The following is a 57,671-nucleotide window of genomic DNA, read 5'->3' on the forward strand; positions in this document are numbered from 1 at the left end:
CCCTCGATCCAGGCGGCCGCGGCGCCCGGGGGGCGGACAGCCACGACGGGCGGGGAGGGTGATCCGGACGGACCCCGGGACCGGCTTGCTGAAGGGGCGTCATGAGCCCGTCACGCCGGGGTAAACGAGAGCGGACAGGCCATCCCGACCAAGGAGGCTCCGATGCCCCTCACCTTCCGCAAGAGTTTCCGCATCCTCCCCGGCGTGCGACTGAACATCAACCGTCACTCGTGGTCGATCACGACCGGCGGCGGAAAGCACGGCCCCCGCCACACGCACAGCAGCACCGGACGTCGTACGACATCGATGGATTTGCCGGGGCCTTTCGGGTGGCGTCACACCCGTAACGCCAAGCGGCGTTGACGAGCTGTCACCCGAACGGACCCCCCGAGAGGCGCCATCTCATATCTGAGATAACCTCAGCCTCATGGCAGACGACTACCTCGTACGCATCGGCAAGCTCATCCGTGACGCCCGTCAGCACCGGGGCTGGACACAGGCACAGCTGGCCGAAGCGCTCGGAACCAGCCAGAGCGCCGTCAACCGCATCGAGCGGGGCAACCAAAACATCAGCCTTGAGATGATCGCTCGAATCGGTGAAGCGCTGGACAGCGAGATCGTCTCGCTGGGCTACGCCGGCCCCATGCACCTGCGGGTGGTGGGCGGCCGCCGGCTGTCGGGCGCGATCGACGTGAAGACCAGCAAGAACGCGTGTGTGGCCCTGCTGTGCGCCTCCCTGCTGAACCGGGGGCGCACAGTGCTGCGCCGGGTCGCCCGCATCGAGGAGGTCTACCGTCTGCTCGAGGTCCTCAACTCCATCGGCGTGCGGACCCGGTGGGTGAACGACGGCGTCGACCTGGAGATCGTGCCGCCGGCCGAGCTGGACATGGCGGCGATCGACGCCGAGGCCGCCGTGCGCACCCGTTCCATCATCATGTTCCTCGGCCCGCTGCTGCACCGGGTGGACCAGTTCAAGCTCCCGTACGCGGGCGGCTGCGACCTCGGCACGCGGACCATCGAACCGCACATGATCGCGCTGCGCCGGTTCGGACTGGAGGTCGCGGCGACGGAGGGGCAGTACCACGCCGTCGTCGACCGCTCCGTGCGTCCGGACCGGCCGATCGTGCTGACCGAGCGCGGGGACACGGTCACCGAGAACGCGCTGCTGGCGGCCGCCCGGCACGACGGCGTGACCGTCATCCGCAACGCCTCCTCGAACTACATGGTCCAGGATCTGTGCTTCTTCCTGGAGGCGCTCGGCGTCCGGGTGGAGGGCATCGGCTCCACGACCCTCACCGTGCACGGTGTGGCGAACATCGACATCGACGTGGACTACTCCCCCTCCGAGGACCCGGTCGAGGCGATGAGCCTGCTGGCCGCCGCCGTCGTCACGGAGTCGGAGCTGACGGTGCGCCGGGTGCCGATCGAGTTCCTGGAGATCGAGCTCGCGGTCCTGGAGGAGATGGGCCTGGACCACGACAGGACCCCGGAGTACCCGGCCGACAACGGCCGCACCCGGCTGGTGGACCTCACGGTCCGGCCCTCCAAGCTGGAGGCGCCGATCGACAAGATCCACCCGATGCCGTTCCCCGGCCTGAACATCGACAACGTCCCCTTCTTCGCCGCCATCGCGGCCGTCGCCCAGGGCAAGACCCTCATCCACGACTGGGTCTACGACAACCGCGCGATCTACCTGACGGACCTGAACAGGCTCGGCGGCCGGCTCCAGCTCCTGGACCCGCACCGGGTGCTGGTCGAGGGCCCGACCCGCTGGCGGGCCGCCGAGATGATGTGCCCGCCGGCCCTGCGTCCGGCCGTGGTCGTGCTGCTGGCGATGATGGCGGCGGAGGGCACCTCGGTGCTGCGCAACGTGTACGTGATCAACCGCGGCTACGAGGACCTGGCCGAGCGGCTCAACTCGATCGGGGCGCAGATCGAGATCTTCCGGGACATCTGAAAGCCTTCAGAAATAGCGCCACCACACCCCTCCTGACCTGCATAAACGCGAGGCGGGAGGGGAGGTGGCGGCACCTCTGGGACATTTCTGGGACTTTTGGCCGGGACCGAAAGCTTCCGGCCGCTGCGCACTCGACATGATGCGTCATCGAAAAGCTATCGGATTGAGCAAGTCTCGGAAAGTCGCAGGTCAGAGGCCGTTTCTCGGCTCGTTATCCAGTCGGCAGGAGCCCAGAGCGTCAAACGAGCGTCATAACGCACAGCACATCCCTCCTCTCCGGAACGGAACAGGCTGCCACGGCCAAGTGGCCCAGCAGGGCCCATTGGCTCGGCAGGCGCGCTTGTGGGCTTTCGGGCTGACCGGCTGGCGCACCCGATGAAGCCGGGCCCTCTGCAATCCATCGACAACGCTAGGGCCTCGGTCTAGTCACTGGAGTCCCGCTGACCTGCGCCGACCTGGATCGGTCGGCAAACGAAGTTGCCGGGTGTACTTACGAGTTGGTGCAGTCCGCACGCCGCAACACCGCAGTGTCTGCAGGTTGAAACGCTGCTTGGTGTGCGTCGAGCTGGAGGAGGAACTTCACGCCCCCGAAGATCACGTGTGCCACGCGCTGGGCCCCGGTGGAGCTAGCCGCCGGGGTCTCCGACCCGGAGATCATCGAAGCTGCCAAGAGTGACGAACGCATTTCCATTGCCTTGTGTCCGTCTCTCCACGCCAAGCTCTACCGTGCCGACGGCCGGCTCCTGGTCAGCTCCGCCAACCTGACCGGCAAAGCCACTGGACGCGTACCGAACGCCAACGTGGAACTGTCGTTAAAGGTGCCGATCGACCACCCCGAAGTGCAGCGGCCCGGTCCAGTAGGTCGCCTCCGCACCCCAGGCGCGCAGCTAGGAGACCGGGCGGTCGGTGCTCGAACCCGTCCTCGCAGAGGCAGGCGGCTGGCTCGCCCAGGACTTCGCACGGCTCGAACGGGCATTGGTGGCCGGCATCCACTCCCTGATCACGGTGCCCCCTGCGAGCACGCGGCGTGACCCTCGGGGGCGTCAGCTTCTACCGCTCCGAGCAGCCCGCCCCGTTCGAGGACGACGACCTGTCCCTGGCCCAGGAACTGGTCGTCCGCGCAACGATCTGCATCAACAACGCCCGCCGCTACACCCGCGAACACAACACCGCCCTCGCCCTGCAGCGCAGCCTGCTGCCCCGAGGCCGCCCCGACCAGAGCGCGGTCGAGGTCGCGTACCGCTACCTGTCCGCGCAGGCGGGGGTAGGCGGTGACTGGTTCGACGTGATCCCGCTCTCCGGCGCCCGCGTCGCACTGGTCGTCGGGGACGTCGTCGGCCACGGTCTGCACGCCGCCGCGACCATGGGCCGGCTGTGCACCGCCGTCGACAACTTCTGCTCCCTGGACCTGCTCCCAGACGGCCTCCTCACCCACCTCGACAACCTGGTCGCACGTCTCGACCGGGGCGAGGGCTGGGCGGTGGAAAACACCCACTAGGACTCCAGCGTCATCGGCGCGACCTGCCTGTACGCCGTCCACGACCCGGCGTCCCAGCACTGCACCCTCACCCTCGCCGGGCACCACATGCCCGCGATCGTCGGCCCCGACGGTGACGTGGACTTCGTCGACCTGCCCTCGAGATCGCCGCCTGGCCTCGGCGGCATGCCCTTCGAGACGGTTGAGCTGGAACTGGCTGAGGGCAGCCAGCTGGTCCTCTACACCGACGGCCTCGTCGAGGACCGGCACCGGGACATCGACACCGGCCCGGACCAGCTCCGTACCGTCCTGGCCTGCGCTGGCCGGGCCGTGGAGGACACCTGCGAGGCGGTCCTCGACGCCCTGCTGCCCACCCACCCGAGCGACGACGTAGTTCTCCTCGTCGCCCAGCTCACCGCACGCTGGGGATCCGCTACACCTCCGACTGCAAGATCATCTGGACCGAACAGCCACTGCTCTGACGACAGCCGCCCCACCTTGGCGTCCATGATCCAGCCGTGATCCACGGCCCCTGGCCCCGCCTCCGAGGCCCCGCCCGCACGTCGACTTCTCTCCCGCACGGAAGGCCCGGCGACCGTATGCAACGGGACCCCTTACGGCCTTGGTTTGCCTTCCCCGCCACGTAGTGACGACAGGACCAGGCGCCCGTACCGGGTGGTGAGTACTGCCGCTGTGACGGCGATCGAGAGGGCGAGCGCGGTGTACAGGTGTGCCACGGAATGGTCGTCGAGGACCTGCAGGATGCCGAGCGCCGTACCGAGAGGCATACCGAGAATGGTCAGGACGCCCAACGCTCCGCTGATCTGCTGGCTCTCCTGCGTCTGCACGAGCCTGCTGTAGTCGGCTGCTTCGGCGAGGATCTCGTTGAATCTCACCGGCAGCCGGTGCTGGTTCTGGAAGGCGAGCAGCAGATCGTTCGCCGTGCCGTGGGCGGTGAGGTGCTGCCGCCAGTAGGTGCTGCGGAAGACCGCGATGTTCCTCTCCAATGCCGAGAGGCGACGTGCCGGCCGGGGTGAGACGAATACCTCGGAGAGCTCGTCGGTGAGCTCGTCGATGTGATCGCGTTGCAAAGCCCCTAGGAGCAGAGCGTCGAGATAGACGGTACGGGAGTGCAGCGCACCGTAGGTGAAGAAGTCACCCTCCCCTGTGTCTGTCCGGTGGCCGAGGAAAGCGGTCCCCTGACGCAGTACCAGGGCGCTCCAGTCCGCCGAGATCCTGACCGTGTCCTTGAGCTGCTCACCAGCGGTCTCCGGCGGCAGGGGGAAGTCCTCCGGAGTGGAGCGTGACGCCAACTGCCACAGCCAACGGTCCGCGGTGGCAGGCAGTTCACCTTCGAGACCGGTGCGAAGGGCCGGGGTGTGCTGCGCCGCAGGGCTCAGGAAGGCGATGGTGTAGGGCCGGGCGTCGAAGGACGACGCGTCGGCCGCGCGAAGGTCGGCGACCCCGTCGAGCAGCCGGGCCGGGTCGAACGGTCCGGAGAGCGGTGCGTCGGCTTCACGCGGTAGCCGCCCGGCCAGGGCCCGCACCACGGGCAGCAGGGGCCTTTCCACCGTGAAGTGCAAAACGGCGAGCGCGTGTTGGGGCTTGCGGGTCGTGGCCGCGCGGAGCAGTTCCATGCCGAGCAGACGCATGCCGTCGTGCTTGACGTCGAGCGGCAGGTGCCAGCGGCAGGGTTTTCCCGGCGCCCCGTACAGCGCACGGGCGGAAGCGGGAGTGAAGTACGTCGACCGGATCCGGGCGTCGGTGCTGCGGTTGCCCATGTCGAAGGGGAAGGGCCCTTCGGACCACTCGGGGACGCGCAGCAGCCGTACGGGCAGCACGACGGTCAGCTCCTGGCGCGCTCCTGTGACGTCGTCGAGCGGCGGAACGCCGGCGGTCATCGGCGGTGCTCGGCGGCGCCGGCGTCCTGGACGATGAAGACAGGACGGGTCATCATCCCGCCCTCGTCGCACTGGGCCGTCGGCTCCTCGCAGCGCGCTCGCGCATCGCCGTGCTCCATGATTCTCCTCGTATGTCTCTCGGTCGTCCCCAGCTGACGCCGGTCCCGCCGCACAGCTACGGCGCAACAGCCGGAACGCAGGTTATCGCGGACCCTTGCGAAGCGGCGGCGAACGGCGTCCCGCCGCCGTCGGACGCCATACTCAGATAGCCTCTGCACCGTGCTTTCACGTGAACTCCAGAGCAAGATCGACCGGTTGTGGGACACTTTCTGGTCGGGCGGTTTGTCGAATCCGCTGGAGATCCTGGAACAGATCACGTACCTGCTGTTCATACGGATGCTCGACGTCCGGCGCACTTCTCAGGATCGGGACGCCGCTTCCGCCGGCGCACCGGTCGACTCCGTGAGTACCCCGCTGCTGAATGAACGGCTGCGCTGGTCACGCCTGTTGGACGAGGCGCCGCAACACATGTTCGCCACGGTCCGCGACGAAATTTTCCCCTTGCTCCGCACCTACGGCAACGACAACCCGGAGTTCCTCGGGCACTTCGCTGACGCGCGCTTCAGCATCCCCACGCCTGGATTGCTCGCTAAGGTTGTCGACACGCTTGAGGGCGTACCCCTCGACGCTGTGGGCATCGGCGGCGACGTGTACGAGTACATGCTGGGCAAAGTCGCGAATGCGGGGCACAACGGGCAGTTCTGGACGCCGCGGCACATCACCCAGCTCATGGTGGAACTGACGGCTCCCCAGCCCGGAGAGATCATCTGCGACCCCGCATGCGGGGGTGCCGGACTCCTCGTCGCGGCAGCGGAGTACGTCAACCGGAACCGGCCCGAGACGTCGGAGGGGCCAGCCCGGCACGAGCAAGCCGGCGAGGCCACGTTCCAGGGCTTCGACTTCGACACCACGATGCTGCGAATCGGCTCGATGAACATGTGGCTCCACGGGGTACAGAGCCCAGACATCCGCTATCGCGATTCGCTCGCGCAGAACACGGTCGAGGACAGCGGGCGGTACTCGCTGGTCCTCACCAACCCACCCTTCGCGGGCAGCCTCGACTACGACGCCGCTGCTGACGATCTCCAGCGAGTCATCCAGACGAAGAAGACCGAGTTGCTCTTCGTGGCCCTGGTGCTGCAACTGCTCAAACCCGGCGGGCGGGCGGCGGTCATCGTCCCGGACGGTGTTCTCTTCGGCTCAACCAAGGCCCACAAAGAACTACGAAGAATCCTTGTCGAGGATCACCGAATCGATGCCTTGGTGAAACTTCCCAGCGGTGTGTTCAAGCCCTACACAGGTGTGTCCACGTCGATCCTCTTCCTGACGAAGACCAGCGGCAGGGGCACGGACAGCGTCTGGTTCTACGACGTCACGGCGGACGGGTGGAGTCTCGATGACCGGCGCACACCGCTCCTCTCCCCGGAAAAGCTCGGCCCGACCCCGAGCGAAAGGCTTGATCGGTCCGAGCACGCCAAGAACAACCTTCCTGACGTAGTGAGCCGCTGGCTGCTGCGCCACACGAGCGAACGCGGCCGCAGGCCGAGCGAACAGAGCTTTCTGGTTTCGAAGAAGGAGATCGCCAAGAGTGGCTACAACCTTTCCCTGAATTACTACAGGCAGGCACACGAGACTAAGGAGCTGGCTCGAGACAGTGTGCGGCTGGGGGACTTCGCCGAAATCTACGGCGGTTCGGTCGCAGCAAGGGAGACGGGTCCAGCAGCACCCTCCGGCGACCCGGACGTACGGAGAAGAGTGTTGCAACCTTCTCTGCTGGCCTCCGATCTCTGCCCCGTCGAGACCCTTCCGGTGCGCAAGAACCGGCGCGAGCCCCGGTGGAGGCTACGAGAAGGCGACATAGTCGGTCGCGATCTGGCGAGCGTACGGCACTGGACGATTCTCCCCGCGGAATATGAGGGCGTGCAGCCCGGCCAGGGCCTGATCGTCATCAGGCCCCTGGAGAATCCAGTCCCTTCCGAATATCTCGTCACCTATCTTTCGAGCCCTCAAGCAGAGCAGCAGATTCAGCTTTACGATGTCATTCCTCGCATCAGGCGCGCCGCCCTAGCCGATATCCGTATCCCGATATGCGAAGGAGACTTCGAGGAAGTTCGTACATCCATCGCCCGACTCGCAGAGGGGCAGATCGAGTCGGAAAAAATCTGGGACCAGCTTCGCGCCGCACGGCTGCGCATCTTCGAGAAGGGGTCGAGCAACGAGCGTCGCGCAAGACTCGACGAAGCGGCGGAACTGAGTTCGCTGATCGCCCAGAATCTCCGAAAGCAGAGTGAGCCATACAGGATCTTCCAGGAGACGTATCCTTATGGAATTGCTCGGGCGGTGCGGAAGTTCCGGCACAGCACGTCACACACGGAGAAGCATGAGGCTGCCCTACAGTGTGTGGAGTCGCTCATCCTTTCCCTCGGCATCGTCGCCCATGCCATTGCCGCGAACCGCGGGCGACAGAACCTGCCCGAGATCGTTCAGTGGAAGCAGGCCGTAGGAGGCGGCGGTGTGGCACTGGGGCACTGGGTAGCGGTCATTCGAGCCGTAGGAGCAGACGCCAAGGAAATCGGCGATCCCGCGTCCGGGCTGGCTGAGGCTGCAACCCAGAAGAAAGGGAAAAAGGGACTAATGGCGGATCTCTCCGCTCTTGTGACCCTGAGAAATAAAATCAGGCACGGTGCGGGGCCGCGGACGCGGGCGGAATTCGACAGGAGCCTGGAAAAACTGGAGCGACTGATGTTCAGCAGTTTGTCCTGGTGTACATTCTTGGCGCGATCCCGGTGGGTGCACATGGACAGGCTTCGTTGGCTTCCCGAAGTGGGAAAGTTCGAAGTTTCGGGCCTCGCACTCATGGGCGATCACCCTGATTTCGAGCCCATCACTTTCCAGACCGACGTCCCCTTGGTCGATGGCAGCCTCTACATGCTGACGCCGCAGAACGAGCCGATACAGCTCTCGCCCTTCTGCCTGCTCGAGGACTGTCCCACCTGCTTGGCCCCTGAACTCTATTACCCGGACCGGCTCACCGCCTCCACGGCACTGCTGAAAAGCCTTGACCGGGGACACGAGCTGGAAAGCGACACAGTATACGCATCGCTGCAGCCATGGACACAAGCATGAACAAGGTGAAATCGACTGTCCACAGCTCAGCCAGCTCGATTCCGAGACGTCCGCCTCAGTTGGCTGCTCGGCCCGACCACTCCCCGATGTGTTCCCGAACGGCAACTACCAGACCGGCGATGCCTAGCATTTGGGAACGCTGCGCGTCCTCGGCCAGATCAACGCCCGTTCGACCATAGCCACAACACGGCGCCGATATGCCAGACCGCGAGCCGTCGCCGGACTACACACACGGCTCATGGCGGATGTGATCGCCTCGGGCGCCACGTCTCGGAACTCCACGGCTGGATGGCCTATCTATCCTCCTCAAGTTGGTACACCCGGCTGTGCGCCCCTCTGATTCCCGTGACCGTCACGCTACTGCTCGGACGGCAAGTCAGTTGCTGGAGCGGCTGCGGGATGATGCGTACGGAGACGGGACCGGTTCCGGCCTCCAGCCCCGAGACGATGACGAGGAAGAAATCGTCATTCTCCGCTGCTCGCTGGAACTCCGCGGGCGTCAACAGCACCGTGTCCGGCTCGGCGTCTTTATATGCCTTGAGTTCGTAGAATCGCGATAGTGCGTCCACCGCGTCGGCGCCGAGGCCGCGTTGGGCCCGTAGGTCGCGCAGCCAGTCGTCGTCGGTGGCGAGTGCCTTGCGCACGACGTCCAGCGCCACCTTTTCCTGCTCCGTGCCCGTGTAGGGGCGCGCTGGCGTGTGCTGTTGGGGGATCGCCGATCCGGCGCGGGGCTGCGGCAGGCCAGACGTACCCGGGCTATACCCGCTTGACCGTGCGGTGGGCGCGCCCGAGGCCGAGGGCTTCAATGGCGTGATGATGCCGCTTGGGTCGACGAGCCGGAGTCTGCCAGGGTCCACGAGCCTCCGCGGTGGAGCGGGGGGCGCAGGCGGGACTGAAGGCCCAGTTACGGGCGGTGGTGCGTTGGGGACAGGCGGGCGGATCACTGCCGTCCGTGGGATACCAGCCGCTGTGCTGGCCTGCGCTTCGGTCGCGGTGCGGCGTTGGTCCACCTCGCTACCGAGTTCTCTGAGCCGTCGTTCACGCTCGGCCTCCGCCGCTTCCCGGTCGCGCCGCACCTGGTCGTCGGCAAGGCTCAGCCGTACGGCCGTACGGCCGTACGGCCCTTCTCGGCCTGGTCACACGCTGCTCCCCAGGCGAGGGCCACCTCGCGGCGGCTGCCCGGAAACCGGGCGGCGATTAACCGGCCCACCCCGGATGTGCGTGTCAGAGCGACAGTGTCTCGTACGTACAACGTGCCCGAGGGCCAATCGATCCCGGCGTCCACAGGCACGTGCACCGTCTCGCCGGTGTCCGGAAGATCGAGGCAGCAGGCCAGGTGAGGAGCGATGCATACAGTCAGGTCAACCAGTTGGTCCCACGAGCAGTTCAGGGACTGCGCAACGCTCGCGGCGTTGCGCTGCAGGTCCTCGCGGAGGTGGGTGACGGCTGACCGGACCAGCGCTGTGGCGTCCGGGTCCGCCGGGGCCGGGCCAGGGCTGTACACGGTGACATGCTCTGCGGCGAGCTCGCTCACGCGCAGGGCTCCGATCAGCGGTCGGAACTGCTCCAATTCGGCTCCCGGGCACCACACCGCACGTTCCCGGCCCAGCGCCTCGGCTACCACCGGGTCTTCGACGGCGTACACGGGCCGCTTGCTTCGCCAGCCCTGGCTCGTCCAAAGAGGGAGGCGTCCCAGGCGCTTGGCCGTCAACGCGCCGGGATGGGTACGGCCCAGAGCGGCGAGCATCTTCAGGGTCTCCAGGATGATGGACTGGGTCGTCCCGTCCGGCTCGCCCCGCCCCTGCTTCCGGTCCTGCTGTGCCAGCTCCTTGATCACGGCCGTGGCGTCGTCCACAGTCGGCAGGCGCACTGCGAGCCGCTGCCAGAACTCCTCGCTGCCTGGAAACGTGGGAGCGAACGCACGGAGCGGACCGAAGAGCGGCGCTCTGCGCAGGCACTGGCTCGGCCGGCGCCAGCCGGAGTCTGTGAGGACGAGGCCGTTCCCCTCGCCGAATGCCCGAAGGACCGAGCCCAGGGACATCTCCCCCGAGGCTCTCTCGCCACGGCCGCAGGCGCGCTCTGCCAAGGCTTGGTAGAGAATCAGCGCTGCGGGCACATCCCTGTCGCCGCCCTCTTCCTCCCGTCGGCGCAGGCGCTGCAGACACTCCACGAGGTCCTCCGTGCGGGCCTCTGCAGAAATGCCCAGGGCGCGCAGCACATCACTGCGTCTGCCCACCAGTTGCTGGATCTCGGGATGGAGGAATCGCTCGTCGTCCGCCCCGTACACCGCGACCGTGCCGGTGGTCCGCATGCGGAGTCGAGCCGGGGCAGATAGTGCGCCGGTACCAGCGTCCAGCCATGGTAGGTCGCGCAACTGCCAGAGCCAGAAAGCTGCAGTCCTGCCCCGGTTCTGCCATGCGTAGTAGTCGTAGACGGCATCCACCTCGTCGTGGTCGGAGAAGCGGCTCCATGCCCGCCCGAGGACGTGAAACAGCGCTGCCGCCCTGCGCCTGCGGAGCTGCGGGTCCTGCTCCGCCGCTATGCCAGAGGCGACGGCACGTAGGTCGGGGCTTTCGTAGTCGTCGAGCGTGAAGGTCGCTTCCAGAACGCGCAGGGCATCAGTGCGTGCTCGACGTCCCGAAATGACTTCCGCCGGCAGCCCCTTCGGGCTCTGCGTGAAGCGTTCCCGCGCCCCCGGGTGCCTGCGCAACCTGGGCGCGGTCTCCGCGCCCAGGAGCCTCAGGAACTTACGGGCGCCCATCCCCGCGCCGCCGCGCTGCAGGACTTCGGCGTACCGGGGCCGCAGCCACACCAGCCCGGCCGTGCGACCGGCGGCGAAGGCGAAGCTCTCTTCGCGTTCCGAACTGTCCAGTCGGGCGGGTAGGTATGCTCGGGCGGGAGCGACGTCGATGTCTTCACGCCTTCCGGCCCGGTCGTAGCGATGCCCCTGCAGCCGGATTGCGTGGCCCACGTCGCGCCCCAAGGTCTCACGCTCGTGGTCCGGCACGCGTGCGAACCCGTCGCGCAGTTCGATGAGCTGGTCATCTGTCAGCCGCAGTACGTTCGGGCCGCTGCTCCCCGCCGCGCCGATAGCCGCGAGGCGCCGGATCACGGCCACCGCGTCCGCGTCGGTCAGCAGCGCCTCCCGCTTACGGAGCCATGTCCTCACCGACCGCGCCTCGTCGGTGTCGGCGAGGAATGCGGGATGGATTTCCCGGGAGAATCCGAGACTGGCGCCGAGGCCCCGCGGGGCGTCGGTGAACACCGCTGGTTCCGCGGGCCGGGGCACACGGTGGCGGCCCCCTGACCTGTCCACGAGCCAGCGGCTCGACAGCAAGGAGGAGTAGATATTCGAGGCAAGTCCCACCGCGGCGAGGCGGATATTCGCCTGCGGCGACCGGGTTTCGTCGTCGAGGAGGCGTAGTGCGTCGTATAGGTCCACCGTCACGGGAACCGCACTGTCGTGGTTCTCCCAGTCCACCAGCACCTCGCGCCATCGACCGTCCTCGTCCCGCGCCACCTTGGGCAGCACGGCGGTCCGCTCGGCGACGCGGGAGATCTCTTCTTCGGTGACCACGCCCACCAGCGCCTCGTCCTCCACCGCGAGATCATCCAGGCCGAGCGGCCCGAAGCCCGGAACGTCCAGGACGAGACCGTGGGACACGCCCGCCCTGGCACGGTCGAGGAGTAGTCGCTCCAGCGCGGCGACCGGGTCGCGGGAGTCGCGCATGTCGTCGGGGAGCGGCACGGCGCGCCAGGCCCGTGCCGGATCCCGCCGGAACTGCCACAGGGCGGCGGCCGTCCACAGGTCGCCCACCAGTTCATTCAGTGCGCGGTTCCACGGGGTGTCGTCGAGCGCCTGACGGCTGGCGATCGGATCGAACTGGGCGTTGATACAGAGGGACAGAGCGGTGTCCGCGACCGGAAGACCGGCGTAGATCCGCCCGGCGTCATCGGGTCCGAGAAGAGCCACAGCGATTGCGGTGGTGGACCCCACCGCCTTGTGAGACCGGGTGATCCCGGAAGGGCTGGGGACGGTCGTACGGCAGATCAGCCACCGGGACCCGTCGCCGGCGCGTGCCTCGCCGGTCTCCACGTCGGCGCTCTGCCCGCCCACCACGGCCTCGAACGGCTCGCCGGTCTCACGGTCGAGCGCCAGCCGGTGCCGGACACGACCTTGCTCGTCCAGGTGCGTGACGCTGCCGACACTGCCGAGGAAGAGCAGCGCGCTGTCCCCCCAATCGGCAAGCCACGCGTCCACCTCGTCCGCGCCGAGCACGCCCGGCTCCAGAGGAACCCGTAGAACCGTCCAGGTGTCGCCCGCGAACCAGTCAGGCAACGGGAACGGCCTGGCCACGGCGATGTCAGGATCGCCGACCCGGAACCGGTAATGCCCGCAGTGAACCTCCAGATGCGGGGAGAGGGACTGGAGGGTCATCAGGCCGATCCCGAACCTACCGGTGGATTCCGCCTGCTCTGCCTTGCTCGTCAGCCAGGGCATCGCCAGGGCCAGAACGTCCGGCAACCGTACGGGACTGCCGTTGTGGGCGACGAGGAGTTCCCATCCCCACATCAGAATGCGTACGTCCGTGGCGCCGAGGTCCTCCGCGTTCTGCACGATCTCCGAGAGTCCCTGGAGACGGTCGCTCGACAGATTCCCCGCGTGATCTCGGGTACGTCTCAGCGCGTGCCGTACTTGACCGTCCAGTCGCGCGAACCGGCTGCCGAGTCGCTCGACCGCCGCCTCAGTCGCCGCCTCACCCTCCGGCTCCGGTACGACGGCTCCTTCTGGGATGCCCTCCAGGGAGAAGAGCGCATCGGCAGACGCAATTCCCCGCTCCACCGCAGCCGTTCGACGCACCGCATCCCCCGTGCTCATCTCCGCCCCCACGCACCTCGGCACTCCCTGCGACACAGGGTAACCAGGCCAGCGCAATCAGCACACGTCTATCCGAGACCTGTCGCCTCATAGCCCAAGTCCAAAGAACAGACCTACCGCTCTACTCGACGGGTTGAGCCCGAAAAGTCGATTACCCCGCGCCGTCTGGTCCCAGGACGACCACCTCACACTCCGTCAGAAACAGCGTCGAACGAGCGTCAAGACATTTCCCGAACCCGTCTCTGACGAAGTTGAGCGGAGCGTTCTGGACTCACGCTCCCAGGGCGAAACCGCAGGTGAGCCGCGTGGCGGCTACCTACAACAGGCTCCACGCGGTGAACGTCGGGAAACAGGTCGAGCACCACCGACCACATCTGGAAAACACAAGAAAGCTGCAGTTCAGAGCCCCTTTGCAGTAGGCTCCAAAATCGCCACGCACTCCACGTGCGACGTCATGGGAAAGATGTCGGCCTGGCCGAATCTCGGAAACTCCCAGGTCAGAGCCGGTGTATCGGCTCACTGTCCCGCGTGCGTGCGCCGAGAGCGTCAAACGAGCGTCATGACCCACAGTCCATCCCTCCCTTCTGGCGGAACAGGCTGCCACGACCAGCTCAGCGCCATCTGCCGGAGCGCTGGACGAGCTGCAAAGGCCGACTCATGGTGTCGTGGAGCTGCCGCTGCACATGCCCTGGTCAGGGATGACCTCGTACGACATGAGCAAGCCTCGCCAGCGCACGGGCCTGTACCGCACCGTCCTGCACGAGGGCCTGCGCGACGACCTGCCCCACTACCTCAACCAGGACCTGCTCCTCCAGCTGTGGCCGGTGCTGTGCAAACTTGTCGGCCGTACGGTGCGCACTGTATGGGAAGACGCCTCCAGAGCCGACTCCAGGACCAGCTTCGTCAGCTGCTGCAACAGCCCCCCGGCCCCGGTCAGCGCCAGACCCTCCGCACGGGCCCGGTCGGTCAGCCGACGGATCAGCTGAGTATCCAGCTCGTCGTACAGCACCACCTCGGTAGGCTCAAGCCCTCCCGTAAGTCGCGTCGCTCACTTGGCTGTTCTGAGTGGGCGGTTCGTGAGTCTATGAGTGGTTCTGGTGTCACCTGTTGGTGTGGGCGAAGCCGGAACGTTCCGGTCCGGTGCCGGTGGCCTGCTGGGATCGGTGGGGTGAGCGAACGCAAGCCGTACCAGAGCGACTTGTCCGACGAGCAGTGGGCGTTGATCGAGCCGGTGCTCACGGCCTGGAAGAACCGGCACCGTTCCGTCAGCGGCCACCAGGGCCGTTACTCGATGCGGGAGATCGTGAACTCGATCCTCTACCAGTCCCGGACCGGCTGTCAGTGGGCCCTGTTGCCGAACGACCTGCCGCCGAAGCGCGCGACGTACTACTACTTCGCCGCCTGGCGGGACGACGGCACCGACCAGCAGATCCATGAACTCCTGCGCTGCCAGGTGCGGGAGAGGAACCGGCGATTAGAGGACCCGGCCCTGGTGATCCTGGACACCCAGAGTGTCCGGGCGGCCGCCAGGGTCCCTTCGGCCACGACGGGCAAAGACGCCGCGAAACGGGTGCCGGGGCCGCAAGCGGGGCCTGGCCGTGGACGTCCTCGGCCTGGTCATCGCCGTCACCGTGCTGGCCGGGAGTGTCCACGACAACGCCGTCGGCATCGCCCTGCTCGACCAGGTCGCCGTCGCGGCCGGCGGCTCGGTCAGCAAGGCCCTGGTCGACCAGGGCTTCAAGAACCAGGTCGTCACGCACGGGGCCGGACTCGGAATCGACGTCGAGATCGTCCGGCGCAACCCTGAGGAGCGGGGATTCGTTCCGCAGCCGAAACGGTGGCGGGTGGAGCAGACGTTCGGGATCTTGATACTGCACCGCTGCCTGGTCCGCGACTACGAACACCGTCCGGCCGCTTCCACCTCCCGCGTCTACTGGGCCATGACCCACGTCATGACCCGTCGGCTCACCGACGCGAACACGCTCACCTGGCGCGATCCGCAGGTGTGCGGCGCGTGAACCTCAGCCCCCTCCTTCAGGCGCTCGACCTTCAGGAAGACGCAGTCCGGGCCCTCGCCGACGGTCTCCGCACCCAGATCGACACCCTTCAGACCCAGCTCCGTGAGGCCGAACTGCGTCTGGAACACCTCGCCATCACCCGTACGACCATCACCGGCCTCGCCGATCGAATACCGGCCCAGACGGTCGATTCAGCAGGAGGTCTGGAACTGCCCGAGCATCCGGACTACCCGCGCATCCTCGCCGTCTTCAACGACACCACCGGCCCACTCAGGGTCCGCGACATCTGCCAGGCCCTCGACTTCGCTCTCCTGCCGAAACACATAGAACGCACCCGCGCCAAGATGAAACGCCTGTTCACACTAGGAATCCTCACCGAGGCCGAGCCCGGCACCTTCAGCATGAAGCAGTGCCCAAGTCCGGAACGGACATCAACTCACGAACCGCCCACTGACATCAGGGACCTCCTCGGATCCCGCCGTTACACCAAGAACCGTACAGACCCGAGTCTTGGAGACCCACCCGAGGTGCGCAAGCCCCCAGGGGAGAACCTGACCGCTCAGATGGTGCACACGCTCGCGCGAAAGTGATGGCCCTCAACAGCAGGTGGCCGAGCTCGACAAGGCGATCTAGGCCCGATTTCTCAACATCGGGACTTCGACGTGATCACTAGCATACCGGGCCTGGGCGTGATCCTCGGTGCCGAGTTCTTGGCCGCGACAGGCGGTGACATGACCGCCTTCGGCACCGCAAACCGTCTCGCTGCCTTCGGCGGCGTCGCACCCGTGCCCCGCGACTCCGGCAAGATCAGCGACAATCCCCGCCGGCCACGACGCTACAACCGCCGCCTCCAACGCGTCTTCTACATCTCCGCACTGTTCAGTATCCGTCCCTGCGATGAGTCCAGCCGGTTCTACGAACGCAAACGAGCCGAAGGCAAACGCCACATCCAGGCCGTCCTCGCCTTGGTCCGCCGCCGGGTCAACGTCCTTTGGGCCCTCCTACGCGACAGACGGACCTACGAACTCGTGCCGCCCATCGCTCTCGCGGCTTGACAGACCGCATTAGGAATCACTGAGCTTGCAAGCGGCGAACGTCCATCTGATCACCCCATCCGCGCTCCAGGCACGCGCGGACCAACTCAATCCGAACCTCAGTCAATGACTGAGCCATGTCGTGAGCGCGGACCGTAACCGTCTTGTCTGCGCCGTGGGCGTTAGCCGAAATATCCACGGCGCCATCACCCCGACCGACCAGATCGATCCAGAATGGACCGTCGAAGAACCTGACCCTCCTGCGCATTCCCTCGGCCTGGCGGACATTCGAAAAGGCGTCGATCAGTTCCACGAGGAATACGACTGGCATGTCGTTCCAGTTCGATTCCGGAAAGGGGCACCCGGAGATACCGATCCAGACGTTTCCCCAAATAGAGCCCGATCTAGCGAGATCGAGTGATTCCACGTCACAGAACAGTTCGAACTCCATCAATCTCACCTCCAAACCGGGTAGGCGGTCTCAATCATGCCCGTTTCTTTGTTCACCCACATCTCGACGTCAAGCCCATTCGCCGAGCCTCGCAGGAAGACTCGGTCCCCCTGAGAACGCCCTGCGACCGAAGACGACCTGTATGCCTGGCGAATCGTGGACTCGATCTCCCCTGGAGACATGTAGTCCGGAAATTTCGTCTTGATTCCGCTCTGCTTGTACGTCTTTCCTGCCGCGGTGTGTCGGTCGAGGACATGATCCATATCGACGTCCACTTTCCGCCACCCCGGAAGGTTGACTGGCTTCGCGACCTCGCCCCGGGCGCCGCCGCCAGGGCCCTCGCCGCCGCCACCGGTGAGTGCGAATATCGCCGCCGCGGCCGCCCCGACGGAGGAATTGGTCTTACCCAGGCATCCGGTTCCATGGCCGAGTGCCATGCAGGTGAGGAATTTCAGGTGGGTGATGATGTGCTGGTCGGCCTCGGCTTCTGTGGCGTCCTGCGGGTTGGCCAGGCAGTCCCAGCCGAAGTTCCGGCACGCGGTGTCGGTCTCTTGATTGAAGATCTTGGCGAACTGTTTGGCGTACTTCCAGTTGCGGGGGATGAAGACCTGCGGATAGATCTCGACGTATTTCTTGTGGAAAGCGGGGCTGAGAACGTTCCCCTGATCCAGGGCTGCCTGGTAATTCCCGGAGTTCTTCCTGGGGCCCGGCGCGTGTCCCGGTGTGGTGTTCTCCGCGTTCGGGTCGGGGCGAGTCGGACAGTCAATGTAGGGGCACAGTCCCGTGGGATCTGAAGTGGTGACAGGGTTGTCGTCGGCGTAGGCGTAGCCGCCGAGTGACTGCGGGCTGGCAGGCTGGAGGATCGGGTCGGCGCTGATGAAACGGCCCAGGGTGGGGTCGTACTTGCGGGCTCCGACGTCGGTGTAGCCGGTGGAGGTGTCCTGGGGTTTGCCGAGGAACGAGCGGGTGGGGTCGGGCCAGGTGGTGGTGTTGGCGCTGGCTCGTTGCTGGCCGTAGGGGGTGTACTGCTGGCGGGCGACTTTCTGGGTGGTGGTGTCCATCGCGAGGGTTGCGGTGCCGTGCGGGTCGTTGAACAGGTACTTCAGACCCCCGCCCGTGAGGCTGGAGCGGACGGCCACGGGCGTCCCGGCGCCGCCGTGGGTGTAGGTGCGGACGGCGCCGAGGAGGACATTGGGGGTGACGCTGGTGTTGACGACTATCTGGGTGTCGCCGGCGAAGAAGGTGGTCTGTCCGGGGTCGCGGCGGATGAGCTGGTTGCCGTCGGCGTCGTAGAGGTATTTGGTGCTCGTGGGGTTGGAGCCGCCCGTGTCCACTTGGGCCAGGTGGCCTTCGTCGTCCCAGGTCAGGGTCTGGCCTGGTCCGGTGGTGGGGGTGCGGGTGTGCAGGTTGCCGTTTTCGTCGTAGCCGAAGGTCGTGGGATTGGTGCCGCCGGTGGTGGCGGTGAGGGTGTGCGGCTGGACGCCGGTGGCGTTGCAGTTGGCGGTGCACCCGTTGGTGTAGGTGGTGGTGGCGGTGGTGCCGGAGCCGCCGATGGCATGGTCGACGCTCTGGTGGCGGTTGCCTATGGCGTCGTAGCTGAAGGACTGCCAGTAGGAGCCGGGCGTTGTGGTGAGGGTGCCGACCGTGGGCGGGTTGGCGGAGCAGTCGTCGTTGGCCGTCCAGGCGTCGGTGAGCCGGTCGAGGGCGTCGTAGTTGTAGCACTGCTGGTCGGTGACGGTGTTGCCGGTTTCCGACTGTTGGTCTGTGGTGGAGGTCGGATTGCCAGCGGCGTCGTAGGTGTACTTGGTGTCGTCGATTGTCGGGCCGGGTGCCTGGGTCCGGCTGATGACGCGTTCCTTCAGCCGGAGGGTCTGGTCGTCGTAGTCGTAGGTGGTCGTGGCCGGGTTGGTCGAGGAGCCCTGAGTTACCTGGGACAGCGCGCCGAAGTCGGTGTAGACGGTCGCGGCGACGTAGACGTTGGCGCTGCTGCTGGTTTGCGTCGGGTTGCCCAGAGCGTCGTGGTCGTAGGTGATGCCCTCGCTCGTCAGCCCCTGGGTACGTGGGTCGCTCTGGGTCTGTAGCAGCTGCTTGTTGATGGTGTAGGTGTAGGTCGTCGTGTATGTCGACGGCAGCGGTGCTTCGGAGGCCGGCAGGGTGATCGTCGTGCCGGTCGGCTTGCCGAGGGCGGTGTAGCCGTTGGCGGCGACCGTGTAGCCGCCGGTGGTGCCCTGGACGTAGCGGGTCGATGAGGTCGGCAGGCCGATGCGCTTCGTGTCGTACAGCCAGGAGGCGAACTGGAAGTTGGACTTCGACTTGTCACTGCCGGTGAGTTTGCGGCCCAGGAGGTCGTATGTGTAGTCGAGTTCGGTCTGCTTTGCGTCGTTGGTGGTGGACACGAGGTTGCCGGCGTCGTCGTAGCCGTAGCTGCTCTTGCCCACGTCGGGGTCGTTCTGGGAGGTCTTGCGCCCGAGCAGGTCGTAGTTGAACGTCCAGACCGTCTTGTCGGGGCCGGTGACCTGGTGCTGTTGTCCGGCAGCGTCGTAGCCGTAGGCGGTGGGTGAGGTGGTGCCGCCTGTGGCGGTGAATCCGTTGGCCGCGGTGCCGGAGAAGGCGGGGGCGGCGGTGTACTGGTCGAGTTCGGTGTTCTGGCCGCGTGCGTTGACGACCGTGGTGGTGGCCACGCCGCCCTTGGGGGGCAGGACGGTGGTCCTGTCTCCGGTGTAGGCGGTGGTCGTGGTCCAGGTCTTGAGGCCGTTGTGCTCCTCGGTGACCAGGTCAGGGCGGCCCATTCCGTCGTGGTCGGTGACGGTGGTGTCGGGGATGGTCACCTGGGAGACGGGGACCGGGACGCTGCGGGGGCTGCCTGCGACGTTGTAGGCGTTGTTGGTGACAACGGTCCAGCCGTGCGAGTCGTACTGGGTATCACTGACCGTCGTGCTCGAGTTCTCTGCGGTCGCCTGCGTCTGCAAGGGGCGCAGCATGGCGTCGTACAGAGTTTCGCTGGTCGCGTAGCTGCCGTTGTCCAGGAGGGAGTTGGCGGCAACGATCGAGGGCCCGGTCTGGGACAGGCTGTAGGTGTAGGTCGTGTTCGCGGGCGCGCCGTTGGCCTTGCTCTCGTTGGGTAGCCATGCCCCAGTGAGGCGGCCGAGCGCGTCGTAGGTAAGTGAGGTGAGTCGGCCGGCCACGTTTGTCTGGGCGGTGGGCTGGGCGCGAGCCGGGTCCATGGTCCTGCTGGAGACCTGGCAGTCCTTGGAGCTGGTCGTGGCGGTGGTGCAGGTGACTCCGGGGGTGACCTGAGTGGCGGTGACGATGCCTGTCGGGAGCTCTCCCGTGGCCGGCGTGTACCCGGTGGCGGTGTTTTGGGACAGGCTGGCGCCGTTGGGGGCGGTGGAGTGGGGCGTGCGTGTGGTCAGGGTGACGCGGCCGTAGCCGTCGTAGGCGACCGAGGACTCGTCGATGAAGGCGGTCGCGGTGGCGCCGGTGGCAGCGGACGCTTTCTGGACCAGGGTGACGTCACCGATCTTGGGAAGCGCGGGGTTGTGCTGGCCGTCCCCGTCGTAGGTGAAGGCGTTGCTGTCGTAGGAGGTGCGGACGTCGGAGATCAGTGCGCCGCCGGGAGTCGCTCCGGCTGCGGCACAGTCCTGGTCGGTGGCGATGGTCTCGGCAGGCAGCACGAGGGTGTCCACGCTGCCGGTGACGTAGCGGTTGTAGGTGCAATTGGTGACGTTGTTGCTGTCCGCGGTTTCGCCGCGGTCGTCGACCTGTACGGGCATGCCGGTCGTCGGCTTGCTCAGGGTCGTGTTGTAGAAGGTGTCGGTCTCGCTCTTGCGCCAGCCGTAGGAGACCGCCTGCCGAGTGAGGCTTTTTGCGGTGCGGACCATCTGCCCGGTGAGGTCCGGCAGGCCGCTGCGGGACCGGGAGGCCGTGGGCCCGAGGATCGTGGGCACCGTGACGGTGGCTGTGTTCAGGCTGCCGGTGGCACTGTCGTAGGTGTCGGACTCGAAGACCCGCCCGGCCAGCGCGTTGTTGTCCGCCACGCTGACGGTGCTGTCCTGGCTGGTCAGCGTCGGCACTGAGCGGGTCTTGCCGCCGGGCAGGGTGTCGCCGTTCATGCCGAGGAAGTAGTAGGTCTTGCTCAGGGTCTTCTGGTCGTAGACGTTGGTGCCGTTGGTCTTGTGAAAAACGCTCGGGTCGCCGGTGGTGACGTCCACTTCGGGATAGCCCCGGAACTGTCCCCAGGTGCGGTTCTTGGCTTTGACGACCTCGTTGTCGTCGTAGTGCCAGCCGGGGTTGCCCTTGTAGGCGTAGTCCGTTTCCAGCTTGGGCTCGGTGCCGTCCTGGTAGGAGTTGTGCGTATCTTCGGTCACGACCGCGGTGACCTTGTACTTGTAGAACCAGTCCATCCACGGCGCCGGCTGCCCGTCGGGCGTCCAGTACACGGGGAAGCAGGACAGCGTATTGGTCGACGCGAACGTCTTGGCGGCGGCGTCCGACGGGTCGTTGGGGTCACTGGCCGGGGCGCTGGAGCAGTTGGGCCGGTCGTAGGTGACGGTGGTCTGGGCGCCGGTCTCGCTGGTGACCGTCTGGATGCGGTCGTGGTACATCAGCGGCATCTGCGGGATGGTCCCGACCCGATTGGGCAGCTGCAGCGGCGGGTCGAAGTTCACGGCCGGTGTGGAGGTGCTGCTGGATGTGCCGCCGAGGGTGTCCAGGCCGGTGTGCTGGATGGAGTCCAGCCAGAGGGTGGGGGCGTGGTCGCCGCCGTCGGGGAAGGACTGGGTGAAGCTGTACTTGTCGACCTGCTGGGTCACCCCGCCGGCCTGGATGCGGGTGGTGATCGACGTCAGGCGCTTTCGCGACCAGAAGCTCGGACCATGGTTGGTGCAGCTCGACGAGCTCGAGGTGCAGTTCAGGTCGACCGGCACGTCCGGCCAGTACGCGGCGTTGGCGGTCGTGAACTGGCTGTCCGCGCAGGTGTTGCCGGAGGGCGTGCCTGCGATGCAGCGTTCGGCGGAGGCGTCGAACATGATCTGCTCCGGTGCCGTGCCGGAGTAGATCGTTGTGGCGGTCATGCCGTAGTCGATGCGGGACAGGGTGCCACCGCGGGTGTAGGCCACCGCGGTGTCCTTCATGTCCGCGCCGTAGTAGCCGGTCTCCGGCGAGTAGTACCAGGCGGTTGCATTGCCGTGCAGGTCCACGGCGTAGTCCAGGTTGAAGCGGTAGCCCAGCGTGCAGGCGGTGGAGGCGAAGTCGGTGCTGTCCGGGCAGTCGGACACTCCGCTGTGCGCGTGGTACACCGGCACGGTCCAGACGGACTTGGTCTCGGCCTTGCCGCTGGACCAGCCCGGCAGGCGGTTGAGGCCGAAGAAGTACTGCACCCCGCCCTCGGTGACCTTGAAGTACTCGCCGTTCTTGGTGCCGTTCGTGCCGTTGCTCAGGTCCTCGATCTTGGTGGTGGAGTTGTCTTCGGCGGGTCGCAAGGTCTTGGTCGCGTCGTCGTAGACGATGTCGGTGGAGCTGCCGTTCAGCGACAGGGTCAGGATCTGGCCGGCCCAGCACTCGTCGCCGTCGTTCTTCGGCGCGCCGGACGAGGAGTCGTCGCGGCAGGACTTGTAGGTGCGTTCGACGTAGTTGTCCGTCGAGCTCCAGCCGTCGCCCAGCCAGGAGGACTGGTTGTTGGTCCCCTCGGTGCGCGCGTCCTGGCTGGCGGAGCTGTAGGACAGGTCCACATTCGGGGCCGCGCCGCCAAGGGCCGGAGGTACTGCGATCGGGTAGCTGTAGGTGAACGAGCCGGTGTTTCCCGAGGTCGACCAGGAGCCGCCCGGTGCCAGGCTGGTCGCCGAGTAGTCACCGGATGAGCCGGACGTCCCTGCGGTCGCGGCCAGAACAACCGTGGCGGCGGACGATGCCGTCGCCGACCGGGTAGAGCCGACGGCACCCGACGACGTCACGCTCTGGCCCGGAACGGTGACCTGCGCGGACAGCGGTGTTCCCGGGGCGGTGCGCACCGGAGTCTGGGTCTGGCATTTGGCCAGCTCGGGCGTGGTCAGCGCACAGGCGGGCAGTTGAACCAGGTGCAGGCGTGAGGCGAAGTCACCGCCGAAGGCGTAGCGGAACGACGAGTCGTCCACGCGCAGCGCGACTTTCCCGCTCCCCGGGCTGGTGCGTTGCAGCGTGAACAGCACGCCGTGGACACCGGCCGTGCGCGCGGACTTCTGGGCCAGCATCGTCACGCGTACCCGCTGTGCCCCGGTGACGGCGGCTGACTGGGGCTGCGGACCTGCTGCAGCGCCGAGCAGGACGGGCAGGCTTCCGGCCCGTACCTGAGTCGTTTTGGCGCTCAGGCTCGCGGAGGCAGCCGCGCCGGGCAGGGTCACCACGGCGGTGCCCGGCGCGGGGAGCTGCGTGTGCCCGCTGGGGTCAAAGTGCTTGAAGTGTTTGGGGGATGAACTCCGTTTGGGCCAGGGAGGGGCCAAAGGAACCCGTTTGTTGTGCGGAGCGGCGGGAAGCCTCACGTGCGGCTTCGCCGGAGAGGCTGCCGTGGCCACGCCGAACGGCAGCAGGCCCACCACCAAGGCACCGGCCGTCACCACTGCCGTACGGCGAACCCTCCGGCCGGCCCAGGCCGCTCGACCGCGTCTCCACCCCAAAATCCAGACCATGCTGTGCGTCCCCTCCCCCGGCCCCCAACCGCCCAAGTCGGTTGCGACTTGGGCGATTTGAGTGCACGCCAAACCGAGGGCACACGTCGATCAAGTCCCCCGCCGGGCGATCACGCTACGGCCTGACATCGGCCCGATACGCAAAGTATCTCCACAGGAAGAACAAAGAAATTGCCCAAACCAGGACACAAGTTGACTCTAATGCGTCAAAAGCGCACCGCAGAAAGGTAGTTGGCAATCCATCGACGATGGACCCCGCACACACCGGCCACACAGAATGCACAGCGGCGCGGGGCCCACGGGGGGAACCGCATGAAACCCGCGAAGGACCCCAACATCGATGTCCCTGTCTCACAAAACCGGGCGCGCGTCCAGACGCCCCGGCTCGAGGCCGGTCGCCGCTGCCGTCGTCGCAGCCTTGGCTGCCGGATCGCTGGCCGCTACGGCGCCGGCGTACGCCGCGTCCGGTGCGCCGATCCCATCACACCAGGCCACTTCGCCGAGCGACCGCGCCCAGTCAGCCGCCGTCAAGCGCCTCAACCCAACGGAGTCGGCCTCCGCGCGGGCGAAGGCGACCGGCACGCCGGTGACCATCGACCAACTCACCGACACCGGGACCCAGGTGGTCGCCAACCCGGACGGCACCTTCACGCGGACAGACTCCTCGATGCCGCAGCGGGTGCGGAAGCAAGGAAAGTGGGTCCCCGTCGACACCTCCCTGGTGCGGCGTGCGAACGGGACCTGGGCGCCCAAGGCCGCAGTTACGGACGTGGCCTTCTCCGGCGGCGGCTCTGGCGCGCTGGTCACGCTTCGTAGCGGGGCGGACAGGCTGGGTTTCTCCTGGCCTGGTGCATTGCCCGATCCGGTGGTCTCCGGTGACACGGCCACCTACCCGGAGGTGTTTCCCGGAGTCGACCTCCAGCTGACCGCGGACGCCTCCGGCTACTCCTCGATCATGGTCCTCAAGACCCCGAAGGCTGCAGCCGATCCGCGACTGCAAAGCCTCGCATGGAAGACCACCTCGGCCAACCTCAAGCTGGCCACCACCTCGAACGGCGGCGTGCAGGCCACTGACAAAACAACCGGCAAGACGGTGTTCCACAGTGACACCGCTTTGATGTGGGACAGCACCGGCGGCGGGCAGAAAACCGGTGCCACTGCCCTCGCCCGCACGGCGACCACATCTGCCGCCCGGGCCGAACACGCAGCAGCCGCCAAGGTCGGCAAACACCGCGCCCAGGTCCATGTGACCCTCAAAAACGGCAAGCAGATACTCGGCCTGGACAAGTCCCTGCTCACCGCCAAAACCACCACCTACCCGGTCTACGTGGACCCGGAATGGAGCGGCAGGCCCTCCCAGCTCGACTGGGCCCGGATCTCCGACAACGGGTGGAACGTCTACAACTCCACATCCACCACGGGAGCCACCAACGCCCGGGAAGGGTGGGACAACAACACCCCCGGCAACGGCGAACGGGCCCGCACCTACTACCAGATCAACACCAGCGGCATCAAAGGCGCCGTGGTCAGCCACGCCTCGCTGTACGTGAAGCAGCTTTCCGCCGCATCCTGCTCCGACACCCCAGCCGCCGTCTACGGCACCGACCGCCCCGCAGGATGGAGCTCCTCCTCGCTGTACTGGGGCCATGAACCCGGCGGTCGCACCGCCGCACTCGGCACCAACCCCGTCAGCCATGAGGCCGGAACCTGCCCGGTCACCAACGGCGCCAACTCATGGGTCAGTCCACCATCACTCGAATTCAACGTCACCACGCGGGCGGTGAGCGCCGCGGCAGGCAGCTGGAGCAGCATGACGCTGATGGTCCAGTCGCCCAACATGAACGACGCCACCCAGTGGAAGCAGCTCGCCTACGGCGGCGGCGCCACCCTCTCGGTCACCTACAGCTACCGCCCCAAGCTCAAGAACGGAACCGGCACTCCCGCCATCAAGCCCTCCATCGTCAACTCGGGCAAGACGATGACCACCACCCACACACCGACACTCTCCGCCCGCGCGGTCGACCCCGACCTCGCCGGCGGCAGCGAGCTCCTGCGCATCGAGTACAACGTCTACAACTCTTCGGGCACTCTGGTGCACCAAGGCTTCGGCCCGAACCTCGACTCCAAGAAGCGCGCACGATACAACACCAACGGCAGCGACTGGACGACACCGAGCCTGCCCGACGGCACCTACACCTGGAAAGCCACCGCCCAGAACGCGGCAGGCTACTGGGCCGGCACCGGCTCCGGCATCTGGACCAAGACCCAGACCTTCACCGTGGACACCAGCGCCCCGCCCTCCCCCACCGTGACCTCCAGCCAGTTCCCCGCCAAACAGATCGGCGCCGCCTTCGGCGACCAAGGCACCTTCGTCCTGGGCAACAACCACACCAACAACATCACCGGCTACCTGTTCTCGCTCGACGCCACTCTCGGCAGCACGGTGTACACCAGTAGCGGCGTTATCCATCTGGTAGCAGGCACGAAGATCGCACAGAACAAGATCTACTACGCCACCTCCGACAACGGACCCGGCACCGGCGCCTCGGTCATCAACGGCAGCGCCTCCCCCGCCTTCGCCCCGGGCGTGGTGGGACCCCACACGCTGTATGCCAAGGCGGTGGACCAGGCCGGCTCGACATCCGTCTCCCAAACGGCCTACACCTTCTACGCCGGCACCAGCACCCCGGCGTACGCCTACGGCGACAAGATGATCAGCGGCTGGACCGCGACCAACACCGATGGCACCACCGTCGCCGTACCCAAGGCGACAACCACCAGCGCCGGCGGCCAGCTGGTCAGCCAGGCCGCCGGCAGTGGTTACGAGTTCGCCGACGGCTACCAGGCCATGCTCGCCAACAAGACCAGCACCTCGAAGGTCGTCAGCGGCGACAGCGCCACCTTCAGCTTCGACGTCCCCAAGGACGGCCCTTGGAGCTTCGGAGCCAATCTGACCAAGGGCAAGGACTACGGGATATACCACCTGGTACTGGACGCGGGTAAGAGCACGCAGTCCACGCTGATCAGCGGGTTCGACGCCTACAACTCCTACACCACTACCCAGTTCGTCAACCTGGGCATCCCCAAGGTCGGCAGCCAACTGCTCACCCTCAATCAGGGCGTGCACACCCTCACCTTGACCCTGAGCGGCAAGAACCCCGGCTCGTCCGGCTACCAGGCCGGCATCGACGTGCTGCGCCTCGGATCGGCGCTGACCTGCGCGATCAACGCCATCAGCGCCTGCCGCAACAACACGGCCACGAGCACGTTCACCACCACGACGAGTCCGGCCGACGCCGACGGATCCGGCAACAGCATCAACTCCGCCGACCTCACGACCATGTCAGGCTGGCAGAGCGACAAGACGGTGACCGTCGACGGCGCCACCATCACGTTGCCGAAGTTCGGCACCGGCACGTACGACAACATGCTGGCCTCCGGTCAGACCATCACGCTGCCGGGAAGCGGGGTGGTGAACACCGGCGACGCCGTGGTCTTCCTCGCCTTCTCCACGGGCGGTCCCGCCAAGGGCGCCAGGGGCACCCTCACGTACGCCAAGGACAACTGCCTGAGCAGCAATCCCGCCGACCAGGACTACCAGCTGGACACCGTGCCCGACTGGCTCTCGGGCCCAGCCTCCGCAGCCTCGATCACTCTCGTCCACGAGAACCACAGCAACAACACCCAGAACAGCCCGAGCTCCGGCCCGAAGATCTACGCCATCAGCGTCCCGCTGCAATGCCCCGGTTCGGTCATCAGCAGTATCTCCCTGCCGCTGTTCACCAACGGCGTCCAGGCCGGCCAGCCGGCCCTGCACGTCCTGGGACTGGGGTTGCGGCCGATGGCCCTCACCGGCAGCGGATCGAGCGCCAAGCACTGGGTCGGCACCTGGGCCTCGGTCCAGGACACCGCCAAGGTGCAGCTGTCCAGCGGCAGCGCCGCCACCGTCAACGCACAGACCCTGCGCATCCCCGCGCACGTCAGCGTCGGTACCGACGACGGCAACGGAGTGCGTATCCACCTGTCCAACGCCATGGGCGCCACCCCGGTGACCTTCGACGCGGCATCCGTCGCACTGCAGGACACCACGGCGGGCGGCGCCACCGCAGCCGCGGTACCGACGGCGCTGGCCTTCAACGGCTCCGCCTCCGTCGTCATCCCCGCAGGCGGCGATGCTACGAGCGACCCGGTGACCTTGGCCGTAGCGCAGCAGACGACCGCCCTGGTCAGCCTCCAGGTGCACGGTTCGGCACCCGCCATGCCCGGCCATGCCACGGCCCAGACCCCCGTCTGGACCAGCGACGCCGCCAACCGCACCGGTGACACCGCTGCCACCAACTTCACGCAGACCACCTACACCGGTCTGCCCTACCTCGCCGGCATCGACGTCACCACCCCCACCGCCGCCCCCACCGGCTCGCTCGTCCTCTACGGCGACCAAAGCATCAACGCAGACACCGCAAGCGGCGACGGCAAGCACCACCTCAGCGACGCCATCACCGATGCCCTGGTCAGCGACTCCAACGGGGACAACTCCGTGGACTACGGCGTCCTCAACGCGGGCACCAACAGCAGCAGCCTGAGCAACAACCTGCTGCCTCAGATCACCAACAGCGCCACCCCGAAGAACGCGCTCAACCCCGTGGACCGCAACGTGCTGGCCCAGGGCAACGTACGCACCGTCCTCATCTCGACCGGCGCCGCCGACCTGCTCAACTGCACAAGCGACGCCGGCACCTGCGCCACCAACGTGGAGTACGGACTGGCCTCCGTCAACAGCCAGCTGAGCTGGTACAGCACCGACGACAGCCAGACCTACGACGCCTCCGGCCAGCCGATCACCCAGAACTCCAACATCACCGTCTACCTCGCCACCATCCCGCCCTTCACCGCCGCCCACCCGGGCACGGCATCCCAGGAATCCGCGCGCGAGCAGGTGAACAGCTACCTGCTCGACAACTTCCCCAGCCAGGTCATCGACTTCGCCGCCGCGGTCTCCACGGACGGCACAGCCACCTCCTCGACGGTGAAGGCGGCCGACCTATCAGGCAGCAACCCGTCCAACGCCTACTACGCCGACCTCGCCGGCCAGTACGTCAAGGACACGAACACCGTGGTCGGCATCGCGCCGAACCTGGTCGTCCCGCTCGCGACAGGCAGTGACACCCCCGAGGACGACTGGGAGCTGGCCGCCAACGGCACCGACAGCAACGGAGACAACCCGCTCACCATGGTCGGCGGCGGGACCTTCAGCTCCGACGGCCCGGACGCAGTCAACGCCGGTGCCGGCACAGCGTCATTCGACGGCAGCACCGGATTCCTGGAGAGCGACCACACCGCCGTCAACACCTCCGGTGACTACACCATCTCCGCCTGGGTGAAGATCAACTCGGCCGTCGACGCCACCGCCATCTGCCAAGGCACCAGCCAGCACCAGGCGTTCTACATCGGCTACGACAGCGGCAACAAGGGCTGGATGTTCCAGACCACCACGACCAACGATGCCAACGCCGGCTTCCCCACGGCGGAGGGCGACACCGACACGGGCGCCGTAGGCACCTGGGCACACCTTCTGGTCACCTACACAGCCCCGGTCGACGGGGACACAAGCACAGGCGTGATGTCGATCTACCAGAACGGCAGCCTGATGGGGACGGCCACCAACCTCACCCCCCAGTACGACTCCTCCCTCCCGCTGACGATCGGCGGCTGCATCAACAGCGTCGACGCGACCAGTCCGTACGCCGCCTTCCCCGGCTCCGTCGCCGACGTCCACGTCTACCCGTACGCGATGGCGACGAGCCAAGCCGGCCCGAACAGCGTGATCGTGCCGGCAGGCTGGGACAACGGCATGCCCGAGGACGAGTGGAAGCTCGCCGCCAACGGCAGCGACACCGCCGCCCTCAACCCGCTCACCGCCTCCGGCAGCGCCACGTTCGGTACCGACGCGCCCAGCGGGATGCCCGGCAGCGTCGCGTTCGACGGCAGCACCGGCTTCCTCAAGAGCAAGCAGAGCGCAGTGAACACCCTCGGTGACTACACCGTCTCCGCCTGGGTGAAGATCAACTCAGCACTCGGCACCACCGCCGTCTGCCAAGGCACCACCCAACACCAAGCGTTCTACATCTCATACGACAAACCCAGCAGTGCGTGGATGTTCCAGACCACCACCACCAACGACGAGAACTCCGACTTCCCCACTGCAGAAGGAGACCCCAACACCGGCCCGATCGGTACCTGGACCCACCTCGTCGCCGCCTACCGGGCACCCATAGCCGGAAAGTCCGGCACCGGCTCAATGGCCCTCTATCAGAACGGCACCCTGATGGGGACCGCCACCAACCTCAGCCCCCAGTACGACTCCTCGCTACCCCTGACCATCGGCGGCTGCATCAACAGCGCAGCGGCCACCAGCCCGTACCTTGCCTTCCCCGGCTCCGTGGCTGACGTCCACGTCTACCCACGGACGCTCTCGGCGACCGAGGTCGGCGCACTGCACTGACCACACCGTCAACCTGGGCCCCGACCGTTCGCGCCGCGGTCGATCGGGGCCCGCCCCCTTCCCCCAATCGAAACGAAAAACGCCGCTTCAAGACATTCGGAACCCTAGGATGAAGCGGGTCCGAACCGAGCTGAGTGGCCCGACAAGAGCGCCGTCCGCCTGGTCACTGCACAGCAAACCGTTCGACGCCCACGATCGCTGGATCCTTCCTGAGGAAGATCCAGCCGAACACCACCTGTGACCCGCAAAACGACCCCGCCCTGTCCGTCAAGGATAGGGCGGAGAAACGTTCAAGCGGCGATGGACAGCGGAACGTCGCGACGTTCCCAGGCTCCGAGGACAGCCTTGTGCGCGTCCGGTTGAAGGTGAGCGTAGCGCTGGGTGGTCTGGAAGCTCTCGTGGCCGAGGAGGTGCTGGACCTCGTAGAGCGAGACTCCCTTCTGGACCAGCCATGAGGCACAGGTGTGGCGCATGGAGTGCGGCGGGTAGTGCGGGACGAGTTGCTGCTCGCCGTCGGTGTCGAAGTAGTGGGCGGCCTCGACGGTGGGCCACCAGGTCTGCCGGCGCCAGTTGCTGTCGGCGAGGAGCCGTCCGGCACGGCCCTTGGTGATGGTGGTGAACACCACGGCGTCGCGGTCGAGCCGGTGGATGTGGCGTTCGAGGGCCTCTAGGACGTGAGGCGGGAGCGGGACCTCTCTACGGCTCTTGGAGCTCTTGGGGTACTCCTTGATGCCGCTCTTGCTGTTGACCTCCACCACAAACAGTCGCGAGCGGCGCTGGTCGATGCGGTGGCGATGCAGGCCAGACAGTTCTCCCCAACGGAGTCCGGTGTAGAAGCCGAGCAAGCACATCGTCCGCCACGCGACGGGGAGTTCATCCAGGATGCTCTGTGCCTGGTCAAGCGTGAACCACTGCGGCGGCTTGACCGCGATCTGAGGCAAGTCGATGTTGCGGCACGGGGTCACCGCGAGGACATCGTCGTCGACGGCAGCACGCATCATGGAGGATGTCAGGTTGTAAGCCCGTTTGATCGCAGCAGCCCCCGCCCCTTTCTCGACCAGGGTCCGGATCCAGCTCTGGACGTCCATACGGGTGATGGCCCGCATCTCCCAGTCCGCCCAGTAGGGCATGACGTGGTTCTCGATGTTGGATGCGTCGCCGCGAAGCGTGTGGGGCTCAACAATTCGGGCGTTCCACCATCGCTCGTGCCACTCGCGGAATGGCATCTCACCGGCCCGCGGGTCGCGCATGCCTCCGCGGGCGAACTGGGTCTCCATCTCGATGCCCCAGGCGCGCGCCTGCGCCTTGAGGGGGAACGACTCGCTGAACCGGTCTCCTGTCCGGTTGCGTACGGTCGCCTGCCACTTGCCGGACTTCAACTTACGGAGGTACGAGGCTCTACTCCTTGTTCAACGGTGACGGGGCCGGGATAGGCCAAGGTCAGCGGCGGGCTGCCGGCGGTACGACGGCACGGCGGCTGATGAACTCGTCGAGGCTGGCCGCGGGGACCCGAACACGGGACCGGCCTGATCCGGTACGGAGGTCGACGACTGGCAAGTCGCCGGCAGCGATAAAGCGGTAGACGGTGCGGCGGTCGACGTCCAGGGCGTCGGCGACGGCCGGATGGACAGCAGGCGTGCAGGCATGGAGGAGAACCTTGAGGTAGGGATGGTCTTGGGGTCGGCGGGTCAACCGGGAGACCTGCAGCTCGACACAGACCCTCATCGGCCGTCAGCTTTCGCCGAGGCCGAACCGGAACCGCTGCTGACATGACGCCGCCCCGCGATTGCGGATAGACGCGGAGTCAGCAAGCGAGACGGACGGGCCCGCCAGGGCGGGGTGAAAGGGCAGGGGGTACCGCGGATCGGCACATCAGGTGGAGTTCCTCGAGAGGGAGCACACTGGCGACAGAACGGGCTCAGCAACACCGGAGTGCCCTCACGCAAACTCGACATGGGAACCGTTTCTTTGAGGAAGCCGGCACTGCAAAATCAGGGAAGCCGCAGGCGGGGCCGCTCATTACCTCCTTGCGACTTGCGGCACTACCGCCTGCATCCCGTAACGGCTCCACCGCCAAGCACAGCCGCTACGAACACCCTCAATGGTCATCACGATCGCCGGTTTGGCTAACCGGCGATGGGTGCGGCTCTTTTGAAGTGAAGGTCGTGGATCAGGCGGTCAGTGTGTAACCGTCCTGGTCAGGGCTGGGATAGAGCCGCTGGTGTTCACGCTTGGTGTGGAAGGTCCAGTAGGCGTCGAGGTCGTTGTTGGCGGTGAGAGCGCGCAGACGGAGGACGGCTTCGGCTCCTTCGAGTCCCCAGTGGGCACCGGTGATGTCGAGACGGTCGCCGATGAGGTGGCGGCAGGCTCCTTCGACGGCGCCGGTGGCGATGGGCCAGCCGGCTTCGAGTGCGGTGTCGTAGCGGAGCTGGTCGAGGTGGCCGGTGAGGTAGCGGTGGCAGCCGGTGACGGCTTCCCGGCGTGAGCCGGGCAGGCGTTCACGGTCGGCCTGGGCCAGCATCTCGTCGGCGGCGCGGAGGGCTTGGCCTGCGAGGATCGTGGTGAGGTGGTCGGCGGCCCATGTCTCGGCCTCGCGGCTGCCGGGGGTGTGGAAGGCGTGCGCGGCGGCTCATACGTACTCCGCGACGTGGATGAAGTCGAGCAGGACGTTGACGGTGATCTTGCGGCGTTCGGCTTCGGCGTGGATGAGGCCGAGCTGGTGGTGGGCGCCGTCGACGAGGACGATCCAGGGACGGTGGTGGTGCGGGTCACGGTCGTGGGCCTGGCCGAAGGCAGCGGCGATGACCTGTTCGGGCGGGCGGATCACCGAGGCGGTGCACCATTTGTTCACGGCTTTCGGTCCCGGCCGGGGTGTGCGGTCCTCGGTGCGGCCGCCGGGCGGGTGGATCACGTCGTGGGGGCGGCGAGGGGCTGGGCGGATGTCGAAGACACACGCGACGGTGGCCATGCGTTTCCGGTTGGGTTTCTCGCCGGGGGCGAGGCGTCCGCGCCGGCCGGCGGCGGAGCTCCGGGCTGCCTTGAGGCGGGTCGCTTCGCGCAGGGCCTCGGGCCTCATGACGATGCCCTTGCCGTCGGCCTGGATCACCAGCGGCATGTCGCGGGTGCAGGGGACGGCGATCCTGGCCCGGTAGAACGCGTCGATGTCGGTGGCCGCGGCGACCAGGAGCCGGGCGAGCTGTCGTTTGCCCAGCACAGGGCCGCAACGGCGGTGGATCGCTTCGAGGGCCTGGTCGTAGGAGCCGCGGACGGCCTCGGTGACCGCCAGGCGCCCAAGGCCCAGCGAGTGACGCCCGGCCGGCAGTGACAGACACGCATCCGCGGGATGCACGTTGCATACTCCCGGTCCCCGGTGAGCGACGCGGCGCACCCTCACGTGTCCGAACAGGCAGGCCAGCCACCGCTCATGACCCGCCTCGCGCCACGGACGCACCGTTCCTTCCGGCCCCACCGGCCTGGGAGCGGACACGTCACGGGTCTGCTGTTCCTCGCGGATCGCCCGCAGGTCGAGATGGTCCTGCAGGAGCTGGCGGATCAGGGCGCGTCCGGCGTCATCGAGGTGTTCTTCCAGTTCGGCGTGGGTCCATTCGCCGGCAGGCCGTCCTGACAGGGTCGCCGTCAGCGATTCGAAGGCATTGACCGAGCGGGCGAACGGGTCAGGCGTGCCGCCGGTGTCGTACTGTTCCATCCGGGCTCTTCTTTCTTCCGGTTCGTTTTGGTTGGCACCTACGAATCTAGAAGGAAGAGCCCTTCTTTCAGGGCAAGTTGGGCGAACCGGTCGTCCTGGTGCGGGACGGGGCGAACAGGCCGGGCGACTCCTCGTCCAGCCAGCCGCGTTCGACCAGACGCTTCAGCTTCGCGCGTGTCCCCTCGATCTTCGCGGTCTCGGCCGCAAGGCCGATCCTCGGCACGATCTGCTTGGCCCGCACGGGCCCCGGAGCGTCCCCCACGACCTCCAGGATGTCCTGGTAGACCCGTGGCAGCACACCCGGCTCCAGGCCCGGCCGCCACTTCGGCACCGCCAGAACCCCCACGACCCTCCGTTCCGCCCCCGCGAACGGCGACACCTCTTCCGCCGCCGGCGGCGTGTCCCGCACTGTCTCTCCCGGATCACCGACGGCCATCCTCGTGAGGAGTTCACCAGCCGTCTCCCGGGTGATCACCAGTCGCGACAGCCGTTCACGCTCAGCCTCCAGCCGCACCGTCAACTCGGCCACCGGGGACTCGAGTTCTTCCACACGCTCCCGGACCACGGCCTCCTCGGCCTCGATCGCATCGAGCAACGACCCCACCGGCACCGCCCCCTCCCGTCAGGAAGAGACCTGCCCATCCACACACCAATCAACGTCTCCCCAGGTCAACCCATCCCTCGAAACGAGCCGCACCCATCCCAGCACTCGAATATCAGACCGTGTTTGAGATCTACTGAGATGCCAGCCATACGGTGTACCAGTCGTGAAAGTCCGGTCCTGGGGTCAGGCCGCCCCAGGACCGGTCGTCGAGCCAGACTTGTCCGGCGTTTGTGCCCGTGATGACGAGGCGAGAGAAGGTGCCGCAGCCGATCTCGCTGAGGACCAGAGTCCCCGCGACCGAGTAGTCGGCGTCGCCTCCCGTGCCCGGTCCCGGCCAGTCCGTGGTGTGCGGGAACGGTGTGGCCAGGAAGCCGACTCGCAGGCACTCGGTCCGAAGGTCATGCAGGGCCTCTTCGTCATCCACTTCCTCCGCCAGGCCCAGCAGTCCGTAATGAGGTCCTGCTCCGCCACCGGCGACCGTGCCCAGGAAGTCCCGGTAGGACGCGGGAAGGGTGACGCTGTGCAGTTGCTCGAAGGAGCGGATCGCCTCCTCCGACAGAAGAGGTTGAAGCTGGTATCCGTGGTGCGAGGCACCGAAGCGGCGACGCTCAGGATCCTCCAGGGCCATCACGGCAACACGAGAGCGCACCGAGGCGCCGTCCCAGGTCCCGCTCGGGGCGGCAGCATCAGCGGTCACGCCCGAACCGAATCCTCGTCCGGCCCCACCCAGATCAATGGCCTGGGGCCCGGCCGTGTGGCGGGATAGCCGCGGGTGAGTCGGCGGACCATGATGCCGATCATTGCCCAGCGGATCATGGTCTCGGAGCGGGCGGGGTGCTGCTCCTAGTCGCGGGCGAGGCGCCGGTGCGCGGTGATCCACGAGAAGGTGCGCTCGACGGCCCAGCGCTTGGGCTGGACCTGGAATCCGTGCTGGTCCGGGTCCTTGCGCACGATTTCCAGCTCGCGGCCGAGGATCGCCCGGGCCCAGTCCACGAGACGGCCGGCGAAGCCCTGGTCGGCCCAGATCTTCTGAACTCCTGGACGGTCCAGCCGAGTCCAGAGCAGTGGGTGCTTCGCGCCGTCGCGGTCCTGGATGTTCGCGGCGACCACGTGGACGGCCAGGAGCAGACCGAGGGTGTCGGTGACAATGAACCGCTTGCGGCCCTTCACCTTCTTGCCCGCGTCGAAGCCCCTGGTGCCGGCGGGGACGGTGTCGGCAGTGCGCACGGACTGCGAGTCGATCAGCCCCGCGCTCGGCTCCACACTGCGGCCGTCAGCGGCCCGGACCTGGCCGCGCAGGGTGTCGTGGATCCGCTCGACGGTGCCGTCGTCGTGCCACCAGGTGAAGTACCAGTACACCGTCGGCCATGGCGGGAAGTCCTTGGGCAACTGCCGCCAGGCACACCCGGTGCGGACCACGTAGAAGATCGCATCCACGATCCGCCGACGCGGGTGCTTCTCACGTCGCCCACCCTTGGGACCCACCCGCGCAGGCGGCAGCAACGCCTCCACCAACGCCCACTGATCACCCGTCAAATCCAACGGAAACCCGCCCCCTGAACCACTCACGCCGGGCTCAACGCCCCCGCCAGTCACGGGACACGGCAGATCTCAAACACGGTCTCAGGGATTCGAAATGCGGTTGGATCGCGGGTAAGGGCGAGCCCACATTCAGCCCTGAATCGCCAAACTCAATTGGCGGCTACGACCGACGAATTCATACCGAAAGGGCGGGTAGAGACCGCCAACGAGGCTATGAAAATTAACCGTCGAAGAGATCCGCTTGCTCCCAGTGAGCTGGGGCTGGCTCGCCCGTATCAAGCAAGTTCCCAAGTTGCGCGGCATCTTCGGCATCCAAGCCCAGAATCAGTCGGAGAGTTGTGCCCAGCAGCTCAGCATATGGAACGAGTGCCCTCGCTCCTGGTGGACTGGCGGTCCTGCTGACGAAATTGCAGCGTAGGGGGACACGGGTGGAGGTGAGGGCTTGTGCTTCGACCACGCCTTCCTCCTGCCCCAACGCGGCGCTGATCCCATCCAGTTGCGGATCATGGGTCACATCTTCGCCCGGGGCGTCGTAGCCGATGCTGCGGTTGGTCATCAGCATCCGGATCGAGGTCAAGGGGATGGCAAACCTGGCGGCCCGTTCCCTGACCTCGGCCAGCAGGGGCGCCTCGTACTCCTCTGGAGCATGGAGATCTTTACGGCTGGCAGCCAGGAAGGCCACGAAGTCAGATCCGCGCAGGCCGAGATGTCCATCGTCGATGACCCAGCGCCAAGCGCCCCCGGCCCTTACAGTCTCCGATTCGACCACCATGCACACGTGCGCCTTCCATGCCTGCACTGCGCTGCGCATCAACCGTTGAAGGTTGGGTGTGTCCGTAATGTCGGTACGCAGCAGCGTCTTGGCGTCCACGAGCGGTCGGATGCGACGCCAAAAAGCCTCATCCGTGATCTCCGGAGAGGAGAGGAGCAGGCTCAGCGAGGTCTCGTCGAGGGATGTCTGGTGGGGCACGTTGGCCGGGAACTCGGACAACGAACGGCCGCTGCCCTGCCACATGGCCGCCATCAACGTGGACATGCGGCGCGACACATCAGGCACCGTGTGCCGAGAGACTTCGGAGAGAGCCAGCCGAGTGGGGTCGGCTTGGCCCTCACGGGCCGCCTCCACTCCCGAGCCGACCATCGACAGGAAGCGCTCTACCTGACGCTCCCCCATGATGCCGCGACCACCCTCGACGATCGCGTCGGATGCCAAAGCGGTCGGCGTCCGTGTAGGGGCGCGGGCAGGCAGCGCTCCAAGTCCGGAGGGTTCGAGCACAAGTGTGTGATGTTCCTCGGCGACGGTTTCCAGCTGGTCCCGTGCAGGCCCGGACCCGAGGCGGGCGAGTGGCACCACCAGCGGCTGCTGTTCACGCTCGAAGAGCTGAACATCCGATGCCAAGAGTTCAGGATCAGATGAGGCGCGAAGGTAGACGCGTCGTTCGGACTTGCGGGTGCCGGAGCTCCACGTCATCAACAGGTCTGGCACGTAGGTGTGGTTGAAGAAGTCCGTCCGCACGATCCGCGCGGTGGGGTAGACGTCCAGAAGACGCCGCTGGATCACATCCTTGACACGCTCGACCGCTTGCCGCGGATCGGGGTGGTCGAGAGCGCTGTCAATCTCCGGCGCCACCGGCGTCACCATGACGACCTCCCCTGGCTGTTGTAGAAGTTGGCGACGACTCCACGCCAGTCGTCCAGCGGTACCAGCTTCTCCTGCTTCTCTGACATCACGACCAGCCAGAGCCGCTTGGACAAGTCCTCCACAAGCTCGTCCTTGATCGACTCGGCAGCCGCTTCCGGATCCTCGATGCCGAAGATCCGCAGCGACTCCGCAAGCACGGCCTCGCGGATCATCTGCGGGCTGGTGAGTAGATCCCAGTCATTGGCACGGAAGGGAGCCCAACTGATCCACATGTAGTGGTCGCCGAGCATGTACTCCTGGCTCAGTGCCACGTAACACTTGGCCAGGAAGCTCTTGTAAGCGGGGCCCTGATCGCTCGCGTTCCTGCGCCACTTCACCTCGGCGCAGAACATCTGGCCGTCCCACTCGCCGCCCCGCATCATCCCGCCGAGGTCGTACGAGAAGGGCCTCTCGTTCCCGTTCGGCCACCGCAAGGTGAGCTTCCGCGCCCACGCACCATCGACGTTGGTGTAGGACTGCGACACACGCATGGTGCCCTCAAGCCACCGCTTGACCCGCTGCACCGCCTCGGCGCCCTTGACGTGCTCTTCTTCACCCGGCACGACGTAAGAGTATCTTTACGTACCATCTCCGATACAGAGGGCGAGGAATCTGGCAGTGTTCACACGTGGTCGTCGGCCACCACCACGGCTGCTGTCCCTGTCTCGGCCGCGAGGCCACGGAACTCGTTCAAGCGAGCGCCCCATGAACGATTTCACCCTCAGTACTCATCGTCCAGCCTGCCGCTCAGGCCGGTGCGGACGCCAGCCCTTCAGATACGGCTGAAGTTCATCCGGCGCCGGATCACGCGGAGTCGGCATGCCCGGAGGGTTAAGCAGCGGGTCGATTCCCCGCGCATACGATCGTGCCCACTCCAGCCAGAGTCGCGGCGAATGCAGGGTCTGCTCGCCCAAGTCCCCGTCCAGCTCAGCGAGACGACGCTCCAGGGCGTCGCAGTACTCACCGATCACGACGGCTTCCCGCCAGCGACCGGCCTCCTCACGCAGCACCTCGGCGAACTGCTCCCGGACGGCAGGCTCCTTGGCTTCCTCCATGGCCTCCCGCCAGCGCACTGCACGCTGTTCTCTTGCGCGCTCCTCGCTCTCCATGCGCCGGGCGTCTTCCACCGCTCGCGCCTCGATCTCCCCGAGAACCAGCCCCAGAGATTGTTCGAGGGTCCGGCTCTTGCGGTCCCGCCAGCGGCCGGGTCTGTCGGTCAGCCCGCGGGCGATCTCCACGACGAGACGTGAGGACCTTTCCGGATCGGTGGACTCGGGAAACTCCTGCCTGATGGTGACCGGATACGCGAAGCCGTCGACAACGACGTCCATCCCGCCCTCGCGCGGGCGGTAGGACGACCCGACCTTCCGCACCCCGTGGCCTCGCCGTGCCGCTTCAACAGCCATCCCTTGGAGCATCAGAAGCGATCTGCGGCGCAACGCAGTCGGCATCACCAGCCGGCTCGCGTCATCCCTGAGTGCAGCTACAACTGAGTGAAGGGATGCCAGCCGCGTAGGCACCCTGACCGCCGAAGCACCTGTCTTCGGTCGCTGACTCCGGGCATTGGGATGCGGGCCCTCCGCGAGGAAGAACTCCAGGCCGGCCAGACCGTACGGCACCTTTTCGATGCGCTTCCCCTCCGGCTCCATGCCGTGCCGCTTCGCGTAATTGACCACCCGCCGCCATTCCGCGATCTCCTCATCATCGGCATGGGCGAAGCGAACGTGTCCTTCAGCGAGGAGCCGTTCGACCAACTCACGAGCTTTCGCCCGCCGCGCACGGGCGACGGGCCGCTCGCCGTACGACGCCGAAGACACGACGCGCTCCGACGGGCCACCGCGGTGGGCGGGCTCCGCGTCGTCAGGATGGCGGCCATGACGGAGATAGAACCGGCCAGCCTCCGTGATCTCCGCCCGGGCAGCACCGCCGTCCCTGTGCACCGTCAACAGCCCACGGTCACGCAGGGCGTACGCCGAGCGCCAATCCCTCGGCGCCCAAGCTCCGGGTTCCTCACCGGCCGCGAGCCGCTGAAGAAGCGCGCGCTGCCGTTCATTCGGAGCAGGCCGTCGTTCCATGGAGTCCAGCCCACACCGCGCAGGCACGTCCTGTACAGACCCGAAAGGGCGGCTCCCTGCCGTGGGAGTCCCCCGCGGGCTGCTCTGGGACTTCCGGCCGCATCGCCGAGAGCGTCAGCAGCCCTCAACACCCCACCGACACTCGCCACATCAACAGGGCCTGACATGCCCAAAAGCCGCCTGACACCCCATTAGAACGAGCGTCAAATGAGCGTCACGAGCGTCATTTCAGCGTCAAGATATCGCCCGTAACGCCCACACCGCACATAATGCGCACGCACAAAACCGCAGGTCAGGCACCCTTCGCGGCCGGCTCAAGCACCGCCACGCACTCCACATGATGCGTCATCGGAAAGATGTCAGCCTGAACGAGTCACGGAAAAGATCAGGTCAGGACCTGTTTCTCGGCTCGCTGCCCCGCGTGCGGGCGCCCAGGGCGTCAAACGAGTGTCACGACCAACAGTCCATCCCTCCTCTCCGGCGGAACAGGCTGCCACGACCAGTCCTCTTCCACCAGCCCGCTCCCGCTCGCTCCGGACGTAGGCTCACGCCTCATGGCCTCACCGCTTCTGGGGCCGCCATAATGGAGTCATGCCCTCCAGCCCACAGCGTCCCTCCCCCACGCCGAGCGACCTCTCGGGCGCGGTCGCCGAGGACCTCGCGCTGTACCGGGAGAAGTTCCGGCGACGTCTGCCGGAGTCGCTGGACGAGTTGCACGGCCCGACCCAGGGGGTCGTGGAGCTGCCGCTGCACCTGGCCTGGTCGGGGATGACCTCATACGACATGAGCAAGCCCCGCCAGCGCATGGGCCTGTACCGCACCGTCCTGCACGAGGGCCTGCACGACGACCTGCCCCGCTACCTCAACCGGGACCTGCTCCTCCAACTGTGGCCGGTGCTGCGCACACTCGTCGGTCACACCGTGCGCAACGTATGGGAAGACGCCTTCCCGCAGCTCGCCTCTCGCACCCGGGCAGCCGCGTGACGGACATGCCGGAGCTGCACACGCGGCTCCTGGCGGATGTAATCGCGCTCGGCTCCCCGTATCCCCTGGTTCGCTGGAGACCGCCCCGCTGTCCGCCCGCTTCACCGTGACTGACCCGGCCACCGGACAGGAATGCGAAATCGACATCCTCAAGGAGATCTTCTGGCGGCCAGTCGCCCAGAGCCCCTACGGGCCCGTCCTCGCGGAGGAGGACGTGATCGGGACCAAGGTCCGCGCCCTCGCCGACCGCGGAGCGCCCCGCGACCTGATCGACGTGTTCGCAGCCTCCCACCGCTGGACCAACGCCGAGCTCGAGGAGTTCGGCCGCCGCCACGCCCGCGGGCGCTTCGAACGCGAGGACCTGCAGGCGAACCTTACGGGCGCCGAGTGGACCGACGACGAAGCCTTCGCCGCCTATGGGCTCGACGACGCCGCCATCACCGCACTCCGCGCTTGGGCCTTGGAGTGGGCCGACGACCTCGCGGCCCGTCTCCTGGAAGAAGCCCGTGATCCGGACATCGACTGATCACGTCGGGACAAGATCAGAGCAAGAGCCCAGAAATGAGCAGGTAGGGACAGCAGTCGGTCGCGGGCTTGCCCGACGACAAGCGCGCCGGGCAGGCCCTTGGTGTGCAACTGCGTCGAAGCACAGCTTCGTCCGTACCATCTTGACCTGGCACCGGACGCCGATTTCGACGCGGCCTGGAGGACACCGGACCAGCGTCGCCCAGACGAGACGGATCTAGTGCTCTGACCGCATAGGTTCGCCGGGGTGGCGGCGTCGGTGCTCGGACGGGCTGGGCTCGGTGTGCGAAGAATTTGAGCGGTCGCGGAGCCGATCAAACTAGGCTCCCAGCATGTCTGGTCCGACGTTGGTGATCGAGTTGGCGGAGCCCCTCTCCCCGGCTGCGCTGCGGGAGTTCCGCGCGTCGATGGTGGGGCTCTCCTCCCACTTCGCCGAAAAGCGGCCCGGATTCTTCGACGTCAACGTGCCCGCAGAGCGACTGGGCGTCGAGGACAGGCGGGAGAAGGACTGGCGAAAGCCGTTCCCGCTTCCACTCCTCGGCAACACCATCGCGGACGAGGAGCTCGCAGCCCTGGTGGGATTCAATCCGCAGCGCGAGGACTGGCGTCGGCCCTTCCTGGTCTACTTGATGGGGCCGGGGGTCGGCGACGAGAGCACCTTCGAGGCTGAGCACGCGGACGAGCCCGAGGTGGAGGCCATCCTCGGCTTCAGACCGACCCATGCCGTCAATGTCAGCGCCTGCTGCAATCGCGAGATCGACCACGTGGCCACGGCCCTGCTGACCGCCGCTGTCATGGACGTCATCGGGGGCGTGGCCAATGTCGAGCTGCTGGATGGACAGGCGTCGGTCGTCGCTGGCCTTCCGGGGGTGTTGGGGATCGCGGGCGACGACTGGATGGCTCTGGGATCGGCGGAGTTCCTGCGGGCCTGGGTTGGGCACCCCACCTTCCGGCTGGTCAAGTAGCCCAGACGGATTCGCTGCGGAGGTGGTGCTGTGACCTGGAACGCTCGCCATGTTGTCTGATCATGCGGCGAGAGGGGGTCGGCCGCCCCAGCGGATGCCTTTCTCGCTGCGGATGCGGGCGCGTTCCTTGCGTTCGGCGGCCAGGACGTCGCGGTGGCGGGCGTTGGCGTTGCGCCAGCGGAGGTAGGCGTGCAAGGTCCGGGTCTGAACGGGGTGGTTGGCGTGGTGGGAGTTGGCGATGGTGAACTGCCGCAGCGGTCCGAAGTGCGCTTCGATCGGGTTCGCCCACGAGGCGTAGGTCGGGGTGAAGCACAACTCGACCCTGTGTTTCTTCGCCCAGCGTCGGATGTCGGTGCCCTGGTGGGCGGACACGTTGTCCAGGATCACGTAGAGCGGTGCGCCGTCGGGCCGGGCGGCGCGGATCGACTTCAGCGCGGCCAGTGTGTTCACGGCTCCCTTTTTGCGGCGGTTCACGCCCCACAACGTGTCGTCGCCGATCGAGTAGCAGCCGTGGAAGTACCGGACTCCGTGGGTGCGGTGGTAAGTGGCCGGCAGCCGGTCGGGACGCCCTTGTTCGGCCCAGCCCGAGCCCGCGGTGGGCCGAATCCCGAGCGGGCCGAACTCGTCGAACGCAAAGACCCGGTCCGGGAAACGGTCCAGGACTTCCTCGATGCGGTCGAGCTTGGCGTCGCGCTCGGGGTCCGGGGACTCCTTCCACGTCTTGGTGCGCTGGAAGGTGATGCCGCGGCGGGCGAGCAGGCACCGTAACGCCTCGCGGCCGATGTGGATCACCCGGCCGTGCACTTTGCGCAGGTAGGCGACCAGCTTGCGCAGCGACCAGCGGGTGAACGACTGGCCGAGCTTCGCCGGTCGTGTGGTGGCCGTCGCGATGACGAAGTCCTTGTCGTTATCGCTGAGTCGGCGGGGACGGCCTCCCGCCCATTGAGGGTCCAGGCAGGCCAGGCCGATCTCGTTGAAGCGGTGGATCACGTCCCGGACGGTGTCCTCGTCGGCCTGCACCAGCTGGGCGATCGCTGGCACCCGGTTCCCGCCGGCCGAGGCCAGCAGCATCATCGCCCGCCGGTAACGCACCGAACTGGTGCTGCCCCGGCGCACGATCTGCTGCAGCTTCTGCCCCTCCTGGTCGGTAAGTCTGCGCACACGGACAGGATCGGCCACCGCGCCTCCAGCGGTCGGATCGGATGTCACCGCACATCCAACCGTCACAACCACCGACCCGGCGAACCTATGCGGTCACGGCACTAGGTGGAGCCAAGGTGCCCGCACGTCGTCAGTGGCTTCCGAGACGGTCAAAGTCGATCTCGTCGAAGTGTCCACTCCCCTAAAGATCCCTGGAAGGCACAAGGGCAAGAGGAGGGCCGCTCGCACAGTGCCTTGGCTGTGCGGGGTGCCCGGAAAGAGCCCAAATTCGCGCCGTGCGGAGCCACGGACAGCGACGTCACCGCAGCGGTGGAAGCCGGGAAGACCATGTGGCTGACGGCCAAGGGGTGCTCTGTGGCCCGCGTCCACGCCGCGGTGCAGGCTCAGGTCGAGGTGGCGGCGAGCGAAGGCACCTTCTCCGATGCGTCGCGCTCGCGACCTTGCACATCCAGCCGGACGGCTCGGTGAAAACCCCGTAGCCGAACTGAGCGGCCGTCTCCCACGGCCTCGGTGACCTCCACGTTGGTCCACCGCTCTTGCCTAGCGTCAGCAGGCCACGGTCGCGGGGCATGGGTCGAACGCCAGTCCCCCGGACCACCGAGGAAGGAATCTCTGCCCTGGGACTTTTCTGGGACTTCCGGCTGCATCAACGGGCACGAGCGTGAAACAGCCAAAAGGCCATCTGCGCAGGCCAGCGGCGCACAGCCGTCCAGCGTGGCAGGTCACGGAATCGCCAGGTCTCTTCCGGGACATCTGAGACGTCGCAGAAGCCGTGGACGCGGTTTCTGCGACATCCCGTCAGCCGCTCGGGGCCCGGTCAGACCTTGGCCGGGTCAGGCCTTCGTCAGGGTGATGTCCTGCTGGTGGACGGCGTGGAAGCGGGGCAGGGGGAGGCCGCTGTCGGGGCTCAGTTCCATCAGGGTTACCTCGACGTGGGCGGTGCCGGGTTCGAGGTCGTTCGGGGTGGCCTTGCCGGTGTTCTGCCAGCTGTGCTCGGCGCCGTCGCACACCGCGCGGGTGCCTCCGATGCCGTGCCGGGAGCCGTCGGCGCCCTGGCCGACGGAGGAACTGACGAAGACCGGGCCGGTGCCGGGGAGGCAGCGGTAGGTGCCGGAGAGGGTGACGGTGCCGTCGGCGGCGACACGGCCCGCCGGGTCGACGGTGACGGACTCCGACGGGGCCGCGTGGGCGGTGACCGCCGGCGCGGCCAGCATGAGCAGGGCGGCGCCGGCGGCCGCGGACAGTGCGGGACGCATCGACATGGGATGACCTCCTGTTGTGGGGCCTCCACTGGTACCGGGCGGACGGGCCCGGGGCGGTGATCGTCACTCCTTCGGTGGCGAGTCCGCACCGGTCGTCGACGAACGGTCCTGGACTTGTCCTGGTGCTGTCACGCTTGCCCGGGGTCCCTGGCGACGCCCGCGGGACCGGCGCATGGTCTACCCATGGGGCCGGCCGGACGGCCGATCCCGTCGACGTGGAGGTGCGCAATGTGTTCCCACCCGATGCCCGGCGCTCGTGCCCACGCCCCGTCCTCCGCCGACGCCCGCCCCGGGCACGTCGTCGCCGCCCACCCCGAGCAGGGGTGGAACCTGCTGTGCGACGGCACGATCGTCTTCGACGACTCGGGCGAGCTGCTGCCCGACGGCCGGGTCGTGGACCCGCACCGCGTGTCCACGACGGGCCTGGCGGTGGCGGCCTGACCGGACGGCCGGACGCCCGCACGGTTCAGTGCGGCGCGGAGGGCGACGGGCCCAGTACGGCGATCCCGTCCAGTTCGACGAGCGCCTGTTCGTCCCAGAGCCGGACGACCCCGACGACGGCCATGGCCGGATAGTCCCGGCCCGCCAGGTCACGCCAGATACGGCCGAGTCGCGGCGCGTGCGCGCGGTAGTCGGCGACGTCGGTGGCGTGGACGGTGACCCGGGCGAGGTCGGCCGGGGCGCCGCCGCAGTGGCGCAGCGCGGTGAGGAGATTGGTCAGGGCCTGCTCGAACTGTTCCGGAAGGCTCTTCCCTACGATCCTGCCCTCGGCGTCGAGCGCGGTCTGTCCGGCCAGGAAGACCAGGCGCTCCCCGGTGGCGACGACGGCGTGCGAGAAGCCGGTGGGCGGGGAGAGTTCGGGCGGATTGACGCGCTCGGCGCTCACCTGGCCTCCTGATCGACGTCGGCGGACGGTTTGACCGGAACCGCGGGTGCTGCCGGTACTGCCGGTGTGGGCTGCCTGCCCGGTTCGGGGCTTCGGGTTGTCGGGTCCGGGCCGTCCTCCCTCGTTCGCTCGGCGTACAGCTCCCGCGCGATGATGCCTCGTTGCACCTCGCTCGCCCCCTCGTAGATGCGCGGTGCGCGCACCTCGCGGTAGAGGTGTTCGAGCAGATGGCCGCGGCGCAGCGCCTGGGCGCCGTGGAGTTGGACGGCGGCGTCGACGACGTACTGCGCGGTCTCGGTGGCGAGCAGCTTGGCCATCGCGACGCGTTTGCGGACGTCCGGCTCCCCGGCGTCGTACGCCGTCGCGGCGGCGTGGACCATCAGGCGGGCGGCCTCCGTGCGCAGGGCCATCTCGGCGACCTGGTGGGCGACGGTCTGCAGGTCTCTCAGCTTGCCGCCGAAGGCGTCCCGCCGGGCGGTGTGGGAGACGGTGGCGTCGAGAGCGGCGCGGGCCATGCCGACGGCGAAGGCGCCGACGCTGGCGCGGAACAGGTCGAGGGTGCCCATGGCGACCCGGAAGCCGCGGTCCGGGGCGCCCAGGACGTCGTCCTCGGTGACGGGGACGGCGTCGAAGCGCAGGGCGCCGATGGGGTGCGGGGAGAGCATGTCGAGGGCGGAGCCGGTGAGGCCGGGGCGGTCGGCGGGGACGAGGAAGGCGGTCACGCCGCGGGCCCCGGCGCCGGGTGTCGTGCGGGCGAAGACCGTGTAGAGGTCGGCTTCCGGAGCGTTGGAGATCCAGCACTTGTCGCCGGTGAGGCGCCAGGCCGCCGGTCCGTCCGGCCGGGCGGCCAGCGACAGCGCCGCCGCGTCCGAGCCCGCCCCCGGCTCGCTCAGGGCGAAGGCGGCGACCGCGGTGCCGTCGGCGACCCGGGGCAGCCAGCGCCGGCGTTGGGCGGCCGTGCCGTGGGCGTGCACGGGATGGGCGCCGAGGCCTTGCAGCGCGAGCGCGGTCTCCGCCTCCGTGCAGGCGTGGGCGAGGGACTCGCGCATCAGGCAGAGGTCGACGGCGCCGGAGGTGAACAGCCGCGCGAGCAGACCGAGCCGGCCGAGTTCGGCGACGAGCGGCCGGTTCACGCGGCCGGGCTCGCCCTTCTCGGCGAGGGGGCGCAGCCGGTCGGCCGCCAGGGCACGCAGCTCGGCGCACCAGGCGGTCTGCGCCGGTTCCAGTGAGAATGCGGGCATACGCCGGTCCCCTCTGTCGCGCCGGCCGGCGGCCGGCCCACGGCTTCCTTCCGACGGTATCGCGTACCGTTGACTGTCGTCACCAACGCGATACGCTCCTTGCGCGACCCCTCATGACGAAGCCCGCCCGGGCAGCCCGGCCGGAAGTCCATCGAGGCAAGGGGACGAACGCTGATGAACGTCTCGGCCCATGTCGACACCTTCGCGCGCGACCACCTTCCGCCGCCCGAGCAGTGGCCCGAGCTGTCCTTCGATCTGCCCGAGCTGGACTACCCCGCCCGGCTGAACTGCGCCGTCGAACTGCTCGCCCACGCGCCGCCGGACCGGGTCGCGTTCCGCACCCCGTCGGGGCCGTGCTGGACGTACGGGGAGCTGCGCGCCCGCGTCGACCGGATCGCGCATCTGCTCAGCGGCGAGCTCGCGGTGGTCCCCGGAAACCGTGTGCTGCTGCGTGGTCCGACCACGCCCTGGCTCGCGGCCTGCTGGCTGGCCGTGCTGAAGGCGGGCGCGATCGCGGTGACCGTGCTGGCGCAGCAGCGGCCGCAGGAGCTGCGCACCCTGTGCGAGATCGCCCGGGTGGAGCACGCGCTGTGCGACGTCAGGGCCGTGGACGACCTCGTCAAGGCCGAGATCCCCGGACTGCGGATCACGACGTACGGCGGCGACTCCCCCGGGGACCTGCTCAACCGGCCCGCGCCGACCGGGCCGTACGGGGCCGTCGACACGGCGTGCGACGACGTGGCGCTGATCGCGTTCACCTCGGGCACCACCGGTCGCCCGAAGGGCTGTCTGCACTTCCACCGGGATGTGCTGGCGATCGCCGACACCTTCTCGCGACACGTGCTGAAGCCGCTGCCCGACGACGTCTTCGCCGGCAGCCCGCCGCTCGGCTTCACCTTCGGTCTCGGTGGGCTCGTCGTCTTCCCGCTGCGGGCGGGCGCCAGTGCGCTGCTGCTCGAACAGGCCGGTCCCCGGCAGCTGTTGCCGGCCGTCGCCGAGCACGGGGTGAGCGTGCTGTTCACGGCCCCCACCGCCTACCGCGCGATGCTCGACGAGCTCGGCGGGCACGACCTGTCCTCGCTGCGGCGCTGCGTCTCGGCCGGCGAGAACCTGCCCGCCGCGACCTGGCGGGCCTGGCACGAGCGGACCGGGCTGCGGCTGATCAACGGCATCGGCGCCACCGAGTTGCTGCACATCTTCATCTCCGCGGCCGACGACGACGTCCGCCCCGGGGCGACCGGCGTCCCGGTGCCGGGCTGGCAGGCGCGCGTGCAGGACGCCGACGGCGCGCCGGTGCCCGACGGCGAGCCCGGACTGCTCGCCGTGCGCGGCCCGGTGGGCTGCCGCTATCTCGCCGATCCACGGCAACGGCAGTACGTGCGCGACGGCTGGAACGTCACGGGAGACACCTACGTCCGCGAGGCCGACGGGTACTTCCGGTACGTCGCCCGCGCCGACGACATGATCGTCTCGGCCGGGTACAACATCGCGGGCCCGGAGGTGGAGGAGGCGCTGCTGCGCCATCCGGACGTGGTCGAGACGGCGGTGGTGGGGCGGCCCGACGAGCGGCGGGGCCAGGTGGTCGTCGCGTTCACCGTGCTGCGCGAGGGCGCCCCGCGCGACACGGAGGCGCTGCGCGCCTTCCTCCGGCGGGAGCTGGCGCCGTACAAGTGTCCGCGCGAGTTCGTCCTGCTGGACGCGCTGCCGCGCACCGCGACCGGGAAACTACAGCGATTCCGGTTGCGCACAAGCGGTTGCACCGATGGTGACCAGCAGTGATACCGACGACCTAAGATGATCAACGTGTCCGACCAGCCCGCACCCCGGTCTCTCATCGTCACGCTCTACGGCGCGTACGGACGCTTCGCCCCGGGCCCGGTGCCCGTCGCCGAGCTGATCCGGCTGCTCGCCGCGGTGGGCGTCGACGCGCCTTCCGTGCGCTCGTCGGTGTCGCGGCTGAAGCGGCGCGGTCTGCTGCTGCCGGCCCGCACGGAGCGGGGCGCGGCCGGCTACGCGCTCTCGGACGAGGCTCGTCAGCTGCTCGACGACGGCGACCGCCGCATCTACGCCACCGCGCCGGCCGCCGACGAGGGCTGGGTGCTGGCGGTGTTCTCCGTGCCGGAGTCGGAGCGGCAGAAGCGGCACGTGCTGCGGTCGCGGCTGGCGGGTCTGGGGTTCGGCACGGCCGCCCCCGGCGTGTGGATCGCTCCGGCCCGGCTGTACGAGGAGACGCGGCACACGCTGCGGCGGCTGCGTCTGGACGCGTACGTCGATTTCTTCCGCGGGGAGCATCTGGGTTTCGCCCCGACCGCGGAGGCCGTCGCCCGTTGGTGGAACCTGGCGGCCATCGCCAAGGAGCACGAGGCCTTCCTCGACCGTCACGCGGGGGTGCTGCGTGCCTGGCAGGAGCGGCGGGACACCCCGCCGGAGGAGGCCTACCGCGACTACCTCCTCGCCCTGGACTCCTGGCGCCACCTGCCCTACGCGGACCCCGGCCTGCCCGCGCGGCTGCTGCCGCACGACTGGCCGGGCGCCCGGTCCGCCGCCGTGTTCCAGGGGCTGCACGAACGGCTGCGGGACGCGGGGGCGGACTTCGCCGGGGTGTGAACGCACCCTCTCCCGGGGCGCCGGTGTCCCGTGTGCTCGCGCCTCCTTCGGCGGGCTGTCAGCCCTCCAGCCGCAGACGGGGCCCGGGGGCGTCCGCGCGTCCGGTGCGCGGCGGGCGGCTGCCCGCGCGGTAGGGGGCCGGCCAGGGCGCGCCCGGTCCGGTGTAGCCCTGTTCGGCGGCCGCGTGCAGGGTCCAGTGGGGGTCGTACAGATGGGGGCGGCCCAGGGCGCAGAGGTCCGTACGGCCGGCGAGTATCAGGGAGTTGACGTCGTCCCAGGAGGAGATCGCGCCGACCGCGATCACCGGGACGCCGACCTCGTGCCGGATGCGGTCGGCGAACGGCGTCTGGTAGGAGCGTCCGTACTCGACGTGCTCGTCGGACACCACCTGTCCGCTGGACACGTCGATCGCGTCGACGCCGTGGGCGGCGAAGGCCCGGGCGATCTCGACGGCGTCGTCGGCCGTCGTGCCGCCCGGCGCCCAGTCGGTGGCGGAGATGCGGACGGTCATGGGCCGTTCCGCCGGCCACGCCTCGCGGACCGCGTCGAACACCTCCAGCGGGAAGCGCAGCCGCTCGGCGAGCGAGCCTCCGTAGGCGTCCGTGCGGCGGTTGGTGAGCGGGGAGAGGAAGCCCGACAGCAGGTAGCCGTGCGCGCAGTGCAGTTCGAGCAGGTCGAAGCCGCAGCGGGCGGCACGCCGGGTGGCGGACGCGAACTGTTCGCGCAGGTCGGTGAGTTGGGCCCGGGTCAGCTCGCGGGGCGTGCGGCTGCGCGGTGTGTACGGCAGGGGGGAGGCGGCGACGAGCGGCCAGCCCCCGTCGGGCAGCGGTTCGTCCATGCCCTCCCACATGAGCTTCGTCGCGCCCTTGCGTCCGCAGTGGCCGAGCTGGACGCCGACGGCGGCCCCGGGCGCCTGCTCGTGCGCGAAGTCGGTGATCCGCCGCCAGGCGTCGGCCTGCCGTCCGGTGTAGAGACCGGCGCAGCCCGGGGTGATGCGCCCCTGCGCGGACACGCACACCATCTCGGTCATCACCAGCCCCGCGCCGCCGAGGGCGCGGGCGCCGAGGTGGACGAGGTGGAAGTCGCCGGGGACTCCGTCGACCGCCGAGTACATGTCCATGGGCGAGACGACGACCCGGTTGCGCAGGGTGAGGCCGCGCAGCCGGAACGGGGTGAACATGGGCGGGGTGCCCGGCGGACAGCCGAACTCCCGTTCCACGGCGTCGGTGAAGCGGGAGTCGCGCAGGCGCAGGTTGTCGTGGGTGACCCGGCGGCTGCGGGTGAGGAGGTTGAAGGCGAACCTGCGGGGCGGCTGGTCGAGGTGGAGGGAGACGTTCTCGAACCACTCCAGGCTGGCTGCGGCGGCGCGCTGGGTGGAGGCGACGACCGGCCTGCGCTCGGCCTCGTAGGCGGTGGCCGCGGTGCGCGGGTCGGGGTGCTCGTCCAGGCAGGCGGCCAGCGCCAGCGCGTCCTCGACGGCCAGCTTGGTGCCGGAGCCGATGGAGAAGTGGGCGGTGTGGGCGGCGTCGCCCAGCAGGACGATGTTGCCGTGCGACCAGCGCTCGTTGACCACCGTGCGGAACGTCGTCCACGTGGAGGCGTTGGATCGCAGGGGGCGTCCGCCGAGGGCCTCGGTGAAGATCTTGGCGCAGCGCTCCACCGACTCCCGCTCGTCGAGTGCGTCGAAACCGGCCGCCCGCCACACCTCCTCGCGCATCTCCACGATGACGGTGGAGGCGTCGGGCGCGTACGGGTAGCCGTGCAGTTGCACGACACCGTGCTCGGTCTCGGCGATCTCGAAGCGGAAGGCGTCGAAGGCGAAGTCGGCGGCGAGCCAGATGTAGCGGCAGCGGTGGCCGGTGAGCCGGGGCCCGAAGACGTGCGCGTACGTCTCACGGGTGGCGCTGTGCACGCCGTCGGCGGCGATGACGAGGTCGTGGCGCGCGGCCAGCGAGGCGGTGTCCGGGGCCCGCGTGCGAAAGCGCAGGTCGACGCCGAGGGAGCGGCACCGTTCGTGCAGGATGCCGAGCAGGCGTTTCCTGCCGAGGGCGGCGAAGCCGTGCCCGGTGGAGGTGTGCCTGACGCCGCGGTGCACGATGTCGATGTCGTCCCAGCGGACGAAGTGCCGTCGCAGGTCGGCGTAGACCTGCGGGTCGGCGTGCTCGATGCCGCCGAGCGTCTCGTCGGAGAGGACCACGCCGAAGCCGAAGGTGTCGTCGGGGGCGTTGCGTTCCCACAGGGTCACCTCGCGGGCGGGGTCGAGGCGCTTCAGCAGCGCCGCCGCGTACAGCCCGCCGGGGCCGCCGCCGACGATCGCGACCCGCAGGGGCTCGTCGGCCGCCGCCCTCGTCACGGCCCGGGCCGCCGCCGTCACCGTCCCCTCCAGGCGGGCGGACGCTTCTCGGTGAACGCCGCGTGGAACTCGGCGTAGTCCTCGCCGTGCATCAGCAGGGCCTGGGTGGCCGCGTCCAGTTCCACGGCGGCCGCCAGCGGCATGTCCAGCTCCGCCGTGAGGAGGGCCTTCGTCTGCGCGTGGGCGAGTGCGGGGCCGTCGGCCAGGCGGCGGGCCAGGGCCCGCGCGGCCTCGTCGGCCTGTCCTTCCTCCGTCAGCACGCTGATCAGGCCGATGCGCTCGGCCTCGGCGGCGCGGACCGGTTCGCCGAGCATGAGCAGCCGGGTGGCGTGACCGAGGCCGACGACCCGCGGCAGGAGGTAGGCGGCGCCCATGTCGCCGCCGGAGAGGCCGACGCGGGTGAAGAGGAACGCGAAGCGGGCGCCGGGGTCCGCGATCCGGAAGTCGGCGGCCAGCGCGAGGACCGCCCCGGCACCCGCCGCCACGCCGTGCACGGCCGCGATCACCGGGAACGGGGCCTCGCGCACGGCGCGCACGACCTGCCCGGTCATCCGGTTGAAGTCGAGGAGCCGGGCGGTGTCCATGCCGAGGGTGGCGCCGATGATCTCGTCGACGTCTCCGCCGGAGCAGAAGCCGCGGCCCTCGCCGGCCAGCACCAGGGCGCGCACGGAGCGCTCCCGGGACAGTTCGGCGAGCAGGTCGCGCAGGTCGGCGTAGGCGCCGAAGGTGAGCGCGTTGAGCTTCTCGGGACGGGCCAGGGTGACGGTGGCGACGCCGTCGGCGAGCTGGACGTGCAGATGGCGCCAGTCGGAGGTGCGGGCGGCGGAGCCGGTGAAAGGACTCATGAGGGCGGCCTCCTCGACGGTCTCTCGAAGTTATCACCCTCTTGTGACTGCCGTCATGAGTACGCGATAGAGCGGACGGGAAGAATCGCCGTGTCACCGCACGACATGCCCTCGTCACACACGTCACCGGTCGTCGATAACGCGGTAACAACGGGATCAGGTGCGCGAGGTCGGGCGTTGTGCCGGGTAAGCCCACCGGCAACGGGGCCGCAGGTCCCGCGCGACGCCCGCCGAGCGCTTCTGCCGGAGGCCGCCGTACCATTCCTGAAGCCGAAGGCAGGACCGTCCGATGCCGATCGCGGGAACCTGCGCCATGAACGGACTCACCTTGCACGAACGCCCCTCCGACGCAGCCGCCTCCTGGCGGATCGCGCTGCCGCACTCCGCCGCGGCCGTGCCGGTGGCCCGTGCCCTGGTCCGTACGGCGCTGGCCGAGCGCAAGCACGTCGCGGACAGCGACACGGCGGAGCTGCTGACCGCCGAGCTGGTGGCGAACGCCGTGGAGCACACCTCGGGGGACGCCCCGATAGAGCTGGTGGTGGAGCTGCGGCCGACCGGCTGCCGGATCGAGGTGCACGACCCGGACCCGGCGGCGCCCGGCGACCTGACCCGTCCGTCCGGCGAGGAGCCCGATCCCTGGCAGGAGCACGGGCGCGGGCTGCTGCTGATCCGCGCGCTCAGCTCGTCCTGCGGGCACCGGCCCACGGAGCGGGGCAAGGCGGTGTGGTTCAGGCTGGCCGCCGTCCCGCCGCAGCGCGGCGCGGGACCGGCCTGAACCCGTCCGCGATCCGGCGGCCGCGGGGGAAGGGGCCGCGGGCCCTCAGGCGAGGGTGGCGACCAGGACCGCCTTGATGGTGTGCAGCCGGTTCTCCGCCTCGTCGAAGACGACGGAGTGGGCCGACTCGAACACCTCGTCCGTCACCTCCAGGGAGTCCAGCCCGTGGCTCTCGTGGATCTCGCGGCCGACCTTGGTGCCGAGGTCGTGGAAGGCCGGGAGGCAGTGCAGGAACTTGACGCCGGGGTTGCCGGTGGCGCGCAGGACGTCCATGGTCACCGCGTACGGGCCGAGGGCTGCGATCCGCTCGTCCCAGACCTCCTTGGGCTCCCCCATGGACACCCACACGTCGGTGGCGACGAAGTCGGCGCCGCGGACGCCCTCGGCGAGCTCCTCGGTGAGCGTGACGCGGGCCCCGCTCGCCTCGGCGAGCTCGTGGGCGCGGTCGACGACCTCCTGTGCGGGCCAGTAGCTCTTCGGGGCGACGATCCGCACGTCCATGCCGAGGAGCGCGCCGGTCACGAGGTAGGAGTTGCCCATGTTGAAGCGGGCGTCGCCGAGGTAGGCGAAGGCGATCTTCTCCAGGGGCTCGGCGCTGTGCTCGGTCATCGTGAGCACGTCGGCGAGCATCTGGGTGGGGTGCCAGTCGTCGGTGAGACCGTTGTAGACGGGGACGCCCGCGTGGGCGGCGAGCTCCTCGACCTTGTGCTGGCTGTCGCCGCGGTACTCGATGGCGTCGTACATCCGGCCCAGCACGCGCGCGGTGTCCTTCACCGACTCCTTGTGGCCGATCTGCGAGCCGGAGGGGTCGAGGTAGGTGGTCGACGCCCCCTGGTCGGCGGCGGCGACCTCGAACGCGCAGCGGGTGCGCGTCGAGGTCTTCTCGAAGATCAGCGCGATGTTCCGGCCGCGCAGCCGCCGCTCCTCGGTCCCGGCCTTCTTGGCGGCCTTGAGCTCGGCGGCCAGGGCGATCAGAGCGCGGAACTCCTCCCCGGTGAAGTCCAGCTCCTTGAGGAAGTGGCGGCCGGCGAGGGCGGTCGGGACTGTCGCCATGGGGGTCGCTCCAGAGGTGCGGTGAGATCTGCCGTGAAAGCTGCCGCGCGAACCGCCGGGAGGACCTCCGTGATCGGAGGCGGCGGCGACGCGGACCCCGGAAGTCTATACGACCCTCGGCATTTTTATACAGACAGACGTACGACTATACGGCGCTCCGTTCGACCGGGCAGCTCATGCAGCGCGGGCCGCCCCTGCCCCGGCCCAGCTCGCTGCCCGGGATCTCGATCACCTCGATGCCCTGCTTGCGCAGATGGGTGTTGGTGGTGACGTTGCGCTCGTAGGCGACGACGACGCCCGGCTCGACGGCGAGGACGTTGCAGCCGTCGTCCCACTGCTCGCGCTCGGCCGCGTGGACGTCCTGGGTGGCGGTGAGCACGCGGATCTCGCTGAGACCGAGGGCCGCCGCGATCGCGCGGTGCATGTGCTCCGGCGGGTGGTCGGTGACCTTCAGCTCCTTCTCGCCGGCTCCGGGCTCGATGGTGTACGACCGGAGCATGCCGAGCCCGGCGTACTGGGTGAAGACGTCGGCGTCGACCATCGTCATCACGGTGTCGAGGTGCATGAAGGCCCGCCGCTTGGGCATGTCGAGAGCCACGATGGTCCGGGCCGATCCCGCGGCGAACAGCTTGTGGGCGAGCATCTCGACGGCCTGCGGGGTGGTGCGCTCGCTCATGCCGATCAGCACGGCGCCGTTGCCGATGACGAGGACGTCCCCGCCCTCGATGGTGGACGGGTAGTCGGCCTGCCCCTCCGACCAGACGCGGAACGTCTCCGCGCGAAAGAGCGGGTGGTGGCGGTAGATCGCCTCGAAGTGGACCGTCTCGCGCTGTCTGGCCGGCCAGCGCATGGCGTTGATGGCGACGCCGTCGTAGATCCAGGCGGAGGTGTCCCGGGTGAAGAGGTGGTTGGGCAGCGGGTCGAGGAGGAAGTCGTCGAGCTCCATGACGTGGAAGCGCACCGAGGTGGGCTCGGGATGCGCCTGAAGGAACTCCCGCTTGGTCATGCCGCCGACGAGGGCCTCGGCCAGCTCCGGGGCGGGGAGGGTCTCGAAGGCGGAGCGGAGGTGGTCGGTGGCGAGCACCCCGTACTCCTTCTCGTCGAAGACGCGGTCCAGGACGAGCGCGCGGGCCGCCGGGATCTCCAGGGCCTCGGTGAGCAGGTCGCCGAAGAGATGGACGGCGACGCCGCGGTCGCGCAGCACGTCGGCGAAACCGTCGTGCTCGGCGCGCGCCCGGCGCACCCAGAGCACGTCGTCGAAGAGGAGCGCGTCCTTGTTGCTGGGGGTGAGCCTTTTGAGCTCGAGATCGGGCCGGTGCAGGATGACGCGGCGCAGCCGCCCGGCCTCGGAGTCGACGTGGAATCCCATGCCTCCATCCTGACCACCGAGGACCGTCTTCACCCCCTGCTCGGCCTTCTTGGGACCGTTTTCGCACGACTCCGCCCGGACGGGGACCGCTTCCGCACCCTTCCCCTTTCTCGTCCTCTTGACGACAAGAGGAGGCGCCCCTATCGTTTTCTTATCGTCGCAGTGACGAGAAAAGGGAACGAGGGGGGCCACTCATGGCCGACATCACCCGGCGCCTGGGCTGGCGCCATCTGCGGGGCGCTCCGACGGCCCACGTGCGCCACCACCGCTCCGGCGAGCTGGCGCACGACGGGCCGGGGCTCAGCTTCTGGTTCCGCTCCCTGAGCGCCGCCCTCTCCGAAGTGCCGGTGGACGACCGCGAGCTGGCGATGACCTTCCACGCCCGCACGGCGGACTTCCAGGACGTGACCGTCCAGGCGACGGTGACCTACCGGATCAGCGACCCGGCCGTGGCCGCCGCCCGCCTCGACTTCTCCATCGACCCGGACACCGGGATCTGGCGCGGCGCGCCCCTGGAACAGCTCGGCACCCTGCTCACGGAGACGGCACAGCAGCACGCGCTGGACGTCCTCGCGCGCACCTCGCTGTCGTCGGCGCTGGTGGACGGTGTGACGGCGGTGCGCGAACGGGTCGCGGCCGGACTGGCGGCGGAGCCGCGGCTGCCGGCCACCGGCATCGAGATCGTGGCCGTCCGCGTCGTCGCACTGCGCCCCGAGCCCGAGGTGGAGCGGGCGCTGCGCACCCCGGCGCGCGAGCAGATCCAGCAGGAGGCCGACCGGGCCACCTACGAGCGGCGGGCGGTCGCCGTCGAGCGGGAGCGGGCGATCGCCGAGAACGAACTGGCCAGCCAGATCGAACTGGCCCGCCGGGAGGAGCAGTTGGTCGAGCAGCGGGGCACGAACACCCGCCGCGAGGCCGAGGAGAACGCGGCCGCGGACAAGGTGCGGGCGGAGGCGGAGGCGACGCGGTCCGTCCGGCTGGCGGAGGCGGAGGCCGCCCGCTCGGTGAAGCTGGCCGAGGCGGAGGCCGACCGGCAGGTGCGGCTGGCGGAGGCCGAGGCCGTGCGCACCGAGCGGCTCGGCCAGGCGGAGGCGGCGCGCACGGTCCGGCTCGCCCGGGCGGAGGCCGAGGCGGCGCGCGAGGTCGGCGAGGCGCGGGCGCAGGCCCAGGCGGCCTGGCTGCGGGTGCACGGGGACGTCGACGTGGCGACCCTGCACGCGCTCACCGGGACGCGGCTCGCGGAGAACCTGCCGCACATCGACAGCGTGACGATCTCGCCGGACGTGCTGACCGGTCTGCTGTCGAGGCTCGGGGCCGGGGAACGGGAGTGAGTCTCGCCCCGCGGGCCGTGCTGGTCCACCGCACCACGGAGTACGAGGAGCTGGTGGCCCGGCACGGCACGCACGGCCAGGCCGCCTTCTTCCTCTCCTCGCGGGGCCGCGACATCGAGGAGGTCGCCGAGCGGCACCGCCGCACGAGGCGCGCCCTGGCGGAGGTGACGGCCGCGATTCCGCTGACCTGGCGCCAGAGCCGGGTGGAGCGCGCCGACCTCGACCGCTTCCTGTTCGCCCCGGAGGACGTGGTGGTGGTCGTCGGCCAGGACGGGCTGGTGGCGAACGTCGCCAAGTACCTGGCCGGGCAGCCGGTCGTGGGCATCGACGCGGACCCGGGCCGCAACGCGGGCGTCCTGGTGCGCCACCGGCCCTCGGACGCGCCGGCGCTGCTGCCCGGCGCGCTCACGGCCGCCACCGGCACGACCGAGCTGACCATGGTCGAGGCCGTCGCCGACGACACCCAGCGGCTGCTGGCCCTCAACGAGATCTATCTCGGCGCCGCCGGCCACCAGACCGCCCGCTACCGCCTGGGCCTCGACGACGACGGGGGTGCCGTCGAGGCCCAGGCCTCCTCCGGGGTGCTGGTGGGCACGGGCACCGGGGCGACCGGCTGGATCCGCTCGGTGTGGCAGGAGC

At 68.3% G+C, this 57,671-nt stretch carries 35 protein-coding genes and 6 pseudogenes (1 of these 41 running past the window's edge); 17 read left to right on the forward strand and 24 right to left on the reverse strand.

What is annotated here, in order from left to right; all coding sequences use genetic code 11:
• Positions 1-162 precede the first annotated feature (162 nt).
• The 3 genes and pseudogenes from KMS84_RS15690 to KMS84_RS15700 all read left to right on the forward strand — a co-directional run.
• Positions 163-363 (forward strand): DUF4236 domain-containing protein, encoded by a 201-nt coding sequence (locus KMS84_RS15690; RefSeq protein WP_256916825.1) that lies wholly within the window; start codon positions 163-165, stop codon positions 361-363.
• A gap of 64 nt (positions 364-427) precedes the next feature.
• On the forward strand, positions 428-1,957 hold the full coding sequence (locus KMS84_RS15695) for a helix-turn-helix domain-containing protein (RefSeq protein WP_256916826.1): 1,530 nt from the start codon (positions 428-430) through the stop codon (positions 1,955-1,957).
• Between the two features lie 861 nt (positions 1,958-2,818).
• A pseudogene (locus tag KMS84_RS15700) lies at positions 2,819-3,854 on the forward strand (PP2C family protein-serine/threonine phosphatase); the annotation flags it as partial.
• Positions 3,855-4,048: 194 nt separating this feature from the next.
• On the opposite strand, the gene KMS84_RS15705 reads toward KMS84_RS15700, so the two are convergent.
• Together KMS84_RS15705 and KMS84_RS15710 are read right to left on the reverse strand one after the other, a co-directional pair.
• Positions 4,049-5,335, reverse strand: a complete 1,287-nt coding sequence (locus KMS84_RS15705) for a hypothetical protein (RefSeq protein WP_256916827.1) — start codon at positions 5,333-5,335, stop codon at positions 4,049-4,051.
• On the reverse strand, positions 5,332-5,454 hold the full coding sequence (locus tag KMS84_RS15710; RefSeq protein ID WP_256916828.1) for a hypothetical protein: 123 nt from the start codon (positions 5,452-5,454) through the stop codon (positions 5,332-5,334). The genes KMS84_RS15705 and KMS84_RS15710 overlap by 4 nt, the downstream gene beginning before the upstream one ends.
• A gap of 160 nt (positions 5,455-5,614) precedes the next feature.
• Between KMS84_RS15710 and KMS84_RS15715 the strand changes: the two genes are divergently transcribed.
• Positions 5,615-8,521, forward strand: a complete 2,907-nt coding sequence (locus KMS84_RS15715) for an N-6 DNA methylase (RefSeq protein WP_256916829.1) — start codon at positions 5,615-5,617, stop codon at positions 8,519-8,521.
• Positions 8,522-8,814: 293 nt separating this feature from the next.
• Here KMS84_RS15715 and KMS84_RS15720 read toward each other — a convergent pair whose 3' ends face one another.
• Together KMS84_RS15720 and KMS84_RS15725 are read right to left on the reverse strand one after the other, a co-directional pair.
• Positions 8,815-9,180 carry a hypothetical protein gene (locus KMS84_RS15720; protein WP_256916830.1) on the reverse strand — a complete coding sequence of 122 codons (366 nt, stop codon included), beginning with the start codon at positions 9,178-9,180 and terminating at the stop codon, positions 8,815-8,817.
• A 434-nt stretch (positions 9,181-9,614) separates the two neighbouring features.
• Complete coding sequence (locus tag KMS84_RS15725) at positions 9,615-13,412, reverse strand: sacsin N-terminal ATP-binding-like domain-containing protein (protein ID WP_256916831.1); 3,798 nt, start codon at positions 13,410-13,412, stop codon at positions 9,615-9,617.
• A gap of 701 nt (positions 13,413-14,113) precedes the next feature.
• On the opposite strand from KMS84_RS15725, the gene KMS84_RS43460 reads away from it, so the two are divergent.
• The 3 genes and pseudogenes from KMS84_RS43460 to KMS84_RS15745 form a co-directional block, all read left to right on the forward strand.
• Complete coding sequence (locus tag KMS84_RS43460) at positions 14,114-14,386, forward strand: hypothetical protein (RefSeq protein ID WP_438818942.1); 273 nt, start codon at positions 14,114-14,116, stop codon at positions 14,384-14,386.
• Positions 14,387-14,568: 182 nt separating this feature from the next.
• Positions 14,569-15,418 (forward strand): annotated as a pseudogene (locus tag KMS84_RS15735) (IS5 family transposase).
• 539 nt (positions 15,419-15,957) lie between these two features.
• Positions 15,958-16,473: pseudogene (locus KMS84_RS15745) on the forward strand (transposase); the annotation flags it as partial.
• A 16-nt stretch (positions 16,474-16,489) separates the two neighbouring features.
• Here KMS84_RS15745 and KMS84_RS15750 read toward each other — a convergent pair.
• The 3 genes from KMS84_RS15750 to KMS84_RS15760 form a co-directional block, all read right to left on the reverse strand.
• Complete coding sequence (locus KMS84_RS15750) at positions 16,490-16,903, reverse strand: hypothetical protein (protein WP_256916834.1); 414 nt, start codon at positions 16,901-16,903, stop codon at positions 16,490-16,492.
• 5 nt (positions 16,904-16,908) lie between these two features.
• A complete protein-coding gene (locus KMS84_RS15755; protein ID WP_256916860.1) occupies positions 16,909-23,130 on the reverse strand; it encodes an RHS repeat-associated core domain-containing protein in 6,222 nt (2,073 codons plus the stop codon).
• Between the two features lie 786 nt (positions 23,131-23,916).
• The gene (locus KMS84_RS15760) at positions 23,917-24,159 is read right to left on the reverse strand and encodes a hypothetical protein (protein WP_143688257.1); all 243 of its coding nucleotides are present in this window, start codon (positions 24,157-24,159) and stop codon (positions 23,917-23,919) included.
• On the opposite strand from KMS84_RS15760, the gene KMS84_RS41255 reads away from it, so the two are divergent.
• Positions 24,152-30,067 carry a LamG-like jellyroll fold domain-containing protein gene (locus KMS84_RS41255; protein ID WP_256916835.1) on the forward strand — a complete coding sequence of 1,972 codons (5,916 nt, stop codon included), beginning with the start codon at positions 24,152-24,154 and terminating at the stop codon, positions 30,065-30,067. The genes KMS84_RS15760 and KMS84_RS41255 overlap by 8 nt on opposite strands.
• A gap of 290 nt (positions 30,068-30,357) precedes the next feature.
• Here the strand turns inward: KMS84_RS41255 and KMS84_RS15770 are convergent, their stop codons facing one another.
• From KMS84_RS15770 to KMS84_RS15810, 9 genes and pseudogenes are all read right to left on the reverse strand, one after another.
• Entirely contained in the window at positions 30,358-31,446 is a 1,089-nt protein-coding gene (locus KMS84_RS15770; RefSeq protein ID WP_256916836.1) for a tyrosine-type recombinase/integrase, read from the reverse strand.
• Between the two features lie 61 nt (positions 31,447-31,507).
• Positions 31,508-31,792, reverse strand: a complete 285-nt coding sequence (locus KMS84_RS15775; protein WP_256916837.1) for a helix-turn-helix domain-containing protein — start codon at positions 31,790-31,792, stop codon at positions 31,508-31,510.
• Positions 31,793-32,237: 445 nt separating this feature from the next.
• Positions 32,238-33,773, reverse strand: a pseudogene (locus KMS84_RS15780) (ISKra4 family transposase).
• Between the two features lie 67 nt (positions 33,774-33,840).
• Positions 33,841-34,377 carry a hypothetical protein gene (locus tag KMS84_RS15785; RefSeq protein ID WP_256916838.1) on the reverse strand — a complete coding sequence of 179 codons (537 nt, stop codon included), beginning with the start codon at positions 34,375-34,377 and terminating at the stop codon, positions 33,841-33,843.
• Between the two features lie 130 nt (positions 34,378-34,507).
• A complete protein-coding gene (locus KMS84_RS15790) occupies positions 34,508-35,074 on the reverse strand; it encodes an SMI1/KNR4 family protein (RefSeq protein WP_256916839.1) in 567 nt (188 codons plus the stop codon).
• Positions 35,071-35,946 (reverse strand): annotated as a pseudogene (locus KMS84_RS15795) (IS5 family transposase). The gene KMS84_RS15790 and the pseudogene KMS84_RS15795 overlap by 4 nt, the downstream one beginning before the upstream one ends.
• 193 nt (positions 35,947-36,139) lie before the next feature.
• Positions 36,140-37,561: a hypothetical protein gene (locus KMS84_RS15800; RefSeq protein ID WP_256916840.1), complete on the reverse strand. Its 1,422-nt coding sequence runs from the start codon at positions 37,559-37,561 to the stop codon at positions 36,140-36,142.
• Positions 37,555-38,163 (reverse strand): hypothetical protein, encoded by a 609-nt coding sequence (locus KMS84_RS15805; protein WP_256916841.1) that lies wholly within the window; start codon positions 38,161-38,163, stop codon positions 37,555-37,557. Before KMS84_RS15805 ends, KMS84_RS15800 begins: the two co-directional genes overlap by 7 nt.
• A gap of 165 nt (positions 38,164-38,328) precedes the next feature.
• Entirely contained in the window at positions 38,329-39,540 is a 1,212-nt protein-coding gene (locus KMS84_RS15810) for a hypothetical protein (protein WP_256916861.1), read from the reverse strand.
• Between the two features lie 726 nt (positions 39,541-40,266).
• Here KMS84_RS15810 and KMS84_RS15815 point away from each other — a divergent pair.
• The 3 genes and pseudogenes from KMS84_RS15815 (at position 40,267) to KMS84_RS15825 (ending at position 42,149) form a co-directional block, all read left to right on the forward strand.
• Positions 40,267-40,659: a hypothetical protein gene (locus tag KMS84_RS15815; RefSeq protein ID WP_256916842.1), complete on the forward strand. Its 393-nt coding sequence runs from the start codon at positions 40,267-40,269 to the stop codon at positions 40,657-40,659.
• Positions 40,660-40,664: 5 nt separating this feature from the next.
• Positions 40,665-41,185 (forward strand): annotated as a pseudogene (locus KMS84_RS15820) (nucleotidyl transferase AbiEii/AbiGii toxin family protein).
• A gap of 331 nt (positions 41,186-41,516) precedes the next feature.
• Positions 41,517-42,149 carry a DUF6368 family protein gene (locus tag KMS84_RS15825; RefSeq protein WP_256916843.1) on the forward strand — a complete coding sequence of 211 codons (633 nt, stop codon included), beginning with the start codon at positions 41,517-41,519 and terminating at the stop codon, positions 42,147-42,149.
• 60 nt (positions 42,150-42,209) lie between these two features.
• Here KMS84_RS15825 and KMS84_RS15830 read toward each other — a convergent pair whose 3' ends face one another.
• Positions 42,210-43,328: an IS630 family transposase gene (locus tag KMS84_RS15830; RefSeq protein WP_308287968.1), complete on the reverse strand. Its 1,119-nt coding sequence runs from the start codon at positions 43,326-43,328 to the stop codon at positions 42,210-42,212.
• A gap of 815 nt (positions 43,329-44,143) precedes the next feature.
• Positions 44,144-44,572, reverse strand: coding sequence for a DUF6299 family protein (locus tag KMS84_RS15835; protein WP_256916845.1), 429 nt, complete (start codon positions 44,570-44,572; stop codon positions 44,144-44,146).
• Positions 44,573-44,800: 228 nt separating this feature from the next.
• On the opposite strand from KMS84_RS15835, the gene KMS84_RS15840 reads away from it, so the two are divergent.
• Complete coding sequence (locus KMS84_RS15840) at positions 44,801-45,013, forward strand: DUF5999 family protein (protein ID WP_438818941.1); 213 nt, start codon at positions 44,801-44,803, stop codon at positions 45,011-45,013.
• A gap of 25 nt (positions 45,014-45,038) precedes the next feature.
• Here KMS84_RS15840 and KMS84_RS15845 read toward each other — a convergent pair whose 3' ends face one another.
• Together KMS84_RS15845 and KMS84_RS15850 are read right to left on the reverse strand one after the other, a co-directional pair.
• Positions 45,039-45,458 carry a RidA family protein gene (locus KMS84_RS15845; protein ID WP_256916847.1) on the reverse strand — a complete coding sequence of 140 codons (420 nt, stop codon included), beginning with the start codon at positions 45,456-45,458 and terminating at the stop codon, positions 45,039-45,041.
• Positions 45,455-46,699 carry an acyl-CoA dehydrogenase family protein gene (locus KMS84_RS15850; RefSeq protein WP_256916848.1) on the reverse strand — a complete coding sequence of 415 codons (1,245 nt, stop codon included), beginning with the start codon at positions 46,697-46,699 and terminating at the stop codon, positions 45,455-45,457. Before KMS84_RS15850 ends, KMS84_RS15845 begins: the two co-directional genes overlap by 4 nt.
• 174 nt (positions 46,700-46,873) lie before the next feature.
• On the opposite strand from KMS84_RS15850, the gene KMS84_RS15855 reads away from it, so the two are divergent.
• Both KMS84_RS15855 and KMS84_RS15860 read left to right on the forward strand, forming a co-directional pair.
• Entirely contained in the window at positions 46,874-48,478 is a 1,605-nt protein-coding gene (locus tag KMS84_RS15855; RefSeq protein WP_256916849.1) for an AMP-binding protein, read from the forward strand.
• Positions 48,479-48,493: 15 nt separating this feature from the next.
• A complete protein-coding gene (locus KMS84_RS15860) occupies positions 48,494-49,306 on the forward strand; it encodes a PaaX family transcriptional regulator (RefSeq protein WP_256916850.1) in 813 nt (270 codons plus the stop codon).
• Between the two features lie 58 nt (positions 49,307-49,364).
• On the opposite strand, the gene KMS84_RS15865 is transcribed toward KMS84_RS15860, so the two are convergent.
• Together KMS84_RS15865 and KMS84_RS15870 are read right to left on the reverse strand one after the other, a co-directional pair.
• Positions 49,365-51,680, reverse strand: a complete 2,316-nt coding sequence (locus KMS84_RS15865; protein WP_256916851.1) for a bifunctional salicylyl-CoA 5-hydroxylase/oxidoreductase — start codon at positions 51,678-51,680, stop codon at positions 49,365-49,367.
• Positions 51,677-52,504, reverse strand: coding sequence for an enoyl-CoA hydratase family protein (locus KMS84_RS15870; RefSeq protein ID WP_256916852.1), 828 nt, complete (start codon positions 52,502-52,504; stop codon positions 51,677-51,679). Before KMS84_RS15870 ends, KMS84_RS15865 begins: the two co-directional genes overlap by 4 nt.
• Before the next feature lie 313 nt (positions 52,505-52,817).
• On the opposite strand from KMS84_RS15870, the gene KMS84_RS15875 reads away from it, so the two are divergent.
• Positions 52,818-53,279, forward strand: coding sequence for an ATP-binding protein (locus KMS84_RS15875; RefSeq protein ID WP_256916853.1), 462 nt, complete (start codon positions 52,818-52,820; stop codon positions 53,277-53,279).
• A 45-nt stretch (positions 53,280-53,324) separates the two neighbouring features.
• On the opposite strand, the gene argF is transcribed toward KMS84_RS15875, so the two are convergent.
• The gene (argF, locus tag KMS84_RS15880; RefSeq protein ID WP_256916854.1) at positions 53,325-54,332 is read right to left on the reverse strand and encodes an ornithine carbamoyltransferase; all 1,008 of its coding nucleotides are present in this window, start codon (positions 54,330-54,332) and stop codon (positions 53,325-53,327) included.
• Between the two features lie 145 nt (positions 54,333-54,477).
• The gene (locus tag KMS84_RS15885) at positions 54,478-55,701 is read right to left on the reverse strand and encodes an arginine deiminase (protein ID WP_256916855.1); all 1,224 of its coding nucleotides are present in this window, start codon (positions 55,699-55,701) and stop codon (positions 54,478-54,480) included.
• A gap of 194 nt (positions 55,702-55,895) precedes the next feature.
• Between KMS84_RS15885 and KMS84_RS15890 the strand changes: the two genes are divergently transcribed.
• Entirely contained in the window at positions 55,896-57,032 is a 1,137-nt protein-coding gene (locus KMS84_RS15890) for an SPFH domain-containing protein (protein ID WP_256916856.1), read from the forward strand.
• Positions 57,029-57,671: the 5' portion of a hypothetical protein gene (locus tag KMS84_RS15895; protein WP_256916857.1), read on the forward strand. The gene runs 272 nt beyond the window's last position; 643 of the gene's 915 nt are visible here — the first part of the coding sequence; the start codon lies at positions 57,029-57,031; its stop codon lies off the right edge, out of view. Before KMS84_RS15890 ends, KMS84_RS15895 begins: the two co-directional genes overlap by 4 nt.

It is taken from the genome of Streptomyces hilarionis (assembly GCF_024539675.1).
Lineage (GTDB): Bacteria > Actinomycetota > Actinomycetes > Streptomycetales > Streptomycetaceae > Streptomyces > Streptomyces hilarionis.

What these genes read in the sequence shown, in the direction of transcription:
- KMS84_RS15690 (WP_256916825.1), top strand. Translation starts at nt 163, where the DNA reads ATGCCCCTCACCTTCCGCAAGAGTTTCCGCATCCTCCCCGGCGTGCGA.
- KMS84_RS15695 (WP_256916826.1), top strand. Translation starts at nt 428, where the DNA reads ATGGCAGACGACTACCTCGTACGCATCGGCAAGCTCATCCGTGACGCC.
- KMS84_RS15705 (WP_256916827.1), bottom strand. Translation starts at nt 5,335, where the DNA reads ATGACCGCCGGCGTTCCGCCGCTCGACGACGTCACAGGAGCGCGCCAG.
- KMS84_RS15710 (WP_256916828.1), bottom strand. Translation starts at nt 5,454, where the DNA reads ATGGAGCACGGCGATGCGCGAGCGCGCTGCGAGGAGCCGACGGCCCAG.
- KMS84_RS43460 (WP_438818942.1), top strand. Translation starts at nt 14,114, where the DNA reads ATGAGCAAGCCTCGCCAGCGCACGGGCCTGTACCGCACCGTCCTGCAC.
- KMS84_RS15750 (WP_256916834.1), bottom strand. Translation starts at nt 16,903, where the DNA reads ATGGAGTTCGAACTGTTCTGTGACGTGGAATCACTCGATCTCGCTAGA.
- KMS84_RS15755 (WP_256916860.1), bottom strand. Translation starts at nt 23,130, where the DNA reads ATGCTGGCCCAGAAGTCCGCGCGCACGGCCGGTGTCCACGGCGTGCTG.
- KMS84_RS15760 (WP_143688257.1), bottom strand. Translation starts at nt 24,159, where the DNA reads ATGGTCACCGGCGTGCCGGTCGCCTTCGCCCGCGCGGAGGCCGACTCC.
- KMS84_RS15775 (WP_256916837.1), bottom strand. Translation starts at nt 31,792, where the DNA reads ATGAGGGTCTGTGTCGAGCTGCAGGTCTCCCGGTTGACCCGCCGACCC.
- KMS84_RS15800 (WP_256916840.1), bottom strand. Translation starts at nt 37,561, where the DNA reads ATGGTGACGCCGGTGGCGCCGGAGATTGACAGCGCTCTCGACCACCCC.
- KMS84_RS15815 (WP_256916842.1), top strand. Translation starts at nt 40,267, where the DNA reads ATGCCCTCCAGCCCACAGCGTCCCTCCCCCACGCCGAGCGACCTCTCG.
- KMS84_RS15825 (WP_256916843.1), top strand. Translation starts at nt 41,517, where the DNA reads ATGTCTGGTCCGACGTTGGTGATCGAGTTGGCGGAGCCCCTCTCCCCG.
- KMS84_RS15835 (WP_256916845.1), bottom strand. Translation starts at nt 44,572, where the DNA reads ATGTCGATGCGTCCCGCACTGTCCGCGGCCGCCGGCGCCGCCCTGCTC.
- KMS84_RS15840 (WP_438818941.1), top strand. Translation starts at nt 44,801, where the DNA reads ATGTGTTCCCACCCGATGCCCGGCGCTCGTGCCCACGCCCCGTCCTCC.
- KMS84_RS15850 (WP_256916848.1), bottom strand. Translation starts at nt 46,699, where the DNA reads ATGCCCGCATTCTCACTGGAACCGGCGCAGACCGCCTGGTGCGCCGAG.
- KMS84_RS15855 (WP_256916849.1), top strand. Translation starts at nt 46,874, where the DNA reads ATGAACGTCTCGGCCCATGTCGACACCTTCGCGCGCGACCACCTTCCG.
- KMS84_RS15860 (WP_256916850.1), top strand. Translation starts at nt 48,494, where the DNA reads ATGATCAACGTGTCCGACCAGCCCGCACCCCGGTCTCTCATCGTCACG.
- KMS84_RS15870 (WP_256916852.1), bottom strand. Translation starts at nt 52,504, where the DNA reads ATGAGTCCTTTCACCGGCTCCGCCGCCCGCACCTCCGACTGGCGCCAT.
- KMS84_RS15875 (WP_256916853.1), top strand. Translation starts at nt 52,818, where the DNA reads ATGAACGGACTCACCTTGCACGAACGCCCCTCCGACGCAGCCGCCTCC.
- argF (WP_256916854.1), bottom strand. Translation starts at nt 54,332, where the DNA reads ATGGCGACAGTCCCGACCGCCCTCGCCGGCCGCCACTTCCTCAAGGAG.
- KMS84_RS15885 (WP_256916855.1), bottom strand. Translation starts at nt 55,701, where the DNA reads ATGGGATTCCACGTCGACTCCGAGGCCGGGCGGCTGCGCCGCGTCATC.
- KMS84_RS15890 (WP_256916856.1), top strand. Translation starts at nt 55,896, where the DNA reads ATGGCCGACATCACCCGGCGCCTGGGCTGGCGCCATCTGCGGGGCGCT.